General features: G+C 63.0%; 55 protein-coding genes (1 of these 55 only partly in view). 43 read left to right on the top strand and 12 right to left on the bottom strand.

The annotated features are described in order from the left end of the window. The 7 genes from rpoB to tuf all read left to right on the top strand — a co-directional run. Positions 1-703 carry the 3' portion of a DNA-directed RNA polymerase subunit beta gene (rpoB, locus tag OCV80_RS15630; RefSeq protein ID WP_021750743.1) on the top strand. The gene continues 2999 nt to the left of window position 1, outside the view, so the window shows 703 of its 3702 coding nt (coding positions 3000-3702); its start codon lies beyond the left edge, outside the window; its stop codon occupies positions 701-703. A gap of 61 nt (positions 704-764) precedes the next feature. After that, positions 765-4550 (top strand): DNA-directed RNA polymerase subunit beta', encoded by a 3786-nt coding sequence (rpoC, locus tag OCV80_RS15625; protein ID WP_021750742.1) that lies wholly within the window; start codon positions 765-767, stop codon positions 4548-4550. Positions 4551-4986: 436 nt separating this feature from the next. After that, the gene (locus tag OCV80_RS15620) at positions 4987-5232 is read left to right on the top strand and encodes a ribosomal L7Ae/L30e/S12e/Gadd45 family protein (RefSeq protein WP_025544826.1); all 246 of its coding nucleotides are present in this window, start codon (positions 4987-4989) and stop codon (positions 5230-5232) included. A gap of 103 nt (positions 5233-5335) precedes the next feature. After that, a complete protein-coding gene (gene rpsL, locus OCV80_RS15615; protein ID WP_021750740.1) occupies positions 5336-5752 on the top strand; it encodes a 30S ribosomal protein S12 in 417 nt (138 codons plus the stop codon). A gap of 153 nt (positions 5753-5905) precedes the next feature. Further along, positions 5906-6376 carry a 30S ribosomal protein S7 gene (gene rpsG, locus OCV80_RS15610; RefSeq protein WP_036631091.1) on the top strand — a complete coding sequence of 157 codons (471 nt, stop codon included), beginning with the start codon at positions 5906-5908 and terminating at the stop codon, positions 6374-6376. A 15-nt stretch (positions 6377-6391) separates the two neighbouring features. After that, positions 6392-8497, top strand: coding sequence for an elongation factor G (gene fusA, locus OCV80_RS15605; RefSeq protein ID WP_036631090.1), 2106 nt, complete (start codon positions 6392-6394; stop codon positions 8495-8497). Between the two features lie 105 nt (positions 8498-8602). Continuing rightward, complete coding sequence (gene tuf / locus OCV80_RS15600) at positions 8603-9808, top strand: elongation factor Tu (RefSeq protein ID WP_021750737.1); 1206 nt, start codon at positions 8603-8605, stop codon at positions 9806-9808. A 72-nt stretch (positions 9809-9880) separates the two neighbouring features. Here tuf and OCV80_RS15595 read toward each other — a convergent pair whose 3' ends face one another. Beyond that, positions 9881-10351 (bottom strand): DUF4830 domain-containing protein, encoded by a 471-nt coding sequence (locus OCV80_RS15595; RefSeq protein WP_021750736.1) that lies wholly within the window; start codon positions 10349-10351, stop codon positions 9881-9883. 149 nt (positions 10352-10500) lie between these two features. On the opposite strand from OCV80_RS15595, the gene OCV80_RS15590 reads away from it, so the two are divergent. The 11 genes from OCV80_RS15590 (at position 10501) to topA (ending at position 23574) form a co-directional block, all read left to right on the top strand. Continuing rightward, positions 10501-11223, top strand: a complete 723-nt coding sequence (locus tag OCV80_RS15590; protein WP_136891625.1) for a pseudouridine synthase — start codon at positions 10501-10503, stop codon at positions 11221-11223. Between the two features lie 159 nt (positions 11224-11382). Next, on the top strand, positions 11383-12477 hold the full coding sequence (locus OCV80_RS15585) for a PucR family transcriptional regulator (RefSeq protein WP_267288541.1): 1095 nt from the start codon (positions 11383-11385) through the stop codon (positions 12475-12477). Between the two features lie 228 nt (positions 12478-12705). Beyond that, a complete protein-coding gene (gene ftsE / locus OCV80_RS15580) occupies positions 12706-13398 on the top strand; it encodes a cell division ATP-binding protein FtsE (RefSeq protein ID WP_021750733.1) in 693 nt (230 codons plus the stop codon). Continuing rightward, complete coding sequence (ftsX, locus tag OCV80_RS15575; RefSeq protein WP_021750732.1) at positions 13391-14281, top strand: permease-like cell division protein FtsX; 891 nt, start codon at positions 13391-13393, stop codon at positions 14279-14281. Before ftsE ends, ftsX begins: the two co-directional genes overlap by 8 nt. A gap of 10 nt (positions 14282-14291) precedes the next feature. Then, positions 14292-15536, top strand: coding sequence for a murein hydrolase activator EnvC family protein (locus tag OCV80_RS15570; RefSeq protein ID WP_119310779.1), 1245 nt, complete (start codon positions 14292-14294; stop codon positions 15534-15536). Between the two features lie 40 nt (positions 15537-15576). Continuing rightward, on the top strand, positions 15577-16326 hold the full coding sequence (locus OCV80_RS15565; protein WP_119310780.1) for a hypothetical protein: 750 nt from the start codon (positions 15577-15579) through the stop codon (positions 16324-16326). 152 nt (positions 16327-16478) lie between these two features. After that, on the top strand, positions 16479-16952 hold the full coding sequence (gene greA, locus OCV80_RS15560; protein WP_021750729.1) for a transcription elongation factor GreA: 474 nt from the start codon (positions 16479-16481) through the stop codon (positions 16950-16952). Positions 16953-16964: 12 nt separating this feature from the next. Further along, positions 16965-18464, top strand: a complete 1500-nt coding sequence (lysS, locus tag OCV80_RS15555; RefSeq protein ID WP_025545356.1) for a lysine--tRNA ligase — start codon at positions 16965-16967, stop codon at positions 18462-18464. Positions 18465-19154: 690 nt separating this feature from the next. Next, entirely contained in the window at positions 19155-19916 is a 762-nt protein-coding gene (locus OCV80_RS15550) for a TrmH family RNA methyltransferase (protein ID WP_025545358.1), read from the top strand. Positions 19917-19928: 12 nt separating this feature from the next. After that, positions 19929-21113, top strand: coding sequence for a DNA-processing protein DprA (gene dprA, locus OCV80_RS15545; protein WP_021751600.1), 1185 nt, complete (start codon positions 19929-19931; stop codon positions 21111-21113). Positions 21114-21147: 34 nt separating this feature from the next. Continuing rightward, entirely contained in the window at positions 21148-23574 is a 2427-nt protein-coding gene (gene topA / locus OCV80_RS15540) for a type I DNA topoisomerase (RefSeq protein ID WP_136891628.1), read from the top strand. Here topA and OCV80_RS15535 read toward each other — a convergent pair. Then, entirely contained in the window at positions 23542-23811 is a 270-nt protein-coding gene (locus OCV80_RS15535) for a hypothetical protein (protein ID WP_021750752.1), read from the bottom strand. The genes topA and OCV80_RS15535 overlap by 33 nt on opposite strands. Positions 23812-23891: 80 nt before the next feature. Between OCV80_RS15535 and OCV80_RS15530 the strand changes: the two genes are divergently transcribed. From OCV80_RS15530 to OCV80_RS15495, 8 genes are all read left to right on the top strand, one after another. Continuing rightward, positions 23892-24104, top strand: a complete 213-nt coding sequence (locus OCV80_RS15530; RefSeq protein ID WP_021750751.1) for a helix-turn-helix domain-containing protein — start codon at positions 23892-23894, stop codon at positions 24102-24104. A 751-nt stretch (positions 24105-24855) separates the two neighbouring features. Then, the gene (gene trmFO, locus OCV80_RS15525; protein ID WP_021750893.1) at positions 24856-26166 is read left to right on the top strand and encodes a methylenetetrahydrofolate--tRNA-(uracil(54)-C(5))-methyltransferase (FADH(2)-oxidizing) TrmFO; all 1311 of its coding nucleotides are present in this window, start codon (positions 24856-24858) and stop codon (positions 26164-26166) included. Beyond that, positions 26163-27197, top strand: a complete 1035-nt coding sequence (gene plsX, locus OCV80_RS15520) for a phosphate acyltransferase PlsX (protein WP_021750892.1) — start codon at positions 26163-26165, stop codon at positions 27195-27197. Before trmFO ends, plsX begins: the two co-directional genes overlap by 4 nt. 83 nt (positions 27198-27280) lie before the next feature. Beyond that, complete coding sequence (gene acpP, locus OCV80_RS15515) at positions 27281-27529, top strand: acyl carrier protein (RefSeq protein ID WP_021750891.1); 249 nt, start codon at positions 27281-27283, stop codon at positions 27527-27529. A gap of 51 nt (positions 27530-27580) precedes the next feature. Next, entirely contained in the window at positions 27581-28264 is a 684-nt protein-coding gene (gene rnc / locus OCV80_RS15510) for a ribonuclease III (RefSeq protein ID WP_021750890.1), read from the top strand. A gap of 164 nt (positions 28265-28428) precedes the next feature. After that, entirely contained in the window at positions 28429-29268 is an 840-nt protein-coding gene (locus OCV80_RS15505) for an undecaprenyl-diphosphate phosphatase (RefSeq protein ID WP_036631136.1), read from the top strand. A 194-nt stretch (positions 29269-29462) separates the two neighbouring features. Further along, positions 29463-32021 carry a DNA translocase FtsK gene (locus tag OCV80_RS15500; RefSeq protein WP_136891629.1) on the top strand — a complete coding sequence of 853 codons (2559 nt, stop codon included), beginning with the start codon at positions 29463-29465 and terminating at the stop codon, positions 32019-32021. A gap of 360 nt (positions 32022-32381) precedes the next feature. Further along, positions 32382-33578, top strand: a complete 1197-nt coding sequence (locus tag OCV80_RS15495) for a pyridoxal phosphate-dependent aminotransferase (protein ID WP_036629202.1) — start codon at positions 32382-32384, stop codon at positions 33576-33578. 44 nt (positions 33579-33622) lie between these two features. On the opposite strand, the gene OCV80_RS15490 is transcribed toward OCV80_RS15495, so the two are convergent. From OCV80_RS15490 to OCV80_RS15480, 3 genes are read right to left on the bottom strand one after another with little or no spacing between them, the layout of a single operon-like run. After that, on the bottom strand, positions 33623-33937 hold the full coding sequence (locus OCV80_RS15490; protein WP_021747376.1) for an MGMT family protein: 315 nt from the start codon (positions 33935-33937) through the stop codon (positions 33623-33625). Beyond that, positions 33934-34749, bottom strand: coding sequence for a carbon-nitrogen hydrolase family protein (locus tag OCV80_RS15485; protein ID WP_119310786.1), 816 nt, complete (start codon positions 34747-34749; stop codon positions 33934-33936). Before OCV80_RS15485 ends, OCV80_RS15490 begins: the two co-directional genes overlap by 4 nt. Positions 34750-34765: 16 nt before the next feature. Next, positions 34766-35017 (bottom strand): hypothetical protein, encoded by a 252-nt coding sequence (locus OCV80_RS15480; protein WP_025545444.1) that lies wholly within the window; start codon positions 35015-35017, stop codon positions 34766-34768. Between the two features lie 105 nt (positions 35018-35122). Between OCV80_RS15480 and OCV80_RS15475 the strand changes: the two genes are divergently transcribed. From OCV80_RS15475 to OCV80_RS15465, 3 genes are all read left to right on the top strand, one after another. Further along, positions 35123-35575, top strand: a complete 453-nt coding sequence (locus OCV80_RS15475; RefSeq protein ID WP_025545446.1) for a YjbQ family protein — start codon at positions 35123-35125, stop codon at positions 35573-35575. A 376-nt stretch (positions 35576-35951) separates the two neighbouring features. Then, positions 35952-37289, top strand: a complete 1338-nt coding sequence (locus tag OCV80_RS15470) for an APC family permease (protein ID WP_119310787.1) — start codon at positions 35952-35954, stop codon at positions 37287-37289. A 218-nt stretch (positions 37290-37507) separates the two neighbouring features. Beyond that, positions 37508-40096, top strand: coding sequence for a cation-translocating P-type ATPase (locus tag OCV80_RS15465; RefSeq protein ID WP_136891631.1), 2589 nt, complete (start codon positions 37508-37510; stop codon positions 40094-40096). Between the two features lie 54 nt (positions 40097-40150). Here OCV80_RS15465 and OCV80_RS15460 read toward each other — a convergent pair whose 3' ends face one another. After that, positions 40151-40912, bottom strand: coding sequence for a MerR family transcriptional regulator (locus OCV80_RS15460; RefSeq protein ID WP_021747370.1), 762 nt, complete (start codon positions 40910-40912; stop codon positions 40151-40153). A 149-nt stretch (positions 40913-41061) separates the two neighbouring features. Between OCV80_RS15460 and OCV80_RS15455 the strand changes: the two genes are divergently transcribed. The 8 genes from OCV80_RS15455 to OCV80_RS15420 all read left to right on the top strand — a co-directional run bounded on the left by OCV80_RS15455 (position 41062) and on the right by OCV80_RS15420 (position 45709). After that, entirely contained in the window at positions 41062-41529 is a 468-nt protein-coding gene (locus OCV80_RS15455; protein WP_025545201.1) for an NUDIX hydrolase, read from the top strand. After that, on the top strand, positions 41526-42050 hold the full coding sequence (locus tag OCV80_RS15450) for a GNAT family N-acetyltransferase (RefSeq protein WP_256264439.1): 525 nt from the start codon (positions 41526-41528) through the stop codon (positions 42048-42050). Before OCV80_RS15455 ends, OCV80_RS15450 begins: the two co-directional genes overlap by 4 nt. A 41-nt stretch (positions 42051-42091) precedes the next feature. Continuing rightward, entirely contained in the window at positions 42092-42466 is a 375-nt protein-coding gene (locus OCV80_RS15445; protein WP_256264440.1) for a DUF3783 domain-containing protein, read from the top strand. Positions 42467-42470: 4 nt separating this feature from the next. Further along, the gene (locus OCV80_RS15440; protein WP_025545878.1) at positions 42471-42908 is read left to right on the top strand and encodes a DUF523 domain-containing protein; all 438 of its coding nucleotides are present in this window, start codon (positions 42471-42473) and stop codon (positions 42906-42908) included. Positions 42909-43043: 135 nt separating this feature from the next. Then, positions 43044-44048: a biotin--[acetyl-CoA-carboxylase] ligase gene (locus OCV80_RS15435; RefSeq protein ID WP_021747365.1), complete on the top strand. Its 1005-nt coding sequence runs from the start codon at positions 43044-43046 to the stop codon at positions 44046-44048. Between the two features lie 19 nt (positions 44049-44067). Beyond that, positions 44068-44610 (top strand): chromate transporter, encoded by a 543-nt coding sequence (locus tag OCV80_RS15430; protein ID WP_021747364.1) that lies wholly within the window; start codon positions 44068-44070, stop codon positions 44608-44610. Then, on the top strand, positions 44607-45224 hold the full coding sequence (locus tag OCV80_RS15425) for a chromate transporter (RefSeq protein ID WP_021747363.1): 618 nt from the start codon (positions 44607-44609) through the stop codon (positions 45222-45224). The genes OCV80_RS15430 and OCV80_RS15425 overlap by 4 nt, the downstream gene beginning before the upstream one ends. Further along, positions 45221-45709, top strand: coding sequence for a YbaK/EbsC family protein (locus OCV80_RS15420; protein ID WP_021747362.1), 489 nt, complete (start codon positions 45221-45223; stop codon positions 45707-45709). The genes OCV80_RS15425 and OCV80_RS15420 overlap by 4 nt, the downstream gene beginning before the upstream one ends. A 63-nt stretch (positions 45710-45772) precedes the next feature. On the opposite strand, the gene udk is transcribed toward OCV80_RS15420, so the two are convergent. Then, complete coding sequence (gene udk / locus OCV80_RS15415) at positions 45773-46390, bottom strand: uridine kinase (RefSeq protein ID WP_025545130.1); 618 nt, start codon at positions 46388-46390, stop codon at positions 45773-45775. A gap of 207 nt (positions 46391-46597) precedes the next feature. Between udk and OCV80_RS16470 the strand changes: the two genes are divergently transcribed. The 6 genes from OCV80_RS16470 (at position 46598) to OCV80_RS15380 (ending at position 51842) form a co-directional block, all read left to right on the top strand. Beyond that, positions 46598-47557, top strand: a complete 960-nt coding sequence (locus OCV80_RS16470) for an SH3 domain-containing protein (protein ID WP_160117408.1) — start codon at positions 46598-46600, stop codon at positions 47555-47557. 120 nt (positions 47558-47677) lie between these two features. Beyond that, positions 47678-49438, top strand: coding sequence for an ABC transporter ATP-binding protein (locus OCV80_RS15400; protein WP_036629895.1), 1761 nt, complete (start codon positions 47678-47680; stop codon positions 49436-49438). Beyond that, complete coding sequence (locus OCV80_RS15395; RefSeq protein ID WP_136891634.1) at positions 49425-50216, top strand: YlmH family RNA-binding protein; 792 nt, start codon at positions 49425-49427, stop codon at positions 50214-50216. The genes OCV80_RS15400 and OCV80_RS15395 overlap by 14 nt, the downstream gene beginning before the upstream one ends. Before the next feature lie 16 nt (positions 50217-50232). Then, complete coding sequence (locus OCV80_RS15390; protein ID WP_021748592.1) at positions 50233-50439, top strand: DUF4177 domain-containing protein; 207 nt, start codon at positions 50233-50235, stop codon at positions 50437-50439. 15 nt (positions 50440-50454) lie between these two features. Then, positions 50455-50664 (top strand): DUF896 domain-containing protein, encoded by a 210-nt coding sequence (locus OCV80_RS15385; RefSeq protein WP_025545125.1) that lies wholly within the window; start codon positions 50455-50457, stop codon positions 50662-50664. A 5-nt stretch (positions 50665-50669) separates the two neighbouring features. Beyond that, positions 50670-51842 (top strand): 5-bromo-4-chloroindolyl phosphate hydrolysis family protein, encoded by a 1173-nt coding sequence (locus OCV80_RS15380; RefSeq protein WP_119310791.1) that lies wholly within the window; start codon positions 50670-50672, stop codon positions 51840-51842. Positions 51843-51891: 49 nt separating this feature from the next. On the opposite strand, the gene OCV80_RS15375 is transcribed toward OCV80_RS15380, so the two are convergent. The 5 genes from OCV80_RS15375 to OCV80_RS15355 all read right to left on the bottom strand — a co-directional run bounded on the left by OCV80_RS15375 (position 51892) and on the right by OCV80_RS15355 (position 55857). Continuing rightward, complete coding sequence (locus OCV80_RS15375; RefSeq protein WP_021748589.1) at positions 51892-52665, bottom strand: HpcH/HpaI aldolase family protein; 774 nt, start codon at positions 52663-52665, stop codon at positions 51892-51894. 166 nt (positions 52666-52831) lie between these two features. Beyond that, a complete protein-coding gene (locus OCV80_RS15370; protein WP_021748588.1) occupies positions 52832-53764 on the bottom strand; it encodes a thiamine pyrophosphate-dependent enzyme in 933 nt (310 codons plus the stop codon). A gap of 15 nt (positions 53765-53779) precedes the next feature. After that, positions 53780-54958 (bottom strand): pyruvate flavodoxin/ferredoxin oxidoreductase thiamine diP-binding domain protein, encoded by a 1179-nt coding sequence (gene porA, locus OCV80_RS15365; protein WP_021748587.1) that lies wholly within the window; start codon positions 54956-54958, stop codon positions 53780-53782. A gap of 15 nt (positions 54959-54973) precedes the next feature. After that, a complete protein-coding gene (locus tag OCV80_RS15360; RefSeq protein WP_021748586.1) occupies positions 54974-55282 on the bottom strand; it encodes a 4Fe-4S binding protein in 309 nt (102 codons plus the stop codon). Continuing rightward, entirely contained in the window at positions 55279-55857 is a 579-nt protein-coding gene (locus OCV80_RS15355; protein ID WP_021748585.1) for a 2-oxoacid:acceptor oxidoreductase family protein, read from the bottom strand. Before OCV80_RS15355 ends, OCV80_RS15360 begins: the two co-directional genes overlap by 4 nt. Positions 55858-56017 lie beyond the last annotated feature (160 nt).

Here is a 56017-nt window from a genome sequence, read left to right as displayed (position 1 = left end):
CTACGCCGCCCAGAAGCTGGGCTGGAAGGTGGCCACCCCCATCTTCGACGGCGCGTCTTACAGCGACATTCAGGAGCTGCTGCAGCAGGCGGGCCTGGATCCTGAGGGCAAGAGCGTGCTGTACGATGGCCGCACCGGTGAGCCCTTCGACAACAAGGTCACCGTGGGCTACGTGTACTTCCTGAAACTGCACCATCTGGTGGACGACAAGATCCACGCCCGCTCCACCGGCCCGTACTCCCTGGTTACTCAGCAGCCGCTGGGCGGCAAGGCCCAGTTCGGCGGCCAGCGCTTCGGCGAAATGGAAGTCTGGGCCCTGGAGGCCTATGGCGCGGCCTATACCCTGCAGGAGATCCTGACGGTGAAGTCTGACGACGTCACCGGCCGCGTCCGGACCTACGAGGCCATCGTCAAGGGCCACAACGTGCCCCAGCCCGGTGTGCCGGAGTCCTTCAAGGTGCTGGTGAAGGAGCTGCAGTCCCTGTGCCTGGACATTCAGGTGCTGGACAAGGACGGCAACGTCATCGAACTGAAGGAAGACGAGGACGCTATGGACACCTTCAACCTGGCCCGGATGGACGCCGACGATGACCGGCACCGCGCCTTCTCCGAAGAGGCGGAGTTCCAGGATTCCGGCTTTGACATCGAGGACGCCCCGGAGGATGCCGGCGCGGACATCGACGTGGACTTCGACGACGAATGATCCAGGATCGTATTGTTCGTCAACTCAACAATTCTGGATCATGTAAGGAGGAAATCGCAAGATGATCGACAACAACACTGGCAACAACATTGCCTTTGACGCGATTAAGATCGGCATGGCCTCTCCGGAGCAGATCCGCGCCTGGTCCTATGGCGAGGTGAAAAAGCCGGAGACCATCAACTACCGCACCCTGAAGCCGGAGCGGGACGGCCTGTTCTGCGAGCGCATCTTCGGACCCACCAAGGACTGGGAGTGCCACTGCGGCAAGTACAAGAAGATCCGCTACAAGGGCAAGATCTGCGACCGCTGCGGCGTCGAAGTCACCCGGGCCAAGGTCCGCCGGGAGCGCATGGGCCACATCGAGCTGGCCACCCCCGTCTCCCACATCTGGTATTTCAAGGGCATCCCCTCCCGGATGGGTCTGCTGCTGGACATCAGCCCCCGGATCCTGGAAAAGGTGCTGTATTTCGCCAACTATATCGTCACCGACCCCGGTGAGACTCCGCTGACCAAGAATCAGATCCTCTCCGAGAAGGAGTACCGGGATTACCGTGAGAAGTATGAGGACGACTTCCAGGCCGGCATGGGCGCCGAAGCCGTGAAGAAGCTGCTCCAGGACGTGGACCTGGAGGCCCTCTCCGCCCAGCTCCACGCAGAGCTGAAGGATGCCTCCGGCCAGAAGAAGGCCCGGATCGTCAAGCGGCTGGAGGTGGTGGACGCCTTCCGTCTGTCCGGCAACAAGCCGGAGTGGATGGTCATCGACGTGCTGCCTGTTATCCCGCCGGAGCTGCGCCCCATGGTGCAGCTGGACGGCGGCCGGTTCGCCACGTCCGACCTGAACGACCTGTACCGCCGGGTCATCAACCGGAACAACCGACTGAAGCGGCTGATCCAGCTGAACGCCCCAGATATCATCGTCCGCAATGAGAAGCGGATGCTCCAGGAGGCTGTGGACGCCCTGATCGACAACGGCCGCCGGGGCCGCGCCGTCACCGGCGCCAACAACCGGGCGCTGAAGTCCCTCAGCGATCTGTTAAAGGGCAAGCAGGGGCGGTTCCGCCAGAACCTGCTGGGCAAGCGCGTGGACTACTCCGGCCGTTCCGTTATCGTGGTCGGCCCCGAGCTGAAAATCTATCAGTGCGGCGTGCCCAAGGAGATGGCCGTGGAGCTGTTCCGTCCCTTCATCATGAAAAAGCTGGTGGAGGACGGCACTGCCAACAACATCAAGTCCGCCAAGAAGATGGTGGACAAGGGCGTCACCGAGGTGTGGGACGCTCTGGATGTCATCATCAAGGACCACCCCGTCATGCTGAACCGCGCTCCGACGCTGCACCGTCTGGGCATCCAGGCCTTCGAGCCGGTGCTGGTGGACGGCCGGGCCTTGAAGCTGCACCCCCTGAACTGCACCGCCTTCAACGCGGACTTCGACGGCGACCAGATGGCCATTCACGTGCCCCTGTCGGCCGAGGCCCAGGCGGAGGCCCGCATCCTGATGCTCTCCGCCAACAACCTGCTGCGTCCCCAGGACGGCGGCCCTGTCACCGTGCCTACCCAGGACATGGTGCTGGGCTCCTACTACCTGACCATGGACCGCATGGGCAAGGCGGAGAAGGGCGCCGAGACCATCTGGTGCGAGGATGCCGGCGACACCAACCTCACCGCTCACTCCATCGTGGACGCGGATGACTTTGTGGCCGCCAACGACGCCCTGGAGAAGGGGCAGAAGAAGGCCGCCTACCGCCCTCTCCACTTCTACGCCAGCGAGGAAGAGGCCCTCATGGCCTACAACGACCATGTGATTGGGCCCCACTGCCCCATCGGCGTGCGCCGCACCATGACCGTGGACGGCGTCAGCCACACCGCTGTGGTAGAGTCCACCCCCGGCCGTATCATCTTCAACCAGAACATCCCTCAGGACCTGGGCTTTGTGGACCGGACCGATCCCGCCCACGTCTGCGACTATGAGGTGACCTTCACCTGCGGCAAGAAGCAGCTGGGCCAGATCGTAGACCGCACCATCAACAAGCACGGCTTCACCGTGGCCGCTGAGGTGCTGGACGCCATCAAGGCCACCGGCTACAAGCACTCCACCCTGGCGGCCATCACGGTCTCCATCGCGGATATGACCGTGCCCCCCAAGAAGTACGAGCTGGTGGCGGCCTCCGAGCAGAAGGTGCTGGACATTGAGAACCAGTACAAGATGGGCTTCATGACCGAGCACGAGCGCTACAAGCAGGTGGTGCAGGTGTGGGAGAAGACCACCAACGATGTCTCTGACGCCCTGCAGAAGAACCTGGACCGCTATAACCCCATTTTCATGATGGCGGACTCCGGCGCCCGCGGTTCTATGAAGCAGATCCGCCAGCTGGCTGGTATGCGTGGCCTGATCGCCAACACCGCCGGCCGCACCATCGAGATCCCCATCAAGGCGAACTACCGCGAGGGCCTGACCGCCCTGGAGTACTTCATCTCCTCCAGAGGCGCCCGGAAGGGCCTGGCCGACACGGCTCTGCGTACCGCAGACTCCGGTTACCTGACCCGCCGCATGGTGGACGTCTCCCAGGATGTCATCATCCGGGAGGAGGACTGCCACGTGACCCACGGCATCAAGGTCTCCGAGATCAGCGAGAACGGCCAGGTGATCGAGAAGTTCTCCGACCGGCTCCGGGGCCGTTTCCTGGTGGGCGATGTGGTGGACGCCGATACCGGCGAGGTGCTGCTGTCCAGCACCAAGATGATGGACGAGAACGACGCCAAGATCCTGGAGACCCACAAGTGGGTCCAGGCCAACTACCGCGACGGCGACCGCTGCACCTTCGACCCGGCGGTTGACGAGCACCCCACCGTCATGATCCGCACCGTGCTGACCTGCAAGGCCCACAGCGGCGTGTGCGCCAAGTGCTACGGCATGAACCTGGCCACCCAGCAGCCTGTGGGTCCGGGCGAGGCGGTCGGCATCATTGCCGCCCAGTCCATCGGCGAACCCGGCACCCAGCTGACCATGCGTACCTTCCACACCGGCGGTCTGGCCGGCGGCGACATCACCCAGGGTCTTCCCCGTGTCGAGGAACTGTTTGAGGCCCGTAAGCCCAAGCGGATGGCTACTCTGGCAGAGATCGGCGGCACGGTCAAGTTCGAAGAGACCAGCAAGGGCAGCCTGGTGAACATCGTCATCACCGCACCTGACGGGGACACCCGCACCTACGCGGTGCCTCACACCGGCCTGCTGGTGAAGGACGGCGACGTGATCGAGGCCGGCCACCAGCTGACCTACGGTGCGTTGAATCCCCACGAGGTGCTGCGCATCCGCGGCGCTGACGCCGTGTACAACTACCTGATCCAAGAGGTCCTGCGGGTGTACCGCCAGCAGGGCGTGGATATCAACGATAAGCATATCGAGATCATCGTCCGCCAGATGATGCGCAAGGTCCGTCTGGAGGACGCCGGCGACACCAAGCTGCTGGACGGCTCTATGGTGGACGTCCTGGAGCTGGACGACGCCAACGAGGAGATCGACCGCCGCAACGCCGCCGGTGAGCGGCAGGAGAACGGCGAGCCTCTGCGCCACGCCGTAGGCACCCAGCTGCTGATGGGCATCACGAAGGCATCTCTCGCCACGGACTCCTTCCTGTCCGCCGCCTCCTTCCAGGAGACCACCAAGGTCCTGACGGAGGCCGCCATCAAGGGCAAGGCCGACCATCTGGTGGGCCTGAAGGAGAATGTCATCATCGGCAAGCTGATCCCTGCCGGCACGGGCCTGACGGCCTACCACACCTTTGCTGAGGAGTTGGTTCCCGGCCCGGCGCCTGTTGAGGCCGCCCCGGAGCCCATTCCCGCAGAGCTGTGATTCGCCGGACATCCCGCAGACACAAGACCGGGAGAGAGCCTGACCGCTTGCGGTCAGGCTCTCTTTTCAGATGCCGGGCATCGAGAGGCGGGGTGAAGGAGACGCCCCGCAGCCCGGGGCTGAAACGGTTCTGCTGAGAAGCGGATGACCAACGCCCCCCTTTATTTAAAATATCAAAGCTCCCTTGTTCCCAGGCGCACTGCGCCGTATCCGGACGGCGGCCAGAAACGGCCCGGAAACAGGGAGAAGTTCTCCTAAGATGTCTCCAGGTATCCGGCACGCCCGGGAGATGGGGAAAACGTCCAAAAGTCTGCGGATCATGGAAAATTTTTACCGAAAAATGTCTTGACGGATATGTTTCCCCATGGTATAATCCAAAAATGCGCGGATATTAGGATTCTGCGGATTTTGCCATGCGTTTCAGGAGGAATTTCCCGTGATCTCGGAGCTTGCTTCCCAGGAGAAGGTCATCGGCGTGAAGCAGTCCCGCAAGGCGATCCGGGAAGGCCGGGCCAAGCGGGTCTATCTCGCCTGTGACGCCGATCCCGCCATCACCGAGCCGGTGGCCGCCAGCTGTGCGGAGGCCGGCATCCCCGTAGAGACGGACTACACACTGTCCCAGCTGGGCCAGGCGTGCCGGATCAGCGTGGGCGCGTCCGTGGTGGCCGTCCTCTCCGCATAAAGAAATGGTTTTTTTCGGAATAGCTTCACCGCGTTCCGTAAAAAATAAGGGCTGTCGTGGTTACACGGCAGCGAAATTATGAAAGAAAGGAGAAATACACCGAATGCCTACTTTTAACCAGCTGGTCCGTAAAGGAAGAGAACAGGCTACCTACAAGTCCACTTCTCCCGCTCTGCAGTTTGGTCTGAACACCCTGAAGAACAAGACCACCGATCTGCCTTCTCCCCAGAAGAGAGGCGTGTGCACCGCCGTGAGAACCGCGACCCCCAAGAAGCCCAACTCCGCCCTGCGTAAGATCGCCCGTGTGCGTCTGACCAACGGCTACGAAGTCACCGCTTACATTCCCGGCGTGGGCCACTCCCTGCAGGAGCACTCCGTCGTGATGATCCGCGGTGGCCGTGTCAAGGATCTCCCCGGTGTCCGTTACCACATCATCCGCGGTACGCTGGATACCCAGGGCGTCTCCGGCCGTATGCAGGCTCGTTCCAAATACGGTGCCAAGCGGCCCAAGCAGAAGTAAGTCTGCGAACTGAGAGCTTTGCCGAATAGGTTTATATAGATGGCGGCCTCCGGGCCGCCGGGACGACCTCTTTGGCAGGCATCCACGGAAGGCTGCAATACGCCTTTTGAGTACCTATGAGATCATAGAATTATTATGAAGGAGGGAAGCATAGTGCCCAGAAGAGGTAATGTTCCCAAGAGAGAGATCCTGCCGGATCCCGTTTACGGCTCCGTCCTGGTCACCCGGCTGATCAATAGTGTCATGCTGGATGGCAAGAAGGGCGTGGCCCAGAAGGTGGTCTACGGTGCCTTCGACCAGATCAAGGAGAAGACCGAGAAAGACCCCATCGAAGTGTTCAACCAGGCCATGGAGAATATCATGCCCAGCCTGGAAGTCAAGGCCCGCCGTGTGGGCGGCGCCACCTATCAGGTCCCCATGGAGGTCCGTCCCGCCCGCCGCACGACCCTGGGTCTGCGCTGGCTGACGGCCTACGCCCGTTCCCGCAGCGAGCGTACCATGGCTGAGCGCCTGGCCGGCGAACTCATGGACGCCGCCAACAACACCGGCAGCGCCGTGAAGAAGCGCGAGGAAGTCCACAAGGCAGCCGAGGCCAACAAGGCGTTCGCCCATTTCCGCTGGTAAGTTAGGAGAAACAGTATGCCGAGAAAAACACCTCTTGAAAATACCCGTAATATCGGCATTATGGCTCACATCGATGCAGGCAAGACGACGACTACCGAGCGTATCCTGTTCTACACCGGCGTGAACTATAAGATCGGTGAGACCCATGATGGCACCGCCACCATGGACTGGATGGCCCAGGAGCAGGAGCGCGGCATCACCATCACGTCCGCCGCCACCACCTGCTACTGGTCCGGTTCCAAGAACCAGTTCAAGCCCACCCGGATTAACATCATCGACACTCCGGGCCACGTGGACTTCACCGTGGAGGTGGAGCGCTCCCTGCGCGTGCTGGACGGCTCTGTCACCGTGCTGTGCGCCAAGGGCGGCGTGGAGCCCCAGTCTGAGACTGTGTGGCGCCAGGCCGATAACTACAAGGTCCCCCGGATGATCTATGTCAACAAGATGGACATCATGGGCGCCGACTTCTACAACGTGCTCCGCATGATTGAGGAGCGCCTGAAGTGCAACGCCGTGCCCATCCAGCTCCCCATCGGCAGCGAGGATACCTTTAAAGGCATCATCGACCTGATCGAGATGGACGCGGACATCTACTATGACGATCTGGGCAAGGATATGCGCGTGGAGCCCATCCCCGCGGACATGGTGGACCTGGCAAACGAGTACCGGGAGAAGCTGATGGACGCCGTGTCCATGGTGGACGAGTCTATCATGGAGGCATATCTGGCTGGCGAGGAAGTTCCCACGGCCAAGATCCGTGCGGCCATCCGCAAGGCCACGATCGCCAATGAGATGGTGCCCGTCACCTGCGGCACGTCTTACCGCAACAAGGGCGTGCAGAAGCTGCTGGATGCCATCGTGGACTATATGCCCTCTCCCCTGGACATTCCGCCCATCAAGGGCGTGAACCCCAAGACTGATGAGGAGGACGAGCGTCCTGCGGACGACAACGCCCCCTTCTCCGCCCTGGCGTTCAAGATCATGACCGACCCCTATGTGGGCCGCCTGAGCTTCTTCCGCGTCTATTCCGGCCATCTGACCACCGGTTCCTCCGTGCTGAACAGCACCAAGAACGTCAAGGAGCGTATCGGCCGGATTCTGCAGATGCACGCCAACCACCGGGAGGATATCGAGGAGGTCTTCTCCGGCGATATCGAGGCTGCCGTGGGTCTGAAGAACACCACCACCGGCGACACCCTGTGCGATGAAAAGGCACCCATCATCCTGGAGTCCATGGAGTTCCCCGAGCCCGTCATCCGCGTGGCCATCGAGCCCAAGACCAAGGCCGGCCAGGAGAAGATGACCATGGGCCTCATCAAGCTGGCCGAGGAGGATCCCACCTTCAAGACCTACACGGATGAGGAGACCGGCCAGACCATCATCGCCGGCATGGGCGAGCTGCACCTGGAGATCATCGTGGACCGCCTGCTGCGCGAGTTCAAGGTGGAGGCCAACGTGGGCGCACCTCAGGTCGCCTACAAGGAGACCATCAAGAAGGCCGTGGACCAGGACACCAAGTATGCCCGTCAGTCCGGCGGCAAGGGCCAGTACGGCCATGTCAAGATCCACGTGGAGCCCAACGAGTCCGGCAAGGGCTACGAGTTTGTCAACGCCATCGTGGGCGGCGCCGTTCCCAAGGAGTATATCCCGGCTGTCGACGCCGGTATCCAGGGCGCCATGAACGCCGGCGTGGTGGCCGGCTTCCCCGTGGTGGATGTGAAGGTCACCCTGTACGACGGCTCCTATCATGAGGTGGACTCCTCTGAAATGGCGTTCAAGATCGCTGGCTCCATGGCCTTCAAGGAGGCCTGCCGCAAGGCCGATCCCACGCTGCTGGAGCCCATCATGAAGGTCAGTGTCATCGTGCCCGATGAGTATATGGGCGATGTCATCGGCGACCTGAACAGCCGCCGCGGCCAGATCATCCAGCTGGAGGCCCGTCCCGGCGCCCAGCAGATCGACGCCTACGTGCCCCTGGCCGAGATGTTCGGCTATGCCACCGATCTGCGCTCCCGCACCCAGGGCCGCGGCCAGTACACCATGGAGCCCAGCCACTACGTGGAGATCCCGAAGAATATCCGGGATAAGATCGTGGAGACCCGCAATAAGCCCCAGGCGTAAGGAAAAAGGGATTGATTTTCCCTCCATTATACGGTAAAATAAGCAATGCTGAGAAAAACCGCATTGCACCCAACAGATTTTGAAAATTGACAGGAGGATTTTCAAATGGCTAAGCAGAAATTTGAAAGAACCAAGCCCCATGTTAACATCGGCACCATTGGTCACGTCGACCATGGCAAGACCACGCTGACTGCCGCCATTACCAAGTGGCTGTCTCTGCAGGGCAAGGCTCAGTTCGAGGCTTATGACTCCATCGACAAGGCCCCCGAGGAGAAGGAGCGCGGCATTACCATCAACACCGCTCACGTGGAGTATGAGACCGAGAAGCGTCACTATGCCCACGTGGACTGCCCGGGCCACGCCGACTATATCAAGAACATGATTACCGGCGCTGCCCAGATGGACGGTGCTATCCTGGTTATCGCCGCTTCCGACGGCCCCATGGCTCAGACTCGTGAGCACATCCTGCTGGCCCGTCAGGTGGGCGTGCCCGCCATCGTCGTGTTCCTGAACAAGTGCGATCAGGTCGACGACCCCGAGCTGCTGGAGCTGGTGGAGATGGAGGTCCGTGAGCTGCTCTCCAAGTATGAGTTCCCCGGCGACGACATCCCCATCATCAAGGGTTCCGCTCTGAACGCTCTGATTTCCGAGTCCAGCGATCCCGCCGCTCCCGAGTATGCCTGCATCAAGGAGCTGATGGATGCTGTTGACGACTATATCCCCACCCCCGACCGCAAGGAGGATATGCCTTTCCTGATGCCCGTCGAGGACGTGTTCACCATCTCCGGCCGCGGCACCGTGGCTACCGGCCGTGTGGAGCGTGGTGTCCTGAAGCTGAGCGAGGAAGTCGAGATTGTTGGCCTGACCGACGAGAAGAAGAAGACCGTCGTCACCGGCATCGAGATGTTCCACAAGCTGCTGGACTACGCTGAGGCCGGCGACAACATCGGCGCCCTGCTGCGTGGCGTGGACCGCAACGGCATCGAGCGCGGCCAGGTTCTGGCGAAGCCCGGTTCCATTCATCCCCACACCAAGTTCAAGGGCCAGGTTTACGTCCTGACCAAGGACGAGGGCGGCCGTCACACCCCCTTCTTCAACAACTATCGTCCTCAGTTCTACTTCCGCACCACCGACGTGACCGGCGTCATCACCCTGCCCGAGGGCACTGAGATGTGCATGCCCGGCGATAACGTCGAGATGAGCGTGGAGCTGATTACCCCCATCGCCATTGAGAAGGGCCTGCGTTTCGCTATCCGTGAGGGTGGCCGCACTGTGGGTTCCGGCGCTGTTACCGAGATCACCGAGGCCTGATTTTTCAGCCAAGAAAAAGAACTGCCGCAATGCGGCAGTTCTTTTTTTGCCCGCAGGCCATTCCGAACGGGCTCAGTCCTGCTCCGGATAGACCAGTGTGTCCTGGAATCCGTCTGCCCCGGCGCAGAGGATATCCCCGGCCACCGGCTGCCCCTCGCAGACGTAGAGGTTGGCCTGGACACCCTCCGGCCGTCCGGGATAGTTGGTGACGGTGTAGGTGTACCGGGCCACTTGCTTGCCGCAGCACGCAGAAAGGTCGAAGCCCTGGGAATCCTGCAGCTCGTTGTAGGTGAGGTAGGGCTCCTCCAGTTTCTCCGGCAGCAGAAACTGCAGCGTCTCCACCGGTTCCTCCTCCACCTGCCAGCCCATGGACTCCAGATAGGCGATGCGGTCGGCATTGCCGGTCAGCTGCCAAGCTGCCGCGTCCTGACCGCCACCGGAGCGGCCCACCAGCAGCAGGACGGCGGCCGCCAGGATGCCGGCCAGGATCACAGCCACAACGGCCTTTGTCTTCTTGGAAACCCGCGCGGTCCAAATCAGCATATCGATCCCTCCTGCATCTTCCTATTCATTTTTTTCCGGATTTATGATAAGATGAAGCAGAACAAGCCGTCGGAAGAGAGTCTGCCGTGTTCGTCCCGGGGGAAGAGAAGCGGTAAAAAGAGGCAGAGGTCAGCAAGGAGGAGGCCGGCATGGAGAAAGCGCGTCTGGACAAGATCATCGCCGGGGAGGGGACATACTCCCGGCGGGAAGTGAGGCTCCTGGTCCGCCAGGGCCGGGTGCTGGTGAACGGTGTGCCTGCCCGGTCTCCGGAGGACAAGGTGGTGCCGGAGGCAGTGGAGATTATGGTGGACGGGACCGTGCTGCACTGCCGCCGCTACACCTGGATCATGCTTCATAAGCCTGCGGGGGTCCTCTCCGCCACGGAGGACGGCCGGGGGGCCACAGTGCTGGACTTGCTGCCGCCGGAGCTCCGGCGGCGGGGACTGTTTCCGGTGGGGCGGCTGGACAAGGATACGGAGGGATTGCTGCTGCTGACCAACGAAGGAGGACTGGCCCACGACATCCTCTCTCCCAAGCATCATGTGGACAAGGTCTACTATGCCCGCACTGCCGGCTGTCTGACGGAGGAGGACTGCAGGGCGTTTGCGGCAGGCATGACCCTGGGAGGCGGCCTGGAATGCCTGCCGGCGGGGCTGGAGATCCTCTCCGCCGGGCCGGAGGGCAGCGAGGGGCTGGTCACCCTGCGGGAGGGGAAGTTCCATCAGGTGAAGCGGATGCTGGCGGCTCGGGGAAAGCCGGTCCTCTATCTGAAGCGGGTCCGCATGGGCAATTTGCCACTAGATCCGGCCCTGGAACCGGGCACATACCGATATTTGACGGAGGATGAGGTAGAGAGCCTGCGAAATTTCTAACGGCCACATCAGAAAATTCAAATCTTGCCCAAAAAAGAAGCCGTTTTTTTGTTGAAAAAAGAAAATATATCTTGCATTTTGACAAATTCAACGATATAATATATCCATTGACAATTTGCACAACGCCCCCACGTGTGATTTTAGAGGAGGAGGACGACCATGTCTGGAAGAATTTTTCAAAATGTGGTGCTGCAGCTGAAGGAAAATACGGACCGGACGGTTGGCGTCATTGACGGTGAGGGCATCGTCATCGCCTGCAGCGAACTGGCGATGATCGGCCAGCGGTGGGCGGAGCATGTGCCTGCCATCAATGCTGCCGGCGGCGCCATCGTCACGTCGGAGGGAAAGACATTCAAGGCCCTGAACGGCTGGGGAACCCAGTTTGACTATGCAGCCTTCGCCTTTGGCGACAACGAGATCAGCAAGACCGTTTGCGCCATGGCCACGGTGGCGCTGAATGCAGCCAAATCCTACTACGAGGAGAAACATGACCGGGGGTCCTTCATCAAGGACATCATCTCCGATAACATCATGCTGGGGGATATCTATGTGCGGGCCAAGGAGCTGCGGGTCACGGCGGACGTGCCCCGGGGCGTATTCGTGGTCCGCACCCTGAAGAAGGGGGAGTCTGTCCCCACGGACGTGATCCAGTCCCTGTTCCCGGACCGGCAAAACGATTTCGTCCTCAGCATCGGCGAGGGCGACGTGGTCCTCATCCGCCAGATGCCGGAGGGCTCCGGCATCAAGGAGCTGAACAAGATCGCCTCCTCTATTGAGGAGGCCCTCCGTGCCGGCGGGGAGCCCACGGTGGTGGTGGTGGGCATCGGCACCGTGGCCACCCACCTGCGGGACTTGGCCAAGAGCTATAAGGAGGCACAGATCGCCATTGAGGTGGGCAAGGTCTTTGACACGGAGAAGTACGTCATCAACTATGAGAATTTGGGCATCGGCCGGTTGATTTATCAGCTGCCCACCACCCTGTGCGAGATGTTCCTCCAGGAGGTGTTCAAAAAGAACCCCATCGACGCACTGGACAAGGAGACGCTCTTCACCATCCACAAGTTCTTTGAGAACAACCTGAACGTGTCCGAGACCGCCCGGAAGCTGTTCGTCCACCGGAACACTCTGGTGTACCGGCTGGAGAAGATCAAGAAGCTGACGGGCCTGGACCTGCGGGAGTTCGACGACGCCATTACCTTCAAGGTGGCTCTGATGGTCAAGAAATATCTGACCTCCCGGGGCATCGACTCCTGAGCCTGGATGGATCACACAAGCGCCCCGGCCGGAATTCCGGCCGGGGTTTTTCGCGCCCGGCGGAGACGGACCGCCGGGGAGGAAAACGGAATCGGAAGATTTGAAAAAGGCGGTTGCATTGCGGCGGAAAACCAGATATAATGAAAAAAGCTCTTACATTATGTCGACTGGCGGGGAACCTTTCGGCCGCGCCCGGCGTGTATAAAATAGGGAACACGAGGTACAGACATGATTCGATTAAAAGACGTGGAGATGGAGTACGACAACGGCACCCGGGCCATCAAGGGCATTACCCTGACGATCGAGGACGGGGAATTCGTGTTTCTGGTGGGCCCTTCGGGGTCCGGCAAGTCCACCATCATCAAGCTGCTGACCGGCGAGGTGGAACCCTGCGCCGGACGCATTATGATCAACGGTTTTTCCGTCAGCAACATCTCAGAAAAGCAGATCCCCCTGATGCGCCGCACTCTGGGAGTGATTTTTCAGGATTTCCGGCTGATCGAGAAGAAGACTGTCTATGACAACCTGGCCTTTGTCATGCGGGCAGTGGGCGCCAGCCCCAAGGAGATCCGCAAGCGCATCCCCTATGTGCTGGAGCTGGTGGGCCTGGGGAAAAAGGCGGACAGCTATCCCACGGAGCTCTCCGGCGGCGAGCAGCAGCGGGTAGCCATTGCCCGGGCCCTGGTGAACAACCCCAACACCATCATCGCCGACGAGCCCACCGGAAACCTGGACCCGGAGCGGTCCCTGGAGCTGATGAGCCTGCTGGTGAAGATCAACGAGCTGGGCACCACCGTGGTGGTGGTGACCCACGAGAAGGACCTGGTGGACCGCTTCGGCAAGCGGGTGGTCACCATCGATTCCGGCCATGTCGTCAACGACAGCGTGGGCGGCTATGTGGGGGGGCATATCCATGGCTAAACGTCACGATTTCAGCTATTTTTTCCACGAGGGACTGAGCAATATGTTCAGCCACGGCTTCATGTCCTTTGCCGCCATCGGCATCACGGTGGCCTGCCTGCTGATTATGGGTACCTTTACCCTGGTGGCGGTAAACGCCAATGAGCTGCTGACCACCCTGGAACAGGAGAATGAGATCCTGGCCTATGTGGATGACAGCTACACCGAGACCCAGGCCCGGGCCCTCAAGTCCCGGCTGGAGGCCATTCCCAATGTGGCCTCCGTCACCTTCATTTCCAGGGATGAGGCCATGGAGGACTTCAAGGCCCAGTACCCGGATGAGGAGCTGTTCCAGGACCTGGACCCGGAGATTCTGGAGGACCGCTACGCCATCAAGCTGGTGGATCTGGAGGCGCAGAGCGAGACCGTGGAGGCGGTGCAGGCCCTCACCGGCATCTCCGATGTCAGCCACTACGAGGAGATCGCCGGTGGTTTTGTCACTGTGCGGAACGTAGCCACGGTGGTATGCGTGGCACTGATCGCCATCTTGTTCGTAGTGTCGGTGTTCATCATCTCCAACACCATCAAGCTCACCACCTTTGACCGGCGGGAGGAGATCGCCATCATGCGGATGGTGGGCGCCACCAACGGCTTCATCCGCTGGCCCTTTGTGTATGAGGGCTTCATGCTGGGCCTGCTGGGCGCGGTGATCGCCTTCTTCCTCCAGTGGGCGCTGTATGCGGCAGTGGCCCGGGGTGTGGACAGCAACGACACGCTGCAGCTGATCCAGGTGATGCCCTTCTCGGAGCTCTGGGCGCCAGTGGCGGCGGTGTTCGCTCTGGCGGGCATTGTGATCGGCGTGGGAGGCAGCCTCTCCGCCATCCGGAAATTTTTGCAGGTGTGAGGTGACGGGCATGAAGAAAGCTGGCAGGCGATTCCACCGCATCTTCCGCGCCGTGTTCGCAGCGGCGCTGGCCTTGGCTATCACCGGCGCCAATCTGGCTCCGGCGGCGGCCGTCACCTGGGCGGACGTGAATGAATTGAAGGATGAGGCCAACGGCCTGGACGCGGAGAAAAAGGAGCTCCAGGCCAAGCTGGATGCCCTGGCGGACGACAAGAGCCAGGCTGTGGCCCGGAAAGAGCTGCTGGACCAGCAGATCGCCAATACGGAGGCACAGATCGCCAATACGCAGGCCCAGATCGACCGGTATGCCGCCCTCATCACCCAGACGGAGGCGGAGCTGGTAGAGGCTGAGGAAAAAGAGGCGGCCCAGTACGAGCTGTTCTGCAGCCGGGTCCGAGAGATGGAGAAGCAGGACGAGGTCAGCTACTGGGCGGTGCTGTTCCGGGCCAGCAGCTTTACCGACCTGTTGGGCCGGCTGGACGCCATCAACGAGATCATGAAGTACGACCAGGGCGTCATCGACGACCTCAAGGCCCTTCAGGCGGAGATCGAGGAGAAGAAGGCCACGCTGGAGAGCAGCAAGGCTGAGACCGAGGCCGCCAAGGCGGAGCTGGTCAGCAAGGAGAATGAGCTGAACACCCAGCGCAGCCAGGCCAACGCCGTCATCCAGCAGCTGTCCGCCAACGAGAACGAGACGGAGGCCGCACTGGCAGATCTGGAGGCGGAGCAGGACGCCCTGTGGGCGGAGGCCCAGCGCCTCAGCGACCAGCTGGTGGCCCAGCAGGCCGCCAACGGCCAGTCCACAGAGTCCAATCCAGGCGGCTACATCTGGCCGGTGAACAGCCGGTACATCACCTCCACCATGGGCGGACGGAACTCTCCCGGCGGTATCGGCTCCACCAACCACAAGGGTACGGACATCGGCCGGGTGGGTTACACCAGCTCCATCTACGCAGCCAAGTCCGGCACGGTCATCGTGTCCCAGTACAGCAGCTCCTACGGCAACTATGTGGTCATCTCCCACGGCAGCGGCAATACCACACTGTATGCCCACATGTCCAGCCGGAAGGTGTCTGTGGGCCAGTATGTGAACCAGGGAGACGTGATCGGCATCACCGGCTCCACCGGCAACTCCACCGGACCGCACCTGCACTTTGAGGTGACGGAGAACGGCGTCCGGGTGAATCCACTGAACGACGGCGCAGAGCCCAAGATGGGATATCTCACCGGCTATACCCTTTCAAAAAGTGCATAAACACCGCTCCCGCCCCGTAGGATGGGGCGGGAGTGATTTTATGATCGGTATGATGACTTGGACGCCCCCTGCGGGCGGCGTCCGGCAAAAGAGCGTGGTTCTGGAGACGCGGGCCCTGCTCCACCTGCGGGTGGCCTGGGCGTCGGTGGCCAGGGGCCCCCGGACACCGGAGGCCCTGGTGCGGCGGCGGGTGCTGACGGCCGCCAAGCGGCTGCGGAAGGCCGGTGTCACCCGTCTGGTGGTGCCGGAGGCGTTTGCCTATGGGGAACAGCTGGAGAAGGTCGGTGTGGCGCCGGTGTCCACGCTGCCTCTGCGGCGGGCGCTGGCGGCGGATCTGGCACGGGCGGTCATGGCAGGGCGGAACCTCTCCGGCGGCAGCGCACGGCTGGCGGTGGCGGGAGACCAGCTCTCCGGCGAGCTGGTGCGGACCGTGACGGAGCTGGCGCTGGGAAACCGTTACGTGCTGCTGGATGTGCCCTACGGCGGCGACACCCTGGCCAATCAGCTGCGGCGGGAGTACGGCGTTTCCCTGCTGCTGTCCCCCACCCGGCAGCAGATGGAAGAGGCGGATGTGCTGGTGCTGTTCGCGGCCCGGACGGACCTGCGACGGCGGGACCCGGCAGTGCTGCGGCTGTATGATGAGGCGGCGCCTCTGCCGCCGCTGCTGCTGCCGCCGGTGCTGGAGGGCCAGATGCCCCCGGGCCTCTGCCGCCCTCAGCTGCTGGCCGTACTGGTGGAGAGCGGCGTCCTGCGGCCGGGGCAGATCACCGTGGGCACGGCGGAGAGCTGACACCGCAGAGAATTTTGCAAAACCGCAGGCGGCATCGCTTGACATTCTCAAATCCACACACTATAATACTACTCTATGATAATATAGCATCATTATGTGCAGGGGCGGCCGCATCGGCCGCCCTGCCAAAGGATAGGAGAGATACGGTCCACATGGAAAGAGAGTACAAGATGAGCGCGGCCCGCGCCCAGGAACTGCAGGAAGAGCTGAACTATTTGAAGACCACCCGGTCTGACGAGGTGGCGGAGCAGATCAAGGTGGCCCGGGGCTTCGGCGATTTGAGCGAGAACAGCGAGTACGACGAGGCAAAGAACGAGCAGGGCAAGCTGTATTCCCGCATCGCAGAGCTGGAGGAGATCCTGCAGCACGTGGTGATCGTGGACGAGAGCAACGCCCCCACCAACGTGGTGACCATCGGCTGCAAGGTGACGGTGGCGGACAAGAACGGCAACACCATGCCCGCCTACCGCATCGTGGGCTCTCAGGAGTCCGACCCCATGAACGGCATCATTTCCGAGGAGTCTCCCTTCGGCAAGGCCCTGGTCGGAGCCAAGGAGGGGGACACCGTTACGGTGGAGGCCCCCAGCGGCGCCATCGTCTACACGGTGCAGAAGATCGAGCGGTAAAGGAGAGCGGACATGTCTGAACAGAAGACAACCCAGCAGCCGGAGCAGGAGCTGAGTGAGCAGCGCCGCGTCCGGCGGGAGAAGCTGGCGGCCCTTCAGGCCGCAGGCGAGGATCCCTTCCAGCAGACCCGGTTCGACTGGGACGCCACCTCTGCACAGATCAAGGAGCACTTTGACCAGATGGAGGGCAGGGCCGTGAAGGTGGCCGGCCGCCTGATGAGCAAGCGGGGCATGGGCAAGGTCAGCTTCTGTGACCTGCAGGACCGGGACGGCCGCATCCAGCTGTACGCCCGCCAGGACGAGATGGATGAGGCGGTCTATAAGAAGTTCAAGAAGTTCGACATCGGTGACATCGTGGGCGTCGAGGGTGAGGTGTTCCGCACCCAGCGGGGCGAGATGAGTGTCCGGGCCAAGAACATCACGCTGTTGAGCAAGGCGCTGCTGCCCCTGCCGGAGAAGTTCCACGGCCTGACAGATCTGGAGCTCCGGTACCGCCAGCGGTATGTGGATTTGATCGTGAACCCGGAGGTGAAGCGAAACTTCGTCATCCGGTCCAAGTTCATCAAGCACGTCCGGGACTTCCTGGATGAACGGGGCTATATGGAGGTAGAGACGCCGGTGCTGAACACCATTTCCGGCGGCGCCACTGCCCGGCCCTTCATCACCCACCACAACACTCTGGACATCGATATGTATATGCGTATCGCCACAGAGCTGCCCCTGAAGCGGCTGATTGTGGGCGGCCTGGACCGGGTGTATGAGATCGGCCGCATCTTCCGCAACGAGGGTATGGACCCCAAGCACAACCCGGAGTTTACCACTGTGGAGCTGTATCAGGCCTACACGGACTTCAACGGCATGATGGATCTGTTTGAGGACCTGCTGTCCTCTGCCGCCCAGAAGATCCTGGGCACCTATCAGGTGGAGTGGCAGGGCGAGCAGATCGACCTGACCCCCGGCTGGCCCCGGCTGACCATGCATGAGGCCGTGAAACAGTACACCGGCATCGACTTCATGGCTATCTCATCTGATGAGGAGGCGGTGGCCGCTGCCAAGGCCATCGGCGTGGAGCTGCCGGAGACGGCGGACCCCACCTGGGGCAATGCCCTGTATGAGACCTTCGATCAGAAGGTGGAGGAGAAGCTGGTACAGCCCACCTTCATCACTATGCACCCAGTGGATGTGAGCCCTCTGGCCAAGCGTTCCCCGCAGGATCCCCGGCTGACGGAGCGGTTCGAGCTGTTCATCTGCCGCAGCGAGATGGGCAACGCCTTCTCCGAGCTGAATGACCCTATCGACCAGAAGCAGCGGTTCCAGAAGCAGGTGGAGCTGCGGGCCAAGGGCGACAGCGAGGCTGGCATGATGGACGAGGACTATATCAACGCCCTGGAGTACGGCCTGCCCCCCACCGGCGGCCTTGGAATCGGCATCGACCGCTGCGTCATGCTGCTGACCAACTCCGACACCATTCGGGAAGTCATTCTCTTCCCCACGATGAAGCCGCTGGAATGAGCGCATCCGGCCGGAGAGCCTGTGCTGGCAAACGTCCGGCTAAGGCCGGATTTGCGGAGAGCTGCAAATGGAGAAGTTGACCCGGCGGGGCCTTTGCCCCGGCGGAAAGAGGGGGAGTACGCCGCTGGCCGGCGTACTCCTCCGTCTGCTGTCAAGGCAAAAACCGCCGGCAGAAAAACGGAATCCTCTCCGGATATGCGCACCGGCTCTGGATTTAGAGCGGAATGTGTACGGCACCGGGGCGGTCGAACAGTGGACTTGAGAAGCAGAGGCACCTGCGCCGCAGGGGGAGGAGAGAGATTCCGGAGGCGATAAATGGGAGAGCACGAAGGCGGCACCCTTCCGGAGAAGGCCGGATCCGGAGCTCCCACCTGGGCTCCGGGCTGTTGAATCTGTAACGGCCGGGCTGCAGCGGCCGGTGTTTTTTTATTTATAAGGTATGAAATTCCAGGGTGCTGTGAAAAAAATCGTTGACTTGAATCACAGAAGAGCTTATGCTATACTTGCTTTTGTATAAATCCCCACAGCGGTTTCCATGAAATTCCATGGACTGCGGCGGCCAAGGGCTGCCGAATGGGACCTTTCGCGCTCTATGTCCCACCGGGCATAGAGCGCATCCCCGTCTCCGGACAGCACCTGGAACGGATGGACGCACGGGGAGCAGAATGACCGGAAAAGGAGGCGCGCCCTATGGAGATCATCACCAGCCGGACCAATCCGCTGTGCACCCATCTCCGCAAGCTGGCGTCCTCCGTTTCTTATCGCCGGGACTGCGGGGAGTTCCTTTGCGACAGCCCCAAGTTGCTGGAGGAGGCTTTGCTGTGGAGAGCGGGCCTGCGGACAGTGGTCTGCACGGACCCCGCCGCCCTGCCTGCCCTGCCCGATACTGTCCGCCGCGTCCAGGTACCCGGGGATTTGATGAAATCCATCTCTCCCGCACAGACGCCCCAGGGCGTCCTCTCCGTGTGCGGCCTGCCGGGCCGGACGCTTCCGGAACAGTTGACCGGCCGCCGGTACGTGGTCCTGGACGGGGTTCAGGATCCGGGGAATGTGGGGACGATCCTCCGGACGGCGGACGCCTTTCACGCCGACGGATTGTTTTTGGTGAACGCCTGCGCGGACCTATACAATCCCAAGACCGTTCGGGCCTCCATGGGTGCGGTGTTCCGCTGCCCGGTGTGGACCTGCGGGCTGGAAGAGCTGCGGGCGCTGCTGACGAAGAGCGGCCTGCCCTTGTATGGCGCGGCCCTTCGGAGCGATACGGTGGACGTGCGGCGGGCGGACTTCTCTCACTGCGCCGTGGCCGTTGGCAGCGAGGGGAAGGGCCTCTCGGCGGACGCGCTGGCGGCTTGTGACCTGACGGTGAGGATCCCGATGAGCGGTCACTGCGAGTCCCTGAACGCTGCTGCTGCGGCGGCCGTGCTGCTGTGGGAGGCGGCGAGAGACGACTGAGGAGGGAAGTCCATGTCCGCGCTGAAATACTGGCTGTGGCTGACGGAGCTGCCGGGGCTGACGAACCAGACCCGGCTGGCGCTGCTGCAGCATTTCCCCACGCCGGAGGACGTGTACTACGCGGAGGCGGAGGAGGTGCTGCTGACCGAGGGCATCACCCGGGAGCAGGCGATCCTGCTGGAGAACAAGGACTGCGCCGCTGCGGACCGGATTTTGGCGGACTGCCAGCGGCTGAATGTGAACATCCTCACCCTCCAGGACGCGGGGTATCCCAACCGGCTGCGGAATATTTACGACCCGCCCTGTCTGCTGTATGTCCGGGGCCGCCTGCCGGCTTTTGACGATGAGGCGGCGGTGGCTGTGGTGGGCACCAGGGACTGCACGCCCTACGGCGTCTCCTGTGCGGAGAAGCTGGGCCATGGCTTGGCCGCCGGCGGAGCCGTGGTGGTCAGCGGCTTGGCCCGAGGCATCGACTCCGCGGCGCTGCGGGGCGCCCTGCGGGCCGGCGGCACGGTGGCGGCGGTGCTGGGCAACGGCACGGATGTGATTTACCCACCGGAAAATCAATACCTATATGAGGATGTTGCGGCGGCTGGCGCGCTGGTCAGCGAGTACCCGCCGGGCACGCCGCCGGATGGACGGCATTTCCCGGTGCGCAACCGCATCCTATCCGGCCTCTCTCTGGCAGCCCTGGTGGTGGAGGCGCCGGAGCGCAGCGGTGCGCTCATCACGGCGGGCACCGCCCTGGAGCAGGGGCGGGACGTGTTCGCTGTCCCCGGACCCATTGATGCTCCGGCCAGCGTGGGCTGCAACCGCCTGATCCGCGACGGCGCCGGGCTGGCGTCCGACGCCTGGGACATCCTGCGGGAATACGAGGCCCGGTTCCCGGACAAGCTGCGCCGGGAGGGGACGCAGGACGCGCCCCCTGTGCTGGGCTATCAGGCCCGACAGAAGACGGAGCCCAAGCCGGTGGCTCCGTCGGTGAGCCTGTCCCACAATAATCTGAGTCTGACCGACGACCAGATCTGCCTGCTCCGGACGCTGACGGAGGAGCCCATGCTGGCAGACGACCTGATCGAGCTGACGGGCATCCCCACTCGGCGGGTGCTGTCGGCCCTGACCGTGCTGGAGATCGAGCATCTGGTGACACAGCACAGCGGGAAGCGGTACGCCCGCGCGGTGAATTTGACGGAATAAACACGCGCCCGATCCTGGGCGCTTGGAGGTAACTATGGCAAAACACAGCCTGGTCATCGTGGAGTCTCCCGCGAAGGCCAAAACCATCGGAAAATACCTGGGCAAGGAGTTTGAGGTGAAGGCCTGCATGGGCCATCTGCGGGACCTGCCCAAGAGCACCCTGGGCGTGGACCTGGAGCACGACTTTGAGCCGGTCTACAAGCCCATCAAGGGCAAGGAGGACATCATCGCCGACCTGAAGAAGTCCGCCAAGAGTGCGGAGATGGTCTACCTTGCCACCGACCCGGACCGGGAGGGAGAGGCCATCTCCTGGCACCTGAAGCAGCTGCTGAACCTGCCGGACGAGAAGACCCGGCGGGTCACCTTTAATGAGATTACCAAGAACGTGGTGCAGGAGAGCATCCGGGAGCCCCGGGACATCGACCAGAAGCTGGTGGACGCCCAGCAGGCCCGCCGCATCCTGGACCGGATCGTGGGCTATGAGCTGAGCCCCCTGCTGTGGAAGAAGATCCGCCGGGGCCTCTCCGCCGGGCGGGTCCAGTCCGTGGCCACCCGCATGGTGGACGACCGGGACCGGGAGATCGAGGAGTTCAAACCTGAGGAGTACTGGACCTTGGATGCCAACCTGTTCGGCGACGACGCGAAAAAGCTCCCCTTCGCCGCCCGCTACCACGGGAAGGACGGCAAGAAGGCGGAGCTGAAGTCGGCGGAGGACGTGGATGCTGTGGTCCATGAGACGGAGCACGCCCCCTTCACCGTCAAGACCGTGAAGCGCACAGACAAGCAGCGCAGCCCCTCTCCGCCCTTCACCACCTCCACCATGCAGCAGGAGGCGTCCCGCAAGCTCTCCATGACGCCCCGGCGGACCATGGCCATCGCCCAGCAGCTGTACGAGGGCGTGGATATCGAGGGCGAGGGCACCGTGGGCCTCATCACCTATATGCGTACCGACTCCCTGCGGATCAGTGAGGAGGCCCTGGCCTCCGCCAAGACCTTCATTACGGGCCGCTACGGCGAACATTACGCCCAGACCCACCGCTACAAGGCCAAGGCGGGCGCCCAGGACGCCCACGAGGCCATCCGCCCCAGCAACGTCAACTGGACGCCGGAGCAGCTGAAAAAGGACCTGACCGGCGAGCAGTACCGCCTCTACCGCTTGGTGTGGAGCCGGTTCGTGGCCAGCCAGATGGCCAACGCCGTGTACGACAGCGTGGCCGTGGAGGTCGAGGCGGCGGGACACAGCTTCCGGGCCAGCTCCTCCAGCCTGAAATTCTCCGGCTACACCGCCGTGTATGAGGAGGGCAAGGACGAGGAGAAAGAGGAGAAGGAATCCCCCTTGCCCGCCCTGCGGGAGGGCGAACCTCTGACCCTGAAGGACTTTGACCGGGAGCAGCACTTCACCCAGCCCCCGGCCCACTATACAGACGCCACGCTGATCCGGGCCATGGAGGAGCAGGGCATCGGCCGCCCCTCCACTTACGCTCCCACTGTGTCCACCATCCTGGACCGGGAGTACGTGGTGAAGGAGGGCAAGTACCTCCGCATCACCAACCTGGGCCGTGTGGTGACCGCCCTGATGAAAGAGCGGTTCTCCGACATCGCGGATCTGAAATTCACCGCCAATATGGAACAGCGGCTGGACTCCGTGGAGGAGGGAAAGACCGCCTGGAAGGACGTGCTGCGGGAGTTCTACGGGGACTTTGAGCAGGACCTGGAGAACGCCGAAAAGGCTCTGGACGGCGCCCGCATCAAGGTGCCCGACGAGGTCAGCGAGGAGATCTGCCCGGAGTGCGGGCGGAATCTGGTGGTAAAGTCCGGCCGGTTCGGCCGCTTCCTGGCCTGTCCCGGCTACCCCGAGTGCACGTTCACCATGCCGCTGGTGGTGGAGATGCCGGGCCGCTGCCCCAAGTGCGGCGGGCGGCTGATGAAGCGCACCGGCAACAGCAAGAAGACCGGTAAGCAGTATACCTACTACTGCTGTGAGCATGTGAACAGCAAGGACGAGACGGCGAAGTGCGACTTCATGACCTGGGACGTGCCGGTGAAGGACGACTGCCCGGTCTGCGGCCACACCATGTTCAAGAAGGCGGGCCGGGGATTCAAGAAGCCCTTCTGCATCAATCCGGAATGCAGCAACTTCCTGCCGGAGGAGAAGCGGGGCTATCCCAGGAAGAAGGCCGCGGACAGCGCCGAGGGCGCGGAGTCTGCCGCTGCGGCGGAGGAGACAGCGGAGAAGAAGCCCGCCAGGCGGACAGCCGCAGCGAAGAAGGCGGACACCGCTAAGACCGCCGCGAAAAAGAGCGCCGCCAAGAAACCGGCAGCCGCCAAGACTGCCGCAAAGAAGCCTGCGGCCAAGAAGGAGACGGCCTCCAAAGCGGCGGCCAAGACCACATCCAGCAGAAAGACCGCGGCCAAAAAGACGGTCGCGTCAAAGGCGAAGAAGCCCGCCGGGAAGGAGTGACAGCTCCCGGGCCAGGCGGAAGCCGGAGCGGAAGAGGAAGCGCTCCTCCTGCTCCGTGCAGCGCCAGGCGGCGGCCTGATAGGACTCCAGCAGTTCGATCTGCTCCGGGGTCAGGGAGGCCAGCAGAGCATTCTCCAGGCGGCTCTCCCGCTGGTAGAGCGGCCAGCAGGTGCCGGGGAGGTTTTCGTCCAGGTGCTCCAGGAGGTTCTCGAAGAGAATGTCCAGAGGGTCAGTCATGATGAATCATCTCCAAAATCGTAGTTTAATTTCGTGTTTACAATATACACGAAATTAAACTGCAAGTCAAGGGGTGGGGCATGGAAAATTTTGCACAACGGGTCAGACAACTGCGCAAGGAGTCTGGCAAGACACAGACACAGATGGCTGCTGTTTTTGAAATCAGTGCTCGCCAATACCAAAATTATGAGGGCGGCGGGCATTATCCGGATGTGCCGGGATTGATGAAAATGGCGGACTACTTCGGCGTTACTACCGACTATCTGCTGGGACGCAGCGACCAGAGGAGCTAAGGTGATACGGGCCGCCGTCCGGCGGCCACGGGGACTTCTGCTCCCGCAGGGGGCTGGTCCAGCGGGATGCACCCCCCATTTTCTTTTCCCTCTTGTGGAAAAGAAAACGGGCCGTGCACGGTCCAAAAGAAAAGACCGCTTAGACGCGCTCCGGCGCGTTCGCGCCTCCGCGCGACGGGGGTCGGCGGATCGGTGCAAGCGCCGATTTTGGCCTGCCTTCGGGCACGCTTTTCCCTTCTGCAAGTTTGTAACTGCCGTCCCGTGGCGGATGGTGCGGAGATCGTCGGGGTGGTCATCGCATTGAGGTGCTTCTCTTTTCGCTGCCGCTGGCTTGGCGGTTGACGGGAGCTGGTGCAAGCTCCCACGACCGCCGGGGCAGCGCGTAGCGAAGCGGAACGCGCGGAAAGAGAATCTGGTCAAATGCGTCCTTGCACCCCGATTTTTGTCGGAACCGCGCCGCGGGAGTCAGTGTTCAAGTCTGCACCGTACTCCGCCGCGCCCGTCGGGAAGCCCTCGCAACCCCGCAGGCACCATCTTACGCCGACCCCCGTACAGCAACTTTGCACGCACGTGCAAAGTTGCGACCAAAAGCGATTTTTTCTCTTCCACCGGGCGCGGCGCATTCTCTTTTTGTCAAGAACAAAAAGAGAATGGGGGGCGCATCCCCCGTGGAAACGGCCCCCTGGCGGGAGCCAGATTCCCCGTCCCATGGGACGCACCATCAACCAACGATAGATAAAGGATCCAAACTATGAATGTAACAGTTATCGGCGCCGGCCTGGCCGGCTCGGAGGCTGCCTGGCAGCTGGCCCAGCGGGGTATCGACGTCACCCTCCGGGAGATGAAGCCGGAAAAAAAGACCCCCGCCCATGAGACGGAATACTTCGCGGAGCTGTGCTGCTCCAACTCCCTGCGGAGCGACCAGCTGGAAAACGCTGTGGGCCTTTTGAAAGAGGAGCTGCGGCGGCTGGGCTCCCTGATCCTCCAGTGCGCCGACGCCACCCGGGTGGAGGCCGGCGGCGCATTGGCGGTGGACCGCCACGGCTTCGCCCGCATGGTGACGGAGCAGATCCGCAGCCACCCCCATATCACCGTGGTGCCCGGCGAGGTGACCGAGATCCCGGAGGGGGAGGTGGTCATCGCCTCCGGCCCCCTGACCTCCGACGCCCTGGCGGAGCGGCTCCAGTCCCTGTTGGGGGCGGACACCGCCCTCCACTTCTACGACGCGGCGGCCCCCCTGGTCACCGCCGAGAGCGTGGACATGGACAAGGCCTGGTTCGGCTCCCGGTATGACCGGGGAACGGCGGACTATGTCAACTGCCCCATGACCGAGGAGGAGTACGACGCCTTCTGGAAGGAGCTGACCACGGCCCAGGAGGCCCCGGTCCACGGCTTTGAGGACAAGATGGTATTTGAGGGCTGTATGCCCGTGGAGGTCATGGCCCGCCGGGGCCACGATACCCTCTGCTACGGCCCCCTGAAGCCCCGGGGGCTGAAGGATCCCCGCACGGGAAAGGAGCCCTACGCCGTGGTGCAGCTGCGGCGAGACAACGCCGACGGCACGGTGTACAACCTGGTGGGCTTCCAGACCCACCTGAAATTCCCGGAGCAGCGGCGGGTGTTCTCCATGATCCCCGCCCTCCACGACGCAGAGTTTTTGCGCTACGGCGTCATGCACCGGAATACCTTTTTGAACTCTCCCCGGCTGCTGGACCGGTACTACCGGCTGAAAGCGGAGCCCCGGCTCTCCTTTGCCGGCCAGATGACCGGCGTGGAGGGATATGTGGAGTCCGCCGCCTCCGGCTTTCTGGTGGGGGTGGAGACCGCTCGGCGCCTGACCGGCAGGCCGCCCGTCGATTTCCCCCGGGAGACCGCCATCGGCGCTCTGGGGCTGTATGTGTCCAATCCCTCCGTCACGATGTTCCAGCCCATGAATATCAACTTCGGCATCATGCCGCCCCTGGACCATCGGGTGAAGGGGAAGCGGAATAAGAACGCGGAGCTGTCGGCCCGTTCACTGGCCATCATCGACCAAATCAAGCAGGAGGTGCGGGAAGCATGAAGATCATTGTAGACGCAATGGGCGGAGACAACGCGCCGCTGGAAATCGTCCGGGGCGCGCTGGACGCCAACCGGAACCATGGGGTGGAGATCATTCTGGTGGGCCGGACGGCGGAGGTGCTGAAGGCCGTGGAGGCCTGCGGCCAGAAGAGCCTGCCCGCAGGGGTGGAGATCAAGGACGCCAAAGAGGTGGTGGAGATCGCGGATGACCCCGCCATGGCCTTCAAGCAGAAGCCAGACTCCTCCCTGACCGTGGGATTGAACCTGCTGAAGGACGGCGCGGGAGACGCCTTTGTCTCCGCCGGGTCCACCGGGGCGCTGCTCTCCGGGGCCACGCTGGTGGTCAAGCGCATTCGGGGCATCCGCCGGGCCGCCATGGGGCCCCAGATTCCCACCGCCGGGGGACGGGCGGTCCTCTGCGACTGCGGCGCCAACGCCGAGTGCACGCCGGAGTACCTGCTCCAGTTTGCGTACCTGGGCAGCTACTACGCCCAGCGGGTCATGGGCATCGAAAAGCCCCGGGTGGGCCTTCTGAACATCGGTGCGGAGGAGGAGAAGGGCGACACCCTGCGCCATGAGACCTACGCCCTGCTGAAAGAGGCTGGGGAGGCCGGCCGCATCCACTTCATCGGCAATGTGGAGGCCAACGAGGCCATGATGGGCACCGCCGATGTGATCGTTACCGACGGCTTCACCGGCAATGTGATGCTGAAAACCATGGAGGGCGTAGGCAAGTTCCTGCTCAAGTCCCTGAAGGAGATGTTCCTCTCCAGCACCAAGACCAAGCTGGCCGCCGGTCTGGTGAAAGGGGATCTGGGGCAGATGAAAAAGCTGCTGGATCCCAGCGAGGTGGGCGGCACACCCTTCCTGGGGATCCAAAAGCCGGTGATCAAGGCCCATGGCGGTTCCAACGCCAGGGCCATCGAAAATGCGGTGCTGCGGGCCAAGGAGTATGCGGAAAGCGGTTTCATCGCGGACATTCAGGCCAACATCGAACACATGCGGGTCCAGCCCGGCATGGAAAAAAATTGATTTCCTATTGACACCGCCGTAGAGATTGCCGTATGATTACCCCAGCAAGGCACAGAACCATTTTTCCTTGAGGGGTGAACGACATGTCGAATGAGGAAATTTTTCAGACCATGAAGGATTTGGTGTCCGAGCAGTTTGGTATGGAGCTGGACGAGGTGACGCTGGAGACCTCCTTTGAAGACGACCTGGGCGCCGACTCTGTGGACCTGGTGGAGTTGGTGATGGCCATGGAGGAGGAGTTCGAGCTGGGACAGACGGCGGAGGACGAGGTCAAGGCCATCAAGACCGTGGGCGACGCGGTGAATTACGTGGCAGGCAAGCTGAACGGATAACTTGCAGGAACGCCCCGCGCAGAGCGGGGCTTCCTTTTGGGAGTGGACGATATGCGGGATCTGGAGAAAAAACTGAATTACACCTTCCGCAACCAGGCTCTTCTCGAGGAGGCGCTGAACCACAGCTCCTACGCCAACGAGCACCGGGCCGGTGGGCTGCGCAGCAATGAGCGGCTGGAGTTCCTGGGGGACTCCGTGCTGGGCTTTGTGACAGCGGAGTTTCTCTTCTGCCAGCACCCGGACCTTCCGGAGGGGGACCTGACCCGCATCCGGGCGGCCCTGGTGTGTGAGCAGAGCCTGTATGAAGTGGCGCAGAAGCTGGGCCTGGGCCAGTATCTGAAGCTGGGCCGGGGCGAGGAGGCTGGCGGCGGCCGGGAGCGGATCTCCATCCTGGCAGACGCCACGGAGGCGGTGTTTGCCGCTGTGTACCTGGACGGGGGGATCGAGGCGGCCTCCGCCCTGATCCACCGCTGCCTGCTGGACGCAGAGAAGGAAGAGGTAGTGGAGGAGCGCCGCCGGGACTACAAGACGGCTCTGCAGGAACTGGTCCAGCGCCAGGCGGATCAGGTGCTCACCTACCACATGACCGGCGAGGCGGGGCCGGACCACGACAAGACCTTCCAGGCGGAGGTGCAGCTCAACGGACTGCCCATCGGCGCCGGTTCCGGCCACAGCAAGAAAGAGGCCGAACAGGCGGCGGCCAAGGCCGCGCTGGAGACGCTGGAGGAGACGTGAACCGCCTTCGGCCGCTGCATACAAATGAGCAGACCGGTCCTGAACGGCCGGTCTGTTTTTTGCTTTTCTCCGGGCTATGCGGAAATATGACTGGAATTTTCAGCCTGGCCGTGATATACTCAAGCATGTATGTGCGATTTTAAATGACTGGGGGATTGAATCCATTGTCTTTGCTGTCATCCATCCTGCTGGGCCTGATCCAGGGCCTGGCGGAGTTCCTGCCCATCTCCAGCTCCGGCCATCTGGCCATTGCGGAGCACTTCCTGGGCCAGGCGGGCGTTCCGGCGACGCCGGACTTTTTTGACGTGCTGCTGCACCTGGGAACCCTGGTGGCAGTGTTCGCGGCCTACTGGCAGGATATCCGGGACATGATCGTGGAGCTGATCGACGGCGTCCGCGATCTGGTTCGCGGCACCACACCCAACCCCATCCCGCCGGCACGGCGGATGATCCTGCTGATTATCGTGGGCACGCTGCCCCTGTTTGTGGTGCTGCCGGTGAAGGATCTGGTGGAGGGCCTGTCCGGCAATATCTATTTCGTGGCGGGGGCTCTGATCGTGACGGGCTTTCTGCTGTTCGCCAGCGACCGGGTAAAAAAAGGACGCAAGACGGAGCGGAGCGCCAAGCTGCTGGATGTGCTGCTGGTGGGCATTGCCCAGGCCATCGCTACCTGCCCCGGCATCTCCCGCTCCGGCACCACTATCACCGCCGGCTGCTTTGTGGGCTTTGACCGGAAGTTTGCGGTGCGCTTTTCCTTCCTGCTGTCCATCCCTGCCGTCCTGGGGGCCAACATCCTGACCTTGAAGGACGCCATTCAGGAGAATTCCATCATCGTATCGGATATTCCCGTGTATCTGGTGGGAGTGGCGGTGGCCGCCGTGGTGGGCTATATCTGTATCCGCCTGCTGAAGATGATCGCCGATAAAGGCAAGTTCGGCTGGTTCGCGTATTACTGCTGGGCAGTGGGCCTGATCGTGCTGGCGCTGACACTTGTGCTGAAGTAACTTGCCTTTGGTGCGCAGAGCACGTCCGCGGCGGAAGCGGCATCAGGCGTCCGGCGGAGCCAGACCCTGGAACGGGCAGGTTCGGCCAGGCCGCTCAGGAAAGGGCCTCTGGAAAACCGAAGATTTTGCGGCGCATCTCCGTTGCGCTGCATTGACGGTAAACAAAGGAGATTGGAACCTCGAAGGAGAGAAGCATGGCATCCTCAACGCAGAAGAAGACGACAACGAAAAAGAGCGGCAGCCGCTCCGGCTCACGCACGGCCAAGGGTAAGCAGCCTCAGAAGCGTCCCATCCGCCGGGAGGTGGGGGGCGTGATACTGCTGGTGCTGGCGCTGTGTGTGCTGGTGAGCTACTGCGGCGTGCAGGCGATCCTCATCGACCTGCTGGCCAAGCTCCTGAAGGGACTGTTCGGCTACGGCTACTGGCTGGCCGGCCCTGCCATGCTGCTGGCAGGAGGGATCCTGCTGCTGCACCGGGGCCGCCCGGTCACCCTGCGGGCCACCTGCGCCCTGCTGCTGCCGCTGCTGGCAGGAGCGCTGTTCCACACCATTTTCGCAGGGGGAGACTATGCGCTGAACGGCTGGGGCGTTTTGAAGAATCTCTGGACGGCGGGCCTTGCCCTGAAGGCGGGCGGCGCCGTTTCCGGCCTGCTGGCGGAGGCGGCGGTGCTGGCGGTCTCCAAGGTGGTGTCTCTCTTCCTCTTCGGCTTGCTGCTGGCGGTTCTGCTGCTGGCGGCCCTGCATGTGACGCCTTCCGCCGTTCTGGAGATGGTACGGAACCGGCCGGAGTACGAGGAGGAGCCGGAGCCTACGCCCGCCGTCCACATCGCTCCTGCGGAGCCGCCCCAGCGGCGGGGAGAGCGCCAGAGCAGGCCCGCCATCGACATTCCCCTGGACGGCGAGGAGCCGTCCGCACAGCCGGAGGAAGAGTCCGGCCGGTTTACCGGCTTCTTCCGGCATAAGTCCGACAAGATGAAGACGCCGGACCAGGTGCTCTCCGACAAGGAGGCGGAGCAGGCGGCGCTGGAACCTGCGCCGTCTCCGGCCCGCGCCAAGGCCGCTCCCACCCCGGCGCCCGTGGCGGAAGAGGTATCCGTTCCGGAGCCCGCCCCCGCGGCGCCTGCCGCCCCGCCTGCCCCGGCGGCGGGGAAGAAGGCCGTGGCCCAGGAGGTAGCCGCTGCTACGGCAGCGGTGACCGCGGAGATTGAGCAGAAGCTGACGGAGGATGCGGACACCTATCAGTTCCCCCCCATTACCCTGCTGCAGGAGAGCCGGGAGGAAAACTATGCCGAGACCGGCGCAGAGCTGCGGAACAACTCCCGCCGCCTGGCGGAGACCCTCACCAGCTTCGGTGTGGACGCTACTGCCGGAGACGTGGTCCACGGCCCCTCCGTCACCCGGTATGAGTTCGTGCTGGACCAGGGCGTGAAGCTCAGCAAGATCACCAACCTGTCGGATGATATCGCCCTGGCCCTGGGGGCCTCCGGCGTGCGGATCGCCCCCATTCCGGACAAGATCTCCGTGGTGGGCATCGAGGTGCCCAACAAGCAGGTGACGCCGGTGCTGATCCGGGACGTGATCGAGTCCCGGGAGTTCACAGAGCACAAGTCCAAAGTGGCTTTCGCCCTGGGAAGGGATATCGGCGGCCGGAACATCGTGGGGGATATCGAGCGTCTGCCCCACGTGCTGATCGCCGGCACCACCGGATCCGGCAAGTCCGTGTGCACCAACTCCCTGATTGTGTCGCTGCTGTACAAGTCCACCCCGGATGAGGTCCGCTTTATCATGGTGGATCCCAAGATGGTGGAGCTGGCCCCCTACAACGGCATTCCCCACCTGCTGATCCCGGTGGTGACGGATCCCAAAAAGGCCGCTGGTGCCCTCCAATGGGCGGTGTTCGAGATGATGAAGCGGTACAAGACCTTCTCTGAGCATGGTGTGAAGAAGCTGGAGGAGTTCAACCGCCTGGCCCGGGCCAGTGAGGACCTGGAGACGCTGCCCAGCGTGGTGGTGGTCATTGATGAGTTGGCCGACCTGATGTTGGTAGCTGCTAAGGAGGTGGAGGAGTCCATCTGCCGGGTGGCCCAGATGGGCCGCGCCGCCGGCGTCCATCTGGTGATCGCCACCCAGCGGCCCTCCGCAGATGTGATCACCGGCCTCATGAAGGCCAACATTCCCAGCCGCATCGCCTTTGCTGTGGCATCCTCTCTGGAGTCCAGAATCATCCTGGACAACACCGGCGCGGAGAAGCTGGTGGGCAAGGGCGATATGCTCTACGCTCCCCTGGGCCAGGGCAAGCCCACCCGCGTCCAGGGCTGCTTCATCTCCCCGGAGGAGATCGAACGGGTGGTGGAGTTCGTGAAGCAGTCCGGTGAGGCGCATTACTCCGATGAGGTCATGGCCAAGATCGAGGAGTCCATGCAGGAGAAGGAGAAAGGCGGCAAGGGCGCCGCGGCCGCGGCGCCGGAGGCCGGAGAGGACGAGGGGGACGAGCTGCTCCCCGCCGCCGTGGAGGTGGTGCTGGAGACCGGGCAGGCCTCTGTCTCCATGCTCCAGCGCCGGCTGAAGCTGGGCTACTCCCGGGCCGCCCGCCTGGTGGACCAGATGGAGGAACGGGGCATCGTGGGGCCCTTCGAGGGCTCCAAGCCCAGGCAGCTGCTGATCACCCGTGCCCAGTGGCAGGAGATGCAGATGGGCGGCGCGCCCGCCCCGGAGGCGGACGAGCCTCCCTTCCCGACGGAAGAGGAGACCTGACGGATGCAGGCCTTCAGCGGAGATTTCTGAAAACCTCTGCTTGACAAATCCCCGCAAAGACGTATAATGGGACTATCATAAACGCGATGACAGAGCCAGCCCTGCGAAACCGGCTTAGAAGCGAGGGGGAGACGGTGCAAGCCCCCAGCCCACGCCGCACGGCAGCCACTCTGGAGCAGTCCGCGAGGAGCGGAACGGCCCATCCCCGTTACCGGATGACATGAGATGCCTCCCATTCGGAGGCAGATCAGGGTGGTACCGCGGAATGGAATGTTCGCCCCTGACAGAGATGTCAGGGGCGTTTTTTATTGCCGGCCGCCGTAAATGAGATTACAAAATCCGACCAAGGAGGTCTTTTTTATGAAATTTTCCAGCAAGATTCAGCGGTGTGAGCTCTCTCCCATGCGGAAGTTTCTGCCCTATGAGCTGGCGGCAGAGGCCAAGGGCCGCAAGATCTATCATCTGAATATCGGCCAGCCGGACATTGAGACGCCCAAGGCCTTCTTTGACGCGGTGAAGAATTTCCAGGACCCAGTGCTGGCCTATGCGGCGGCCCCCGGCGTGTCTGAGTTTCTGACGGCGGTGCAGGGCTACTACGCCAACCTGGGCATCCACCTGGAGCAATCGGACATCTACGCCACTGCCGGCGGCAGCGAGGCGCTGCAGATGGCCCTGACCTGCATTCTGGACGAGGGAGACGAGATCCTGATCCCGGAGCCCTTCTATCCCAATTACAACACCTTTGTCAGTGTCACCGGCGGCGTGATCCGGCCTATCCCCACAACTCCGGAGGAGGGCTACCGCTACGCCGACCGGGCGCGAATCGAGCCCCTGATCAACGAGCACACACGGGCCATCCTGGTGACCAACCCCGGCAACCCCACCGGCGTGGTCCTCTCCCCGGAGGAGATGCGCCTGATGGCGGACATCGCCAAAGAGCACGGCCTGTTCCTTATCAGCGACGAGGTGTACCGGGAGTTCGTCTACGGCGGCGAGCCTCTGGCCTCCATGGCCCAGTTTGACGATGCGGCCGAGAACGTGGTGGTGGTGGACTCCATCTCCAAGCGGTTCTCCGCCTGCGGCGCCCGGGTGGGCATCCTGGTGTCCCGGAACCGGGAACTGATGGCCCAGGCCCTGAAGATCTGCCAGGGACGCCTGTGCGCGGCCACGCTGGACCAGCTGGGCGCTGCCGCCCTGTACGGCGTAGGCTCCGACTACTTCTCCGCCGTGCGGGAGGAGTACCACAGGCGGCGGGATACCTGCATGGAGGGCCTATCTCAGATCCCCGGCGTGGTGTGCGAGTGCCCCAAGGGCGCTTTCTACCTCATGGCCAAGCTGCCGGTGGATGACACCGACAAGTTCCAGACCTGGCTGCTGGAGGAGTTCCAGGACAACGGGGAGACCGTCATGTTCGCACCCGGCGAGGGCTTCTACGGCACCCCCGGCAAGGGCCGGGACGAGGTCCGGCTGGCTTATATCCTGAAGCAGGCGGATCTGCGGCGGGCCATGGAGGTCCTGGCCCACGGCATTGAGGCATACAACAGCCGGAAGCTGTGAGAAACGAGCAGAGGAGAGCGGCAAAAGCCGCTCTCCTCATGTTTTTATGATTCCGGTGTCCAGAGGCACTGTTCCAGATCCACCGTGCCGTCCAGGCGAAAGGCCACACCCTCCGCCTCCAGCAGGGCCCGCTGGGTGCCGGGGGCAAAGGTGTCGAAGGCCGCCTTGGTGCCGCCGAAGCGGTCCACCACCCGGTGGCAGGGCACGGTTGGGTCCTGACAGGACGCCATGGCATATCCCACCAGCCGGGCGCTCCGTGGCATCCCGGCCAGCCGCGCCACCTGGCCGTAGGTGGACACACTTCCGGCGGGGATCCGCCGGACCACGTCATAGAATGCGCCGAAGACTGTGCCGCTCACTTCTCCCGCACCTCATACAGATCCGTCCGCCGGGCGGAGAGGATGGGCAGCTGGGCCCGTACCGCCTCCAGCCGTTCCACGTCCAGGTCCGCGTACAGGGTTGTCTCCTCCGCCCCGGCCCGGCAGAGCACGGCGCCCCAGGGATCCACGGCGATGGAGTTGCCGTAGGCCACGTAGGAGCCCTGTTCGTCCCGGGCGGGGGAGACCCCCACGGTGAAGCACTGGTTGTCCACTGCCCGCTGGCGGAAGAGAAGTTCCCAGTGGGCGGGGCCGGTAGTCATGTTGAAGGCCGCCGGCACGAAGATCACCTTTGCCCCCCGCAGGCACATGCACCGGGCCAGCTCCTCGAACCGCAGGTCGAAGCAGACGCACAGCCCCATGGTGCCGAAGGCCGTCTCGAAGGTGGTGATGGCATTTCCCGGGGAGAGGGTGTCCGACTCCCGGAACCGCTGTCCCCCCTGGACGTCGATATCAAACAGGTGGGCCTTCCGGTGCTTGGCCAGCTGGCGGCCGTCGGGGCCGTAGACGTAGCTGGTGTTGTAGATCCGGCCCTCCGACAGCTCCGGCACAGTCCCGCCCACGAGGTAGAGCCCCAGCTCCGCTGCCAGGTGGGACAGGGCCGTCTGGGCCTCGCCGCCCTCCGGTTCGCCGTAGGCGCCGAAGCAGCTGTTGTCGTAGGGGCAGCAGAACATCTCCGGCAGCACGGCGAAGTCCGCTCCATTCTTGGCCGCCTCCCGGATTTTGCCGCAGGCGGTCTGGATATTTTTCACTTTGTCTGGAAGCACCGGCATCTGGATCAGCGCAATGCGCATAGGCGCACCTCCTCAATCATTCCGTCATTTCCCGCAGCACCAGATCTGTGGCGCCCCCGTCGGGGGAGCGGAGCAGGCGCTTCACCTGCGGGTGGTGCCCGTATTCCACCTGGAGAAAGTCCCGCAGGGCCGTGCCCTGATGACAGCCATGGATCAGGCGGAGCCGGTACGTCCCGGCCCCGGCCCGGCGGAGCAGGGCATCCACCGTGACCTTGGCCTGATAGGTGTTCCTGCCGTGGAGGTCCACGGTGACGATTCCGCACTCCATGGGCGGCTGCCTCCTCTCTCCCGCCGGAGGGCGGGGAATGCTCTTCTCCCATTGTAACATGGGCGGAACTGTGTTACAATGCAAAAAACAGAGGAGGCATGGAAGATGGCAGTTTACACGGAGAAAAAGACATACCACACCAAGGCCCACATGGGCATGATCGACGTGACGGAGGACTTTCAGCACGCAGTGGAGGAGGCATGCCGGCAGCACGGCATCTCTGCCGGGACGGTCACCGGCTTCACCACCGGCGGCGTGGCGGGCCTGACGACCCTGGAGTTCGAGCCGGGCATTGTGAACCACGACCTGAAGGCGGCGCTGGATGTGTTCTCCCCCTATCTGGATGAGAAGGGGCGGGTGGTGCCTTACTGGCATCATGAGACCTGGCATGACGACAATGGATCCTCCCACATCAAGGCGGCGCTGCTGTCCCCCTTCATCACGGTGCCTTTTGTGAACGGCAAAATCACCGTAGGGCCCTGGCAGAACCTGACCCTCATCGAGTGCGACACCCGGGACCGGGTGCGGGACATTGTGTTCCAAGTGATGGGAGAGTGAGTGCAGCGTGGGTGCCGAGCGTCCGGCATTCAAGCGTTCCGGCGGAGCAGGGACCTTGGCGCGGGCGGGCTCTGCCTGCCCGCACCAGTGAGATGCAGGGCCCCCGGCCGCGCCAAGCGGCTGGGGGATGCGACACCCGGGACCGGATGCGGGACATTGTGTTCCAAGTAATGGGAGAGCAAGCAGCTCGGCGCTTACAAAAAAGATCACAGCATGACCAAAGAAACACGCCCCGGAATGGGGGCGTTTTTTTTGCATACTGCTGTCGAAAAGCGCAGAAAATAGATTGCAATTTGTGCAGAGTTGTGGTATCCTTCTTCTACTGCCCTTTAAAGGGATGCCACAGGAAAGCTTTAAATAGAGAAAGGGGAGAGCCATGGAAAAGCGGTACGGCCTGCCCACGGCCATCTGCATGGTAGTGGGAATCGTCATTGGCTCCGGTGTGTTTTTCAAGGCGGAAAAGGTGCTCCAGGCCACCAAGGGCAACATGCCTCTGGGGATCCTGGCGTGGGGAATCGTGGGCGCCATCATGATTATTTGCTCCTATGTGTTCGCCACCATGGCCACCCGGTATGAAAAGGTCAGCGGCCTGGTGGACTACGCCGAGGCCACCGTGGGGCGGCGGTACGCCTACTACGTGGGCTGGTTCATGGCAGTGCTGTACACGCCCTGCCTGGTGTCCGCCCTGGCCTGGATCTCCGCCCGGTACTTCTGTGTACTGCTGGGCTGGGACATCACCGGCGGCGCCTGCATGACCATCGCCGGGGCGATGCTGTGCCTGGACCACGTGCTCAACGCCCTGGCACCCAGGCTGGCAGGCAGGTTCCAGGTGTCCACCACTGTTATCAAGATGATCCCCCTGGCGCTGATGGCCGCCTGCGGCGCGGCGGTGGGCATGATGAACGGCCGCATGGCGGAGAACTTCGCCACCATGAGTACCGGCGCCATCTCCACCGGCGAGGGGCTGATGGCCTCTACCGTGGCGGTAGCTTTCGCCTATGAGGGGTGGATCTTGGCTACCTCCATCAACGCGGAGCTGCGGGATGCCAAGCGGACCCTGCCCCGAGCCCTGGTGGTGGGCTCTTTTATCGTGGTGCTCACCTATATTCTCTACTACATCGGTCTCACCGGCGCAGTGACGACGGAGGAGCTGATGGCCAGCGGCGAGGCAGCGGCCAAGATGGCCTTCCAGCGGGTGTTCGGGGAGACGGCGGGCACAGTGGTGTTCGTGCTGATCGTCATCTCCTGCCTGGGGACCCTGAACGGCTTAACGCTCTCCTGCTGTCGGGGGATGTACGCTCTGGCGGTCCGGAACGAAGGACCGATGCCGGAGCTGTTCCGCCAGGTGGACCCGGTGACCAATATGGCGGGCAACTCCGCCCTGGTTAGCCTGGGCCTCTCCGCACTGTGGTTGGTGTACTTCTATGGCGCCAATGTGGGCGGACCCTGGTTCGGCGCCTTCAGCTTCGACTCCTCGGAGCTGCCGATCATCACCCTGTACGGCATGTATGTGCCCATGTTCATTCAATTCATGCGGAAGAGCACGGACCTGAACCCTTTCCGGCGGTTCGTCATGCCGGCTCTGGCCCTGTGCGCCTGTGCTTTTATGGTGTATGCCGCCTTTGCCGGGTATGGAGTGACCGTGCTGTACTATCTGGTGGTGTACGCCGCGGTCATGGGCATCGGCTGGCTGTTTGACCGGCGGAAAAAATGAAAATAGTGGAAGATTAGGGATTGACAATGTGGGGAAAATGGAGTATAGTGCCTTCAGTACCAAAAGGGAGTAGCTGGCACATTTGATTGTGTACCCAACGGCGTCAGTACGGGCTTCGGCCCCGCTTCGGGTTGAAACGGCGAGACTTTTGTATCAATGCAGAGGCATTGACGCAAAAGTCTCGTCTTTTTTGCGTCTTGCCGGAAAGAAGGAGTTTTATGAAAACGGAAAAGACTATCTGGCAGAAGAGCCGGGAAGAGCTGTTTCAGGAGTTGAGCAGCACCCCGGAGGGCCTGACTGGCGCGGAGGCCGCCCGCCGCCTGGAGCATTATGGCCCCAATGAGCTGCAGGAGGGCGGGAGGAAGAGCGTCCTGCGGATTTTTCTGGAGCAGTTCGCGGACTTTCTGGTAATCATTCTGATCTTAGCCGCCGTCGTCTCCGCCATCCTGGGGGATGTGGAGAGCATGGCGGTCATCCTGGCGGTCATCACCATGAACGCCATATTGGGCACGGTGCAGACGGTGAAGGCCACCGCGTCCCTGGACAGCTTGAAGCAGATGTCCGCCCCCACCGCCAAGGTGGTGCGGGACGGTCAGGTGGTCCAGCTCCCCGGCCGGGAGGTCACCGTGGGCGACGTGGTGGTGCTGGAGGCCGGCGACTCCATCTGCGCCGACGGCCGGTTGCTGGAGTGCGCCAGCCTGAAGTGCGCGGAGAGCGCCCTCACCGGCGAAAGCCTGCCGGTAGAGAAGGACTTGGCGGACATCGACGGCGACGTGCCGCTGGGAGACCGCAAGAACATGGTGTTCTCCGGCTGCTTCGTCACCTACGGCCGGGCCCGGTTCCTGGTGACATCCACCGGTATGCACACAGAGATGGGCAGGATCGCCGCCCTGCTGAAGAGCACGGAGGAGAAAAAGACCCCTCTTCAGGTGAGCCTGGACCAGTTCGGCCGCAAGCTCTCCATCGGCATTTTGGTCATCTGCGCCCTCCTCTTTGCCGTCAGTGTGTTCCTGCGGGGCGAGAATGTGATGAACGCCTTCCTCTTTGCCGTGGCCCTGGCAGTGGCCGCCATTCCGGAGGCCCTCAGCTCCATCGTCACCATCGTACTGTCCTTCGGCACCCAGAAGATGGCCAGGGAGCACGCCATCATCCGCAAGCTCCAGGCGGTGGAGGGCCTGGGCAGCGTGTCCGTCATCTGCTCCGACAAGACCGGTACCCTGACTCAGAACAAGATGACTGTGAAGAAGCTCTGCACCGGGGGCCAGATCATCCCGGCGGACGGGGCGGACTTCTCTCGCCCGGAACAGCGGGAGCTGCTGCGTGCCGCCCTGTTATGCAGCGACGCCACGGTGAACGAATCCGGAGAGGTGGGAGACCCCACAGAGACCGCCCTGGTGCGCCTGGGCGAGAGCTACGGCTTCGACGAGGCGGAGGCGCGGGGCAAGTATCCCCGTCTGGCGGAGCTGCCCTTTGACTCCGACCGGAAGCTGATGAGCACAGTCCACCAGTTGCCGGACGGCCTGACCATGCTGACCAAGGGGGCCGTGGACGTGATGCTGGGCCGCACTCGCCTCTCTCCGGAGGAGAAGGCGGAGATCGAGCGGATGAACGAGGAGCTGTCCCAGCAGGGCCTGCGGGTGCTGGCCTTCGGCAAGCGGATGCTGACCGCCCCCGCCATCGGCCTGGAGGATGAGAACGACCTCCAGTTCCTGGGCCTCATCGCCATGATGGACCCGCCCCGGGAGGAGTCCAAGGCGGCCGTCGGTGAGTGCATCGCCGCCGGTATCCGGCCCATCATGATTACCGGCGACCACAAGGTCACCGCCTCCGCCATCGCCAAGGAGATCGGCATCCTCACCCCCGGCACCGAGGCCGTGGAGGGTGCCGTTATTGAGTCCATGAGCGATGAGGAACTGCGGGAGTTCGTACCCAGGGTCAGCGTGTATGCCCGGGTGTCCCCGGAGCACAAGATCCGCATCGTCCGGGCCTGGCAGGAGCGGGGCAATCTGGTGGCCATGACCGGCGACGGCGTCAACGACGCCCCGGCCCTGAAGCAGGCGGACATCGGCGTGGCCATGGGCATCACCGGCACCGAGGTGGCCAAGGACGCTGCCGGTATGGTGCTGACGGATGACAACTTCGCCACCATCGTCCAGGCCGTCAAGAACGGCCGGAATGTTTATACCAACATCAAGAAGGCCATCCAGTTCCTGCTCTCCGGCAACACAGCAGGCATTCTGACGGTACTGTATGCCTCTCTCGCGGGGCTGCCGGTGCCCTTTGCAGCGGTACACCTGCTGTTCATCAATCTCCTGACGGACTCCCTGCCCGCCATCGCCCTGGGCCTGGAGCCCCACAGTGACGCGGTGATGCAGGAAAAGCCCCGTCCCCGCAGCGAGGGTATCCTGACAAAGCCCTTCCTGTTGAGCGTGGGCACGGAGGGCCTGGTGATCGCCCTGGCCACCATCATTGCCTTCCACATCGGCCTGGCCAGCGGCGGCGCTGCCGTGGCCAGCACCATGGCCTTTGCCACCCTATGCCTGAGCCGCCTGTTCCACGGCGTCAACTGCAAGTCCGGCCATCCGGTGCTCTTCACCCGGGCCTTCTGGAACAACAAGTTCCTGCTGGGCGCCTTCGCCGTCGGCGCGCTGCTGCTGGCGGCCGTGCTGCTGATCCCACCGCTGGAGCCTCTGTTCCAGGTGGCGGAGCTGTCTATCGGACTGGTGGGCTGCATTGTGGGGCTGGCCTTCGGCTCCATGGTGGTCATTCAGGTCTTAAAAGCCATCCGCAGCATGGGCAAGAAGTAAATCCACTCCAAATCAAAGCGGCAGGGCCGCCCCTTATGGGGCGGCCCTGTTTCCTTACGCGCCGGTGTAGGTCCGGACGGCATCCCGCAGAAAGGCGGCGCAGCCGGGGACTTCCCGGTCATAGTAGGCGGTGAACCGGGGATCGGACACATACAGCTCTGCAAGGCCCACATGGGCCTGGGGCGTGTAGGACTCCCAGGAGTAGGACAGCCACCGCCGATGGAGCGCCGCAATCCGCTGGCCCTCCGGCCCGGCGGGGTCCGCCCCTGCTTTCACGGCTGTGACGAGAGCGGTGTGGATCTCACCCCCCAGGGACTTCCACTGGGCATACTCCTCCTGGGTCAGCGCCAGGACGCAGGCGTTGGCCCGGTCCATCTCCTCATCTCCGTATTTCTCCCGGATCTCCTGCCCGAAGGCGGTCTCATTGGCCTCTACCGTGCGGCGCTTGAAGGCTTCAAATTTCTCCTGATCGGTCATCTTCGTTCCTCCCTTGATGTCGTTAATCGTTCGCTGGACAGTCAGGATCAGATCGTCCAGTCGGGCCCGACGGGCCTCCAGCTCTGCCAGGTGGCTCTGCAGCGCCGCCTGGCGGTCAAAGGCCGGGTCGTCCAGAATGGTCCGGATCGAGGCCAGGTCCAGTCCCAGCTCCCGGTAGAACAGGATGTCCTGCAGGCGATCCAGTTGCGCTGGGCCGTAGAGGCGGTATCCGGCCTCCGTGGTCCGCAGAGGTTTCAGCAGTCCAATCCGATCATACCAGCGCAGAGTCCTGGGCGTGACGCCGGCCAGATCGGCCAGCGCCTTGACGGTGTATTCCATAGAGATCCCTCCTGTCGATTGGCAGTATAACAGTTGACGCTGCGGCAAGGTCAAGGGGGTTCACGAAAAAAACCAGGCTTTCTTTTTCCATGGCAATGAACTATAATAGGATAACACCATTTCAAGGATCACGGAAGGGGGGATGGCAGATGATCAATTCCACCCTCTGCTATCTGGAGCGGGGCGACGCTTACCTGATGCTCCACCGGGTGAAAAAGAAGGGCGATCTGAACCATGACAAATGGATCGGCGTGGGCGGCAAATTCGAAGATGGGGAGAGCCCCGAGGACTGCATCCTCCGGGAGACCTGGGAGGAGACGGGCCTGACGCTGACGGACTACCGCTACCGGGGCCTGGTGACCTTTGTGTCCGATGAGGCACCCACCGAGTATATGCACCTCTTCACCGCCACTGGCTGGACCGGCACGCCCCACCCCTGCGATGAGGGAGAGCTGGCCTGGATTAAAAAAGCGGAGCTGCGGGGCCTTCCCATGTGGGAGGGGGACAAAATTTTCCTCCGCCTGCTGGAGGAGAACGTCCCCTTCTTCTCCCTGAAGCTCCAATACCAGGGAGACCGGCTGGACCGGGCGGTGCTGAATGGGAGGCGGATTGTATGATACCCGCTCTGACACTGGAGCCGCTGTCCTGGGACGATCTCCCAGAGGCGGCGGTTCTGTGGGCCGACCCGGCGGTGATCCGATGGACCAACATTGCTGCCCCCTGCACGGAGGCGGGGGCGGCAGACCGGCTGGAACACCTGCTGGACTGCCAGCGGGGGTTGCCGTTCCCCACGGTCTTTGCCCTCCGGGAGGGGACGGCATTCCGGGGACTGGCCGGCTGCCCGCCGGTGGATACGGCCGCCGGGATCTATGGGCTGTTCTACCAGCTGCTGCCCGCCTGCTGGGGCCGGGGCTTGGGACTTGCGGCTGCGGCGGAGGCACTGCGGCGCCTGGAACGGCTGGCACCGGCCCTGGTGCTGGCAGACACGGTGGCAGAGAATACCGCCAGCGTCCGAATTCTGGAGCGGCTGGGCTTTGTCCGCACCGCCGTCCACCACAGGGCTTTCTGCCGGGAGGGGCGGATGCTGGATATCTGGGACTACGCCCGCCGCTGGGCTGGTCCGGCGGAGACCGTCTGACCGGGACGGCCCCGTGCAACATGAAGAAATGAGGAATGTTCATGAGCAGAAAACTGCTGCTGTTCGGCTTTGAGGAACTGCCCACCATTCTGGCTGCCGCGGCCGCCGCCGGGCCCTTCGGGGCGGAGGTGGTGCCGGTGGCCCGGCAGGACTACAACAAGCCCCTGGCGGTGCTGGCGGGGCTGGATGATGACCCCGGCACGGTACTGCCGTTCAACGGCGGCCCTCTGGGTGGGCGGATGGTGGTGCTGTGCGGCCTGGAGGACCAGGTGGACTGCCTTCTGCCGGCGCTGAGTCAAGCGGGGATCGGGCGGGACTGCCTGAAGGCGGTGCTGACGCCCCACAACCGGACCTGGACCGCTGTGAAGCTCTATCAGGAGCTGCTGCGGGAGCACCAGGCCATGAACGGGCGGTGAGAAGATGCGGATCCTAATCTCTGCCTGTCTGCTGGGGGCCCGCTGTCGGTACGACGGGGTCTCCAAGCTCCAGCCCTGGATCTCTGATCTGGCGGAGCGGCACATCCTGGTCCCCGTCTGTCCGGAGCAGCTGGGGGGTCTGCCCACACCCCGTCCGCCGGCGGAGCGGCGGGGAGACCGGGTGATGACCCGGGACGGTGGCGATGTCACCGCCCAATACCGCCGGGGCGCGGAAGAGGCCTTGCGTCTCTGCCGCCTGCTGGGATGCGAGGCGGCGCTGCTGAAAGAGCGGAGTCCCTCCTGCGGCAGCGGGATGGTCTACGACGGCACCTTTACCGGCGTGCTGACGGCGGGAGAGGGTGTCACGGCGGAGCTGCTGCGCGCCCAGGGCATTCCGGTGTACGGAGAGTCCCGGGTGGCGGAGTTGGCGGACCCCATCTGAACAGGCCAGACAGCCACGGACGGCGCAGCGCCCGGAGAACGGGGCGGCGCCGTTCTTTTCCTCCCCGACACGGTTTACAACCAGGGGAAAACGTGGTAGACTCGAAGCCATGAATATGGGAGAGGAGAGAGAAACATGAGCCGACAGGATGTCCTGGCCCTGCTGCGGGAACAGGAGGGGGCGTTCGTCTCCGGCGAGGAGATCAGCCACCGGCTGGGACTGAGCCGCGCGGCCATCTGGAAGGCGGTGGATGCGCTGCGGAGGGAGGGCTACACTGTGGAGGCCCGCACCGGCCGGGGCTACCGTCTGCTGGATGCGCCGGACGTGCTGACGGAGCCGGAGATCCGCCGCTTTCTGGGGGAGACGGCCCGGGTGGGCCGGACCTTGGTGTGCCTGGCAGAGGTGGACTCCACCAATCTCCGGGCCAGACAGCTGGCAGCGGAGGGCGCAGCGGACGGCACTGTGGTGGTGGCGGACCGCCAGACGGCTGGCCGGGGCCGACTGGGCCGGAGCTTTCAGTCCCCCGGCGGCCAGGGGATCTACCTGACGGCCCTGCTGCGGCCGGATCTGCCGCCGGAGCGGCTGTCGCCGGTGACGGCCATGGCTGGAGTAGCGGTGTGTCGGGCCGTAGAGCGGCTGTGCGGCGTCAGCCCCGGCCTGAAATGGCCCAACGATCCGGTGCTGGATGGGAAAAAGCTCTGCGGTATTTTGACCGAGCTCTCCCTGGAGGGGGAGACGGCCCGCGTGCAGGAGCTGGTGCTGGGCATCGGAATCAATGTCTCCCAGCGGCCGGAGGATTTCACGCCCGAGGTGCGGGAGATCGCAACCTCCCTGGTCCAGGCCCTGGGCCACGCTGTGTCCAGGCCCGCCCTGGCGGCGGAGATCATCCGGGAGGTGGACCGCCTCTGCGCAGCCCTGGCGGCAGGGGAGACTGGTCCTTATCTGGCCGAGTACCGGCGGCGGTGCGTGAATCTGGGCCGGACCGTGCGGCTGCTGCGCCCGGACGGAGGCGGCGAGACGGCGGAGGCATTGGACATCGATGAGGAATTCGGCCTGGTGGTGCGGAGGCCGGACGGCGCGGTGAAGACCGTGCGGTCCGGCGAGGTGTCCGTCCGGGGCCTGTACGGATATACAGAGTGAGAGACAGGGGGAGATAGGGTTGAAAGAGCTTTGGACATTGTTTTGGACCTTCGCGAAGATGGGGGTCATGACCTTCGGCGGCGGCATGGCGATGCTGCCGATTCTCCAGCGGGAAGTGGTGGAGAACAAGCACTGGGCCACAGAGGAGGAACTGACGGACTACTATGCCATCGGGCAGTGCACGCCGGGGATCATCGCTGTCAACACGGCCACGTTCATCGGCCAGAAATACAAGGGCATCGCCGGGGGCATTGTGGCCACCCTGGGGGTGGTGTTCCCGTCTCTGGTCATTATCTCCATCCTGGCGGGGCTCATCAACAACTTCGCGGACCTGGCCTGGGTCCAGAACGCCTTTGCGGGCATTCAGGTGTGCGTGTGCGTCCTGATTTTCAACGCTACGGTGAAGCTGCTGAAGAAGTCCGTGGTGGATAAGCCCACGGCAGCGATTTTCCTGGCAGTGCTGGTGGGCAGCGCGGTGATGGATGTGTCCCCGGTGTGGTTCATCCTCGCGGCCGCAGTGCTGGGTATCCTGCTGAAGAACTGGGAGGTGAAGGGGGCATGATCTATCTGCGCCTGTTCTGGGAGTTTTTCAAGACCGGACTCTTTGCCATCGGCGGCGGTATGGCCACGCTGCCCTTCCTCCACGACATCGGGGAGGCCACCGGCTGGTTCACCCAGGCCCAGCTCATGAACATGCTGGCGGTGTCCGAGTCCACCCCCGGCCCCATCGGCATCAACATGGCCACCTATGTGGGCTTCACCGTTGCCGGTGTCCCCGGCGCGGTGATCGCCACATTGGGAGAGGTGACGCCCTCCATCATCGTGATCCTGATTATTGCCGCCCTGCTGCGGAACTTCCGGGAGAACCGATATGTAGACCGGGCCTTCTACGGACTGCGGCCTGCCTCTACGGGGCTGATCGGCGCGGCCTGCGTGTCCGTGGTACTTGAGGTGCTCACCAACATCGTGGTGGCGTCGCCGGAGACGGGGCTGTTCAACCAGTTCCAGCTGGGGGACGGCGGCCTGGCGGGCCTCATCAGCTGGCCGGGCCTGATCCTGGCGGCGGTGCTGCTGGCACTGACCAATTGGGTGAAACCCACGAAGAATCTCCATCCCATCGTGTTCATCGCCGCCTCTGCCGTGGTGGGCGTGGTGTTCCGCTTCGCGGGGGTATGAGGATAGACCGCCAGGACCTGTATGCCCTGTTGCGGGCGCGGAATATCCCCTATGAGGAGACGGCGCACCCGGCGGTATGGAGCATGGAGGAGCTCCACGCACTCTGTCTGCCGGGGGAGGAGCGGATCTTGAAAAACCTCTTCCTGCGGGACGACAAGAAGCGGCGGTACTATCTGGTGGCCATAGACGGCGGCCGGACGGCAGACCTGAAGGCCCTGCGCCGGACACTGGATAGCCGTCCTCTGAGATTTGCGGACGCCGCAGACCTGGAGCGGCTTCTGGGCCTGCTGCCGGGACAGGTGACGCCGCTGGGGGCCCTCCGGGCGCCTGCCGGCACGGTCACCGTGGTGTTGGATGCGTCTTTGCGGGGCCGGACCGTGGGCGTCCATCCGCTGGAGAACACCGCTACCACGTTTTTGAATCTGGACGATCTGGCCGCGCTGCTGGAGGACCATGGTGTGCCGGTGATCTGGTGTCCGCTGTAATACGCACAAGCCGCCCGCCGGAGAATCCCGGCGGGCGGCTTGTGCCCATCTGGCGGCGGGCCGTCACTTCCCATCGATGTGGTGCTGGATCCGCTGCATGATCATGTCCAGGGCCACCAGGTTGTGGCCGCCCTCCAGCACCACGATGTCCGCGTACTTCCGGGAGGGCTCCACATACTGCTCATGCATGGGCTTCACAGTGGTGAGATACTGGGAGACCACGGACTGGAGCGTCCGGCCCCGCTCCTCCACATCCCGCAGGGCCCGGCGGAGGATCCGCTCGTCCGCGTCCGTCTCCACAAAGATCTTGATGTCGAACATATCCCGCAGAGTGGGGTTCTGGAAGATCAGAATGCCCTCCACAATGATGACCTTGGCGGGCTGGATCTCCACGGTTTGGTCGGTGCGGTTGTGCTCCACAAAGGAGTAGACGGGGCACTGGATGGAGCGTCCGGCCTTCAGCTCCTGCAGGTGGCGGATCAGCAGGTCCGTGTCAAAGGCGTTGGGGTGGTCATAGTTCACCTTGGCCCGCTCCTCATAGGTCCTGCCCACCTGGCGCTTGTAATAGCTGTCATGGCCGATGACGGTCACGTCTTTGCCGAAGTGTTCCTTCAAATGCCGGGTCAGAGTGGTCTTTCCGGAGCCGGTGCCTCCCGCAATCCCGATCAGGATGGTGTTCATGTTCCCGATTCCCCCTAAAATCTCCCAGTTCTGTGAAACAAAACCGCGTTCTTTTGCGTCCATTATAGAAGAGGCGCTCCCCAAAAGCAAGCGGAACCGCGGAAAAAGCGTAAATTTCCCAGGGAATCGACGCTTCCGGTCTTGACGGCACTGGGAAAAGCCGATATTATGTAAATTATGAAAAGCTGTTACGCGGGAGGATGACCCATGGCCATGAAACGCTGCCCCATCTGCGGGGAAAAGTATTCCGATACATACAAGAGCTGCCCCTTCTGCGAGGAGGAAGAGGCGCTGCAGAGCGGTGCACAGATCCGCAGGACCGCCCCCGGACGGGGCGGCAAACGGACGGCCGCCCGCGGCCGCCAGCCCAATCTGCTGAGTCCCATTCTGATTGTGCTGATCGTCATTATGGCGGCGCTGCTGGTCTACCTGCTCTTCGGCGACCGGATCGCCCAGCGCCTCTCCGGCGGAGAGGAGACCCAGGACACTTCCACAGAGGATGTGACGCCCCAGCCGCCGGACCCTGATACGGCGGACCCGGAGGGGGGAGACGGCGTGACCATGCCGGAGAGCGGCGGCACCGGCGAGATGGAAGACCCGAATGACGGCGGCACCACCACACCCGCCCAGACGGATCCCTCCACCCTGCCGGAGACACTGACCATCGCCTACCTGGGTTCCCCCCGGACGGAGTTCACCATGTCCGTGGGAGATGAGCCCATTCCCCTGACTGTCTCCGGCGGCAGCGGCACTTATACCTGGAGCAGCAGCGATGACGGCATTGCCTCCGTGGATTCCACCGGCCGGGTGACGGCCATCTCCTCCGGACAGGCCACCCTGACGGTGACGGACGGCTCCGGCAAGGGCACCTGCCTGGTGCGGGTCCGGGGCGGCAGCACCGGCACATCTACGTCTGCCAGCGGCGGCAGCACCGCGTCCGGCAGCACGCTGACAGCGGGGACCGCGGTGGTGGTCAACGCCGGGAACGGCGTGCGGGTCCGCGCGCAGGCCAACACCAGCAGTGAGATTCTGGCGACCCTCTCCAACGGCGACTCCGTCCGGGTGGTGCAGAGCGCCGGGAACGGCTGGTATCAGATCAGCTTTGTGGCCTCCGGCGGCGTAACCACCACCGGCTATATGATGGGCGAGTATTTGTCCAATTCCTGAAAAAACAACATGGCGATATCCCCGGATGTTGGATGACATTCGGGGATATTTCATTGCGCGCGGGGGAAAAGTGTGCTATCATTTTTTAGATATGAATTGATAAAGAAAAAGGAGAGTACCATGACGACCCGACAGTTTCAGGAGAGCTCCGCCCTGCGGATCTTCCTGTCCTACTTCAAGCCCCACCGGAAGCTGTTTTTCCTGGATATGTGCTGCGCCCTGATGATCGCCGTGATCGATCTGGCGTTTCCCTACGTCTCCCGGTGGTGCATGTACCAGCTGCTGCCTGAGAGCGCCTACCGGACCTTCTTCGCCGTGATGGCGGTGGTGTTCTGCGCATACATCCTGCGGTCCGTGTTCACCTATATCATCTGCTATTACGGCCACACCTTCGGCATCCTGGTGGAGGCGGACATCCGCCGGGACCTGTTCCGCCACATGCAGGAGCTGAGCTTCGACTACTACGACCGCAACCGCACCGGACAGCTGATGAGCCGCCTGACGGCGGACCTGTTCGACATCACGGAGCTGGCCCACCACGGACCGGAGGACATCTTCATCTCCGGCGTTACCATTGTGGGCGCGCTGGCCATCATGTTCACCATCCAGTGGCAGCTGGCTCTGGTGATCGCCTGCATCATCCCTGTGTTCTTCCTGGTGGTGTGGAAGTGCCGCAAGTCCATGCAGGACGCCTCGATCAAGGTGAAGCAGCGGACGGCCACCATCAACGCCGACATCGAGTCGGGCCTCTCGGGCATCAAGACCGCCAAGGCCTTTGCCAATGAGGAGGCGGAGCTGGAGAAGTTCGACGTGTCCAACGACAGCTTCAAGACCTCCAAGCGGGCGTTCCACCGGGCCATGGGCCGGTTCAACGCGGTGATGGAGTTCTTCCTGTGCATCCTCTCCGTGGCGGTGATCTCCGTGGGCGGCTTCCTCATCATGCAGGGCCGGATGGACACGGTGGACCTCATCACCTTCAGCCTGTATATCACGACCTTCGTGAACCCGGTGCGCAAGCTCTCCACCTTTGCGGAGCTGTTTGCCAACGGCACCGCCGGCTTTGCCCGGTTTGTGGAGCTGATGCGGGAGGAGCCTGCCATGCAGGATGCCCCCGATGCCACCACTCTTTCCCGGGTGGAGGGGCGCATCGACGTGGACCATGTGTCCTTCGCCTATCAGGATGACATGGCGGTGCTCCACGACGTGGACCTCCACATTCGCCCCGGCGAGACCATCGCCGTGGTGGGGCCCTCCGGCGGTGGTAAATCTACTCTGTGCCAGCTGATCCCCCGGTTCTACGATGTGACGGACGGCGCGGTCCGCATCGACGGCCACGACGTCCGGCAGGTGACCCAGGAGTCCCTGCGGCAGAATGTGGGCGTGGTGCAGCAGGATGTATTCCTCTTCGCCGCCAGCATTCTGGAGAACATCCGCTACGGCAAGCCCGGCGCCTCGGAGGAGGAGGTGGCCCGGGCGGCGAAGCTGGCGGAGATCTATGACGACATCGTGGCCCTGCCGGAGGGGTTCAACACCTATGTGGGGGAACGGGGCACCCTGCTCTCCGGCGGACAGAAGCAGCGCATCTCCATCGCCCGGATCTTCCTGAAGGACCCGCCGGTGCTGATTCTGGACGAGGCCACCTCCGCCCTGGACAGCGTGACGGAGGCCAAGCTCCAGGAGACCTTTGAGAAGCTGGCCCACGGCCGCACCACCATCATCATTGCCCACCGGCTTTCCACCGTCCGCAATGCGGACCGGATCGCCGTCATTGAGGACGGCCGCATCACGGAGCTGGGCAGCCACGACCAGCTGATGGCGAAAAATGGCGCTTATGCGGAGCTGGTGCGGACGCAGGAGCTGATCGGCCATGGAAAAGAGTAAGTTGCTGGACCGCTGCGGGGCCGAGGGGGAGGACCGGCTGCTGCTGGCCAAGGTCCTGGACCGGGCTGCCCAGGCGGAGGAGCGCAATATTCCCGCCTGTACGGACTTTCTCTCCCCACAGCAGCAGATGATGGCCGGGGACCTGCTGCGTCTTGCGGGCATCCCGGAGACCGCTTGGCTCCGTCAGGGAGGCTACCAGGGAGCGGAGCGGAACATCCTGCTTTTCCTGCCGGACTGGATGGAGCCGGAGACGGCGGAGCCCCCGCTCCGATGTCTGCGGGGGGCCTTCCGGCCGGACGACCGGCTGAACCACCGGGACATCCTGGGCAGCCTCATGGGTATGGGCATCGTCCGGGAGAAGGTAGGGGACATTCTGGTGTCCCCGGAGAGTGCGGACCTGATCGTGCTGGACACGGTGGCGGATTTCCTGCTCTCCAGCTGGAACAGCGCCGGCCGGGCGAAGCTGACGGTGACGGAGATCCCCGCCGCCCACCTCCACATCCCGGAGGTGCGGTGCGAGGAGGTGCGGGACACGGTCAGTTCCCTGCGGCTGGATGCGGTGTGTTCCACCGGTTTTCGGATGGCGAGAGGGAAGGCGGTGGATATGATCTCTTCCGGCCACGTCCAGGTGAACTGGCGGCCCTGTACGAAGGCGGACAAGCTGCTTACAGAGGGGGACACGGTCTCCGCCCGGGGATTTGGAAAATTTCAGTTGGCGGCGGTGGGCGGCGTCACGAAAAAGGGCCGCACCGCCATTGTGGTGAAGCGATATATTTGAGAGAGGAGGGTGCAGCGTGCTGGAATACGAGTTTGAAGAGGTATCCTGCGGCGAGGTCTACGGGTTTTACTTGCGGGAGACCGCTGCTCATCGGGAGGTCATCGTCCGCCGGGCGGCGGATGGCTGGCGATATGTGGGATGCATCCCCAAAAGCCAGCGCCGGCCTTACGGCTTTATCGAGAGCATCGACCTGGTATTCGAGCGCCAGCGGCCTGAGACCTGACAGGAGGAGCGAAACATGGAGCAAAAGCAGATCGACCGCATCAACGAGCTGGCCCGGAAGGCCAAGACACCGGAGGGCCTGACGGAGTGGGAGCGGATGGAGCAGGCGGCATTGCGGCGGGAGTACATCGACTCCGTGCTGGGGAACCTGAAGAGCCAGCTGGACCACACCTATGTGGTGGATGACCAGGGCAACAAGCGGAAACTGAAGCAGAAGGAGGACTGAGTGCCGTGGCCGGAAAGAAACAGAAGCAGGAAGGCGTTGGCGCTTGGATAGCCATCGTAATCCTCTTCGCCGTCGGCCTGTGGCCCATCGCCCTGGTGATGCTGCTGGTCAAACTCTTCGGAAACGACGGGCAGAAGCGGAGGCAGGCCCCGCCCCCGCTGCAGACGGCGGCGCCGGAGCCGGCGGCCGCCGCATCCGCCGGGACTGCCGGCAGGACCAAAAAGGCCGTGCGCAGCGCCATGAAGTCCCCGGCGGTGAAGAAGTCTAACGCCAAGTGGCTGAAGATCATTGGCGCGGTGCTGGCGGTCTGCGGCCTGGCGGCCTGCTGGTCCACCATCGAGATGATGATTTGGCTGGGCGGCGTGGAGCCTTGGTATATCGAAGAGCTGCTGTGGGCCTTAGCCATTGCTGCTGCCGGTGGGGCTATGTTCTGCAGCGGGGTCTCCATCGGCCGCAGTCTGAAGCGGTACAACAAGTATCTGGCCGTGGTTGGGAATTACGAGGCTATGGCAGTGGAACAGCTGTGCCGCACCCTGGGCTATTCCAGGGACCGGGTGGAGAAGGACCTGCAGAAGATGATCGATAAAGGCTACTTCGGGGATGAGGCGTATCTGAACATGGAGCTGGGGTATCTCTTCCGCAGCGGCCAGGCGGACGCGGACCTGAAACAGAAGCGCCGGCAGGAGGAGGCGGCCGCGGCGCCGCCCCCCAAGGAGACGGAGGAGGGCTGCTCCGGAATCCTGCGGAGGATCCGCCGGGCCAACGACGCCATCGCGGACCCGGGACTCTCTGCCAAGATCGACCGGCTGGAGACCATCACCGCCAAGATCTTCCGGGCGGTGGAGGAGGACCCGAAGAAGCGAGACCGGATCGATACCTTCCTGAACTACTACCTGCCTACTACCCAGAAGCTGTTGGACTCCTACGCGGAGTTTGAGGCTGCCGGGGTGGAGGGGGAGAACCTCCGCCAGGCCAAAGCCCGGATCGAGTCCACCATGGACCTGATTATCAAGGGCTTTGAGCACCAGCTGGACGAGCTGTACAAGGCCGACGCCATGGATGTGGACAGCGACATCCGGGTAATGGAGACCATGCTGGAGCGGGATACTGCCAGTGTGGAAAAGGACTTTGGCCTGGGAGAGTTCGCAGCGGAACAGAAGCCGGAAGAGACGGAATAAAAAGGGACCCGGCGCGGAAATCCGCGCCGGGTTTCTTTGCGTCGGGGACTTACTTGCCCCAAACGTCCGCTACCAGATTTTTGTACATCTCTACATAGAACAGGGAGTCCATGCCCATGGTAACGCTGTCAAAGCCCTCGGCAAACCGCTGGCGGCTGGCTGCCGCACTGCCGGTAAAGATGATGGAGAGCTTGCCGCTGCGCTTGCAGGCCGCCTGGACCCGCAGGATGGCGTCATGGACCACCGGTGCGTTGAACTCGCCGGGGTGGCCCAGGGCAATGGACAGGTCAAAGGGCCCCACAAAGATGCCGTCTACACCGTCCATAGCGGTGATCTCCTCAATGTGCTCCAGGCAGCCCACAGTTTCGCACTGGGGCAGCAGCAGCGTCTCCCGGTTGCTGGTCTCCATATAGCCGGAAATGGAGACCGCATGGGCGGCGTGGCCCCAGCCGCCGTCCCGGGTGGGGCAGAAGCCCCGGTTCCCCAGAGGCGCGAACTTGGCATACCGGACCAGCTCCCGGACTTCCTCCACGGTCTCCACGCAGGGGACCACCACACCCTGGGCACCCACGTCCAGCAGCCGCAGCACTGCCGTGCGGGAGATCTCATTGGCCCGGGCCAGGGCCGTCAGGCCTGCGCCCTGGGCGGCGGCGATCTGGGCCGCAGCGGATTCGATCCCGGCGGGGGAGTGCTCCGTGTCCACGATCACATAGTCCAGTCCGGTATAACGCAGGCTCTCCACCGCCAGGGGGCTGCCGATGGCGGAGAAGGTTCCCAGGCTCTGGCGGCCCTGGTGAAATTTTTCTAAAACAGTATTTTCCATAGCATCCGATCCTCCTGAAAATCATTGATTCTATTATACCCCCCGGAGGATGCCTGTCAATTCCGGAGCAGCGGGCAAAACCCTCCAAAAATCATGCCAAAAACAGCAAAAGGGTTGGCCCAAAGGCCAACCCTTCGTACTGATATGGAGAGTGCGGAAGGACTGCTTACAGCTCGCAGAGCTTGAGGAGCTCCTCCCAGTTTTTGTCCACTTCCTTCTGGACCTCTTCGATCATCCACTCGTTGCCGGGCTTAAACATGTGGGCAAAGCGGCCCTGCATCTTCAGGTACTCCTCCACCGGCAGCTTGTTCTTGGGCTTGTAGCTGAGGATGTACTTGCCCTCAACCACCTCGTACAGCGGCCACACGCAGGTCTCCACCGCCATCTTGGTGACCTCCATCAGCTTCTCGCTGGGATACCGCCAGCCGCGGGGGCAGGGCGCCATCACGTTCAGGAACGCCGCGCCGGGGGTGTAGATGGCCTTGTGGGCCTTCTCCGTGATGTCCTTGAAGTTTCCGATGAACGTGGTCTGGGCCACATAGGGGATCCCGTGGGCCACCATGATCTTCGTCAGGTTCTTCTTCTGCTGCATCTTGCCGGGGATCACCGTGCCCTGAGGCGTGGTGGTGGTGTCGGCAAAGTGGGGGGTGGAGGAGGAACGCTGGATGCCGGTGTTCATGTATGCCTCGTTGTCGTAGCAGACATACACCATGTCGTGGCCGCGCTCCATGGCGCCGGACAGGCTCTGGAAGCCGATGTCGTAGGTGCCGCCGTCGCCGCCGAAGGCGATGAACTTGTACGTATCATCCAGTTTGCCCCGCTTCTTCATCGCCCGGTATGCCGTCTCCACGCCGGAGATCGTGGCCGCCGCATTTTCAAAGGCGTTGTGGATGAAGCTGTCCTTCCACGCCGTGTAGGGGTACATGAAGGTGGAGACCTCCAGGCAGCTGGTGGCGGAGCACACCACCGCCTTGTCCTCCGGGTTCAGGGCACGCAGCACCGTCCGCACCGCGATGGGAGAGCCGCAGCCCGCGCACATTCTGTGGCCGCCGGACAGGCGGTCCTCTTTCATCAGGTTTTCTTTCAGACTATATGCCATGACTGTTTTCCCTCCTTATTCCCGGACGTCCAGGTAGCGATAGGTCTCGCCCACCTCGCCGGTGGCCGCGATCTTCTCCAGCTCCGCGAACACGTGCTGGATGCTCTCCACCCGCACGTCGCGGCCGCCCAGGCCGTAGATGTAGTTGATGCCCTTGGGGCCGCTGATGCCCGCCGCGTACAGGCTGGCCGTGACCTCCGCGAACATGGGGCCGCAGTGGGCGTTGAAGCTGTCGTCCTTGTCCATCACGGCGAAGGCCTTCACGTTCTTCAGGGCTTCGCAGATATCCTCACTGGGGAAGGGACGGAAGGAGCGGACCTTGATCTGGCCCACCTTCTTGCCCTGGGCCCGCAGCTCGTTGATGGCCTCCTTGGCGGTGCCGGCGGAGGAGCCGATGATGACGATGGCCTCCTCAGCGTCGTCCATCATATAGGTCTCGATCAGGCCGTAGGTCCGGCCGGTCATCTCGCCGAATTCCTTGCCCACCTTGCGGATCACGTCCTTGGCGTCCATCATGGCCTGGGCCTGCTGCCGCTTGGCCTCCATGTAGTACACGGGCGTGGCGTAGGCGCCCACGGCCATGGGCTCGCCGGGCTTCAGCAGCGCGTGGGCGGGCTTGTACTCACCCACGAACTCCTTGACCTTCTCTGTCTCCACCAGCTCGATGTTCTCGATGGCGTGGGAGGTGATGAAGCCGTCCTGGCACACCATGATGGGCAGGCTCACCGCCTCCGCGATCCGCATGGCCTGCAGGTAGTTGTCGTAGGCCTCCTGGTTCGTCTCCGCAAACAGCATCAGCCAGCCGGCATCCCGCACGCCCATGGCGTCGGAGTGGTCGTTGTTGATGTTGATGGGGCCGGACAGGGCGCGGCAGGAGACGGCCAGCGTGATGGGCAGCCGGTCGGAGGCCGCCACGTACAGCATCTCCGTCATGTAGCACAGGCCGCAGGAGGAGGTGGCGGAAATGGCACGGCAGCCGGCAGCCTCCGCGCCGATGCAGGTAGACATGGCGCTGTGCTCGCTCTCCACCGCGATGAACAGCGTGTCCACTTCCCCGTTGTCCACGTATGTAGAGAAGTACTGGGGGATCTCCGTGGACGGCGTGATGGGATACGCGCCCATCACATCCGGGTTGATCTGCTTCATGGCATAGGCGACCGCCTCATTGCCGGAAAGTCTTTCTCTGATTCCCATTGTTCCTTCCCCTCCTTATTTCTCGTCCTTGACCATAGTGATGGCCCCGAAGGGGCAGGTGTTGGCGCAGATGCCGCAGCCCTTGCAGAAGAAGTAGTCGAAGTCCTCCCGCTTGCCCTCGCCGTTCACCGGGATGGACATATCCGGGCACACCGGTGCGCACAGCAGGCACTGCCGGCACTTGTCCCAATCGATCACGGGCTTCATGGTCCGCCAGTCGCCGGTCTCCACCACGCTGGACGTGCCGCCCTCATAAATGTTGCAGCCCGGGGTGATGTCCTTCCAGGTCACGTCCGGGGTCATATCCTTCGCCAGATGGCTCATCCTACCTGCACCTCCTCCAGAGATCTCTTCAGCGCCCGCATGTTGCCCTCGATGACCTGGGGCTTGCTGGCGAACTTGTGCTTGAAGGAGCCCTCCATATCCTTGATGAACTCCTCTTCCCCGATGACGCCGGACACCCTTACGATGGCGGCCAGCATGGGGGTGTTGGGGAAGTTCTTGCCCAGCTCCTCCTCGCTGATCTTACCGGCGTCGATGGTGCAGACCCGGCCCTCATAGCCCTTCAGCAGGGGCCGCAGCTCCGCGGGGGACTTGCTGGAGTTGATGACGATGGCGCCTTCCTTCTTCAATCCGGCGGTCACGTCCACGGCGGACAGCAGGGTCTCATCCACGACCACCACATAGTCCGGGAAGTAGATGTTGGAATGGACGGTGCTCCGCTCGGAGCTGATCCGGTTGTAGGCGGTGATGGGCGCGCCCATGCGCTCGGGACCGTACTCCGGGAAGCCCTGGACATACTTGCCCGTGTTGAACGCCGCGTCCGCCAGCAGCAGCGACGCCGTTTTGGCGCCCTGGCCGCCCCGGCCGTGCCATCGGATCTCTACAATGTCTTTCATGCTTGATCCTCCTCGTTCGGTTTGGCCCCCAAGCGGGGGCCGTCTCGAAATTTGCCGTTTTGAGTGCTTGTCAGCATGTATAGTATAGTCCCTTTCTGCGAGGAATGTCAATTCTATAACAAATTAGACAGTATAGAAATCTGTGAATGCCAGCGGCTTC

It is taken from the genome of Oscillibacter acetigenes (assembly GCF_025567605.1).
In the GTDB taxonomy this organism is placed as follows: domain Bacteria; phylum Bacillota; class Clostridia; order Oscillospirales; family Oscillospiraceae; genus Oscillibacter; species Oscillibacter welbionis.
This window is presented reverse-complemented; position numbering and strand designations above follow the sequence as displayed.

Excerpts from the sequence above, each read along its gene's own strand:
- rpsL (WP_021750740.1), top strand. The coding sequence starts at position 5,336 with ATGCCTACTTTTAACCAGCTGGTCCGTAAAGGAAGAGAACAGGCTACC.
- OCV80_RS15565 (WP_119310780.1), top strand. The coding sequence starts at position 15,577 with ATGATCGGTATGATGACTTGGACGCCCCCTGCGGGCGGCGTCCGGCAA.
- OCV80_RS15355 (WP_021748585.1), bottom strand. The coding sequence starts at position 55,857 with ATGAAAGACATTGTAGAGATCCGATGGCACGGCCGGGGCGGCCAGGGC.
- rpoC (WP_021750742.1), top strand. The coding sequence starts at position 765 with ATGATCGACAACAACACTGGCAACAACATTGCCTTTGACGCGATTAAG.
- OCV80_RS15585 (WP_267288541.1), top strand. The coding sequence starts at position 11,383 with ATGTCTGGAAGAATTTTTCAAAATGTGGTGCTGCAGCTGAAGGAAAAT.
- OCV80_RS15480 (WP_025545444.1), bottom strand. The coding sequence starts at position 35,017 with ATGGAGTGCGGAATCGTCACCGTGGACCTCCACGGCAGGAACACCTAT.
- OCV80_RS15445 (WP_256264440.1), top strand. The coding sequence starts at position 42,092 with ATGAGCAGAAAACTGCTGCTGTTCGGCTTTGAGGAACTGCCCACCATT.
- ftsE (WP_021750733.1), top strand. The coding sequence starts at position 12,706 with ATGATTCGATTAAAAGACGTGGAGATGGAGTACGACAACGGCACCCGG.
- OCV80_RS15455 (WP_025545201.1), top strand. The coding sequence starts at position 41,062 with ATGATCAATTCCACCCTCTGCTATCTGGAGCGGGGCGACGCTTACCTG.
- OCV80_RS15435 (WP_021747365.1), top strand. The coding sequence starts at position 43,044 with ATGAGCCGACAGGATGTCCTGGCCCTGCTGCGGGAACAGGAGGGGGCG.
- ftsX (WP_021750732.1), top strand. The coding sequence starts at position 13,391 with ATGGCTAAACGTCACGATTTCAGCTATTTTTTCCACGAGGGACTGAGC.
- greA (WP_021750729.1), top strand. The coding sequence starts at position 16,479 with ATGGAAAGAGAGTACAAGATGAGCGCGGCCCGCGCCCAGGAACTGCAG.
- OCV80_RS15370 (WP_021748588.1), bottom strand. The coding sequence starts at position 53,764 with ATGGCATATAGTCTGAAAGAAAACCTGATGAAAGAGGACCGCCTGTCC.
- OCV80_RS15590 (WP_136891625.1), top strand. The coding sequence starts at position 10,501 with ATGGAGAAAGCGCGTCTGGACAAGATCATCGCCGGGGAGGGGACATAC.
- dprA (WP_021751600.1), top strand. The coding sequence starts at position 19,929 with ATGTCCGCGCTGAAATACTGGCTGTGGCTGACGGAGCTGCCGGGGCTG.
- OCV80_RS16470 (WP_160117408.1), top strand. The coding sequence starts at position 46,598 with ATGGCCATGAAACGCTGCCCCATCTGCGGGGAAAAGTATTCCGATACA.
- OCV80_RS15385 (WP_025545125.1), top strand. The coding sequence starts at position 50,455 with ATGGAGCAAAAGCAGATCGACCGCATCAACGAGCTGGCCCGGAAGGCC.
- OCV80_RS15420 (WP_021747362.1), top strand. The coding sequence starts at position 45,221 with ATGAGGATAGACCGCCAGGACCTGTATGCCCTGTTGCGGGCGCGGAAT.
- udk (WP_025545130.1), bottom strand. The coding sequence starts at position 46,390 with ATGAACACCATCCTGATCGGGATTGCGGGAGGCACCGGCTCCGGAAAG.
- tuf (WP_021750737.1), top strand. The coding sequence starts at position 8,603 with ATGGCTAAGCAGAAATTTGAAAGAACCAAGCCCCATGTTAACATCGGC.
- OCV80_RS15535 (WP_021750752.1), bottom strand. The coding sequence starts at position 23,811 with ATGACTGACCCTCTGGACATTCTCTTCGAGAACCTCCTGGAGCACCTG.
- OCV80_RS15485 (WP_119310786.1), bottom strand. The coding sequence starts at position 34,749 with ATGCGCATTGCGCTGATCCAGATGCCGGTGCTTCCAGACAAAGTGAAA.
- fusA (WP_036631090.1), top strand. The coding sequence starts at position 6,392 with ATGCCGAGAAAAACACCTCTTGAAAATACCCGTAATATCGGCATTATG.
- OCV80_RS15595 (WP_021750736.1), bottom strand. The coding sequence starts at position 10,351 with ATGCTGATTTGGACCGCGCGGGTTTCCAAGAAGACAAAGGCCGTTGTG.
- OCV80_RS15475 (WP_025545446.1), top strand. The coding sequence starts at position 35,123 with ATGGCAGTTTACACGGAGAAAAAGACATACCACACCAAGGCCCACATG.
- lysS (WP_025545356.1), top strand. The coding sequence starts at position 16,965 with ATGTCTGAACAGAAGACAACCCAGCAGCCGGAGCAGGAGCTGAGTGAG.
- OCV80_RS15470 (WP_119310787.1), top strand. The coding sequence starts at position 35,952 with ATGGAAAAGCGGTACGGCCTGCCCACGGCCATCTGCATGGTAGTGGGA.
- plsX (WP_021750892.1), top strand. The coding sequence starts at position 26,163 with ATGAAGATCATTGTAGACGCAATGGGCGGAGACAACGCGCCGCTGGAA.
- acpP (WP_021750891.1), top strand. The coding sequence starts at position 27,281 with ATGTCGAATGAGGAAATTTTTCAGACCATGAAGGATTTGGTGTCCGAG.
- OCV80_RS15530 (WP_021750751.1), top strand. The coding sequence starts at position 23,892 with ATGGAAAATTTTGCACAACGGGTCAGACAACTGCGCAAGGAGTCTGGC.
- topA (WP_136891628.1), top strand. The coding sequence starts at position 21,148 with ATGGCAAAACACAGCCTGGTCATCGTGGAGTCTCCCGCGAAGGCCAAA.
- OCV80_RS15495 (WP_036629202.1), top strand. The coding sequence starts at position 32,382 with ATGAAATTTTCCAGCAAGATTCAGCGGTGTGAGCTCTCTCCCATGCGG.
- OCV80_RS15460 (WP_021747370.1), bottom strand. The coding sequence starts at position 40,912 with ATGGAATACACCGTCAAGGCGCTGGCCGATCTGGCCGGCGTCACGCCC.
- OCV80_RS15550 (WP_025545358.1), top strand. The coding sequence starts at position 19,155 with ATGGAGATCATCACCAGCCGGACCAATCCGCTGTGCACCCATCTCCGC.
- OCV80_RS15450 (WP_256264439.1), top strand. The coding sequence starts at position 41,526 with ATGATACCCGCTCTGACACTGGAGCCGCTGTCCTGGGACGATCTCCCA.
- OCV80_RS15395 (WP_136891634.1), top strand. The coding sequence starts at position 49,425 with ATGGAAAAGAGTAAGTTGCTGGACCGCTGCGGGGCCGAGGGGGAGGAC.
- OCV80_RS15425 (WP_021747363.1), top strand. The coding sequence starts at position 44,607 with ATGATCTATCTGCGCCTGTTCTGGGAGTTTTTCAAGACCGGACTCTTT.
- rnc (WP_021750890.1), top strand. The coding sequence starts at position 27,581 with ATGCGGGATCTGGAGAAAAAACTGAATTACACCTTCCGCAACCAGGCT.
- OCV80_RS15400 (WP_036629895.1), top strand. The coding sequence starts at position 47,678 with ATGACGACCCGACAGTTTCAGGAGAGCTCCGCCCTGCGGATCTTCCTG.
- OCV80_RS15440 (WP_025545878.1), top strand. The coding sequence starts at position 42,471 with ATGCGGATCCTAATCTCTGCCTGTCTGCTGGGGGCCCGCTGTCGGTAC.
- OCV80_RS15570 (WP_119310779.1), top strand. The coding sequence starts at position 14,292 with ATGAAGAAAGCTGGCAGGCGATTCCACCGCATCTTCCGCGCCGTGTTC.
- OCV80_RS15360 (WP_021748586.1), bottom strand. The coding sequence starts at position 55,282 with ATGAGCCATCTGGCGAAGGATATGACCCCGGACGTGACCTGGAAGGAC.
- OCV80_RS15500 (WP_136891629.1), top strand. The coding sequence starts at position 29,463 with ATGGCATCCTCAACGCAGAAGAAGACGACAACGAAAAAGAGCGGCAGC.
- OCV80_RS15465 (WP_136891631.1), top strand. The coding sequence starts at position 37,508 with ATGAAAACGGAAAAGACTATCTGGCAGAAGAGCCGGGAAGAGCTGTTT.
- trmFO (WP_021750893.1), top strand. The coding sequence starts at position 24,856 with ATGAATGTAACAGTTATCGGCGCCGGCCTGGCCGGCTCGGAGGCTGCC.
- OCV80_RS15375 (WP_021748589.1), bottom strand. The coding sequence starts at position 52,665 with ATGGAAAATACTGTTTTAGAAAAATTTCACCAGGGCCGCCAGAGCCTG.
- porA (WP_021748587.1), bottom strand. The coding sequence starts at position 54,958 with ATGGGAATCAGAGAAAGACTTTCCGGCAATGAGGCGGTCGCCTATGCC.